This is a genomic window from Kitasatospora sp. NPDC042419 (assembly GCF_056437345.1).
The window spans coordinates 115,343-173,013 of the sequence record NZ_JBWKAW010000016.1 but is presented as its reverse complement, the minus strand read 5'-3'; the positions used below and the strand labels follow the sequence as shown (position 1 = coordinate 173,013).

Genomic DNA, 57,671 nt, shown 5'->3' with positions numbered 1-57,671 from the left:
GCACCCCACGGGCCGTGCCCGTGTGCCGGGTCCTGCCCGGCTGCCGAGGTACTGCCTCACGCTGGTGCCGACTGCACGGGTGGAAGGGACCGGACACCACCGACCACACGGAACCGACGTGGCTACGTCCGCGACGTCCACCGAGGAGCGGCAGCGGGCGCAGGAGGCACTCTGGTCGCACCGAAACGAATCTGACACGATCTCACCGACATCAGCGCAAGTCGTGGAGCTGTCGAGAAGATTCGAGGAAGACCTTGAAGACCTTACGCAACCGCATACCGCACCTGGTGACGGTCGTCCTGCTGCTCCTGGGGGCGATGACCGGCGCCGCGACACAGGCACAGGCGGCTCCGCGGCAGCCCGCCGCCGGCTGGATCCACTGTTCCAACGAGCCCGTCCCGGCCGGGTGGGTCATCACGGACTCCTACAGCACCGGCATGTGCTCCACCGGTGTCGGATACTACATCGGCGACACGAAGGGGAAGACGAGCATCGGCGCGTGTTCCTTCTCACCCATCCCGGCCGGGTGGATCATCGCGGCCTCGTTCGGCAACTACGCCAACTGTGTCGGCAGCGGCGTCGGGTACAGCCTCAGGAACACCGCCGGCGAGACCAGCCTCGGCGCCTGCTCCTTCACCCCCATCCCGGCCGGGTGGATCATCGCGAACTCGTCCGGCAACTACCCCAACTGCGCCGGTAGCGGCGTCGTGTACAGCCTCAGGAACACCGCCGGCGAGACCAGCCTCGGCGCCTGCTCCTTCACCCCCGTCCCGGCCGGATGGGTCGTCACCGGTTCCTACGGCAGCAGCCCGGCGTGCGCGGGCAGCGGCGTCGTGTACTACCTCATGAACACCGCCAACCAGAACCACCTCCTGGTGTGCCCCTACTCCCCCGTCCCGACCGGCTGGGTCGTCACCGGCACGTCCGGCAGCAGCGCCTGCGTCGCCAGCAGCTACGTCCGCTCCATCAGCCGGGCCTGACCCGACCGGTGCCGCGGTCCCACGGCACGGGTTCCGCCCCGTGCCGTGGGACGGGTGAACCTCCCACCGGGTGGCCGGGCGGTCCCGGGACGGTTCGCCACCCGGCCTCGCTCCACAGCACGGCGCGGGTCTCCTCGACCAGCACCCGCGCCGCGGCCACCGTGGCCACCAGCGAGCCCTCGGCACTCCCGCCCTGCGCGCCCAGCAAGACCCCGCACGCGCGGGCCGAGGTCGCCCGGCACGTCCGGCAGCGTCTCGGCGACCGCCTGCGCGCCCTTCTCGTCCAGGCACCAGCGCCGGTCCATCGCGTACGGCGCCTGGACCGGCACGCCGACCGGCGAGGCCGCCGACCGCGCCCGGACAGCGGGCGACCGGGCGACCGGGCGTTCGCGGCACGCGTCAGGCCCCCGCAGCACCGCCCGCCGCGGCGACGGTGGCGAACACCCGCTCGAAACGCCCCAGTGCGTCGTCGACCACCTCGTCGGTCATCACCGCGCTTGTGAACATCCTGCCGGTGACCGGGACGATGAGACCCTCGGTGGCGCAGGCGGTGGTCAACTGCGGCAGGAGCGCCCCCCTGACGGCGAGCTGGGCGCCGAAGTCTGGCCGGTCCGGCCTCAGCTGGAACACGCCGGAGACGTTCAGGTGCACGATCGAGCCGATGTTGTAGGTGACGTAAGGAAGCCCGAACTCCGCCAGCAACCCTTCCAGCCCGGCTCTCAGACGGTCCCCGGCCCTGGCCGCCAGCGCCGGCGCGTCGATCCGGAGCATCTCCCGAAGGGTCCAGTACCCGGCGGCGGAGCTGAGCGGCCCGGCCGACAGCGAACCCGCGGCGAGCGCCTGGGTCCGGCTTCCGCCGGCACCGGTCCCGAACGCGGCCATCACGTCGGCACGCCCACCGACGCCCCCCGCCCCCGGGTAGCCGCCCGTCACGCACTTGCCGAAGACCGTCAGATCGGGCTCGATGCCCAGGTGTTCCTGGACTCCCCCCATCCCGAGCCTGAAGCCGGTGACCACCTCGTCGAAGACCAGCAGGGCACCGAACTCCGAACAGAGCGCACGGACCCCGTGGTTGTACCCCGCTTCAGCCGGGTACGTCCCGCTCTGCGGGCCCAGCGGCTCCACGATGACGGCTGCGGTACCGCCCTGCTCGGCCAGTTCCGCCAGTAGCGCCCGCAGGCCTGGCAGATCGTCCGGAGCCACCTCATGGGTGTTGCGCAGCACCGTCGCGGGGATGCCCCCCGCCGCCTGCCGGCCGGTTCCCGGCAGCCGCAGGCCGAAGACCAGCTGGTCCGACCAGCCGTGGTAGGCGGAGCCGACCTTGATGACGTGCTCGGCACCGGTGTAGGCCCGCGCGGCGCGGATCGCGGCCATCGCGGCCTCGGTACCGCTTGCCGCCATCCTGAACTGTTCGACGCCCGGCACCAGGTCCCGGATCAGCTCGGCCAGTTCGATCTCCATCGGATGGGAGAGGCTGGTGGAGGCTGCGCACGACCCGAGCAGTCCGACGATCCGGTCGCGGACCGTCGGGTTGCCGGCGCCGAGGAGCGCGGCACCACTGGCCTGGACGAAGTCCAGGTAGTGGTTCCCGTCCACGTCACGGAGCCGAGGCCCGTCGGCTCCGTCGATCTGCAGAGGGAAGGGCCTGGTGCCGGCCAGTGAGTGCTGCGCGCCTCCCGGGATCACCTGGGCGGCCCGGGCGGCCAGCGCACGCGATCCCGGGCAGTGATCCTCGAACCACGCCAGGTGGGCCGCGATGTCGTGCTCGGAGAACCCCCGCACCGGAGCGGCCACCAGTGCGTCGAGGCTCTCGCGGATCCGCTTCACATCCGGCCAACGGAAGACCTGCCGGGTGCTCGATGTCATGCGTACCCCTCCTCGCCGGGCCCCGGCCGATGTCCTGTCCGTAGGTGCGTCGAGCGGATCCGGCGCAGCCACCTCCGCTGGACCTCCCGCTCCGGAGTGTCGACGAGGACGTGCCGGTAGCCCTCGGCCAGTACCGCGGCATCGCGGTCCGTCGTCGGCGGCTCCTGTCCGGCCACCAGCCGGCGGCCCAGGGTGGCCGCAGCGATCTCGCCTTCGAGGTCGCGGTGGCTCCGGACGTACCGCTCCCATTCCTCGGGCGGCAGCACTTCGACGCGGTGGCCCAGTTCACGGGCCGCGGAGAGGCACTCGCGCAGGGAGAACCGCTCCTTGCCGGTGAACGCCGACCAGGACAGCTCGCCGCTCTGGTGCACTGCGGTCAGGAACGCGGCAGCGGCCCGGTCCACCGGCAGCCAGACCTCGACGAGGTCGATGTCCGGGGCCACGCCCAGTCTCAGCATGCTCGTGATCGCGTGGTGGACGACGTCCCGCGGGTTGTGGCACCCGCTCTGCGAGGCGGCGGACAGACGTGGCAGCCTGGAGATCGTCGCGGGGAGGCCGGACGCCTGGGCCCGCCGCACCAGGTCCTCCGCGAGCTGTTTGCTCCGGGCGTAGCCCGACAGGGGCTGCGCCGAGACGACCGACATGGTCGACACGAAGTGGAAGGCCTTCGGCCTGCCGCGCGCCGCGAGGGCGAGCAACTCGCCGGTCGCGGTGACGTTGCTCGCGGAGAGCCGTTCGAGTGAGAGGTAGGAACTCACATCGGCACCGACGTGGTAGACGGCGTCCAACTCGTGGGCCAGCCGCTCACGCGCACGGGCGCCGAGACCGCAGCCCGGCTCGGCGAGGTCCCCGCACAGCACCTCCACCCGGTCCTCCAGCAGGTGCGGCGGGAGTTCGAACTCCACGAAGGCCTGCCGCAACCGTCGGCGGGCGTGCTCCTCGTCATCCGCCCGGACGAGACACACCACGGTCGTCCCGGTCCGGGTCAGTAGTTCGTGGAGCACGAAGGTACCGAAGAATCCGGTGGCCCCGGTGAGCAGGACCCGCTCCTCACCCGGCAACTCCGGGATCACGACACCGGCCGCCGGTAACGGGTGCCACCGCGGCTCCGCCTCCACCACCGGTACCACCACCGGTGCGGACGGTGACCCGGCGGCCGATCCGCCCGCGGTCGCGTCCTCCACGGCCCGGGCGAGCGCCAGCGGGGACGGCGATCTGACGACGGTCCGCAGGGACAGCTCGGGAGCCACCGTCTCCCTCAGGACTCGAACCAGGCGCGCGGCCGTGAGCGAGGTGCCGCCGAGCTCGAAGAGGTCGTCGGCCGGCCCGACGTCCGACACGCCGAGCACACGGCTGAACGCGAGGCGGATCCTCTCCGTCAGACCGGCTCCCGGCACCGCCGCCGACGGCTCCGCGGTGTCCCAGGACGTCGGCAGCGGCAGCGCCCGGCGGTCCAGCTTGCCGTTGATCGTCGTCGGCAGCCGATCGACGACCAGGACGGCGGCCGGGGTGAGATGGCTCGGCAGCCGCCGACGCAGGATCGCGACGAGGCCCTCGGCGTCCAGTACCGCCCCGGGCCGCGGGGTCACGTAGGCCAGCAGCCGGTTCTCCTCGCCGACGGCGCCGTGCGGGAGGACGACGGCGGCCGCCACGCCGGGGAGGTCCAGCAGCGCACGCCGCGCCTCCTCCGGCTCCACGCGATGGCCGCGGATCTTCACCTGGTCGTCCGCTCGCCCCAGGTACTCCAGGAGACCGTCGGGCCGGCGGCGCACCAGGTCCCCCGTGCGGTACATCCGCTGCCCCGGCGCGTCGAACGGGTTCGCCACGAACCGCTCGGCCGTGAGGCCCGGTTGGCCCAGGTACCCGCGAGCCAGGCACTCGCCCGCGACGTACAGCTCTGCCGTCACTCCGGCGGGCACCAGCCGCAGCCCGTCGTCCAGCGCGTAGGCCGCGACGTTGCGCATCGGCCGCCCGACCGGGACTCTGCCGGGACCGAGTTCGGCGTCGGGCGCGAGGCTGAAGTCGAGGCAGCCGATGGTGGCCTCGGTGGGGCCGAAGTGGTTGACGATCGTCACGCCGGGGTGGGCGGCGCGCCAGGGTGCCAGCGCCTCGGCGGTGAGCGATTCGCCGCCGAACAGGACTTCGCCGCGCGGGGAGAACTCGTCGGACAGCAGGTCCAGCAGGTCCAAATGACTCGGCGTCACCTTCAGGACGTCGACCGGCCCGGTGGCCGCCTCGGCGAGATCGTCGGTGTTCAGCGCCGCGACGGTCAGCCGGCCTCCGGCCGCCAGCCCTCCGTACAGCGCCGTCCCGGTGAAGTCGAAGGCGAGGGAGGAGTGCAGGACCGCGTGCCCGGCGAGGCCCGGATACGCCTCGACGCACCGCGTGACGTAGTTGGCCAGTGCGCCGTGCGGGACGACGACGCCCTTCGGCGCTCCCGTCGATCCCGAGGTGTAGATGACGTAGGCGGGGTGAGCCGGGTCCAGCGGTGCCAGGCGCTGGCCGTCCGTGGGGCGCGTTCCGCGGGCCCGGCTCAGGGCGGACACCGTCTCCCGGTCGTCGAGAACCAGTCGCGGGCCCTTCCAGTGCGCCGCCCGGGCCATGTGGGCGGTGCCGGTGACCAGCAGCGCGGGCGCCGCGCTCCGCAGAACGAGGTCGATCCGCTCAGCCGGGTACTCGGGGTCGAGCGGTACGTAGCAGCCGCCGGCCTTGAGGGTGGCCAGGATCGCGACCACCGCATCGACCGACCGGGGCAGCAGCACCGCGACGCGTTGCTCCGGTCCGATGCCCCGGGTGATCAGCACGTTCGCCAGCCGGTCGGCTCTGGCGTGCAGTCGGGCGTACGTCAGTCGCTGTTCCGCGTCGGCGATCGCGCGCGCGTCGGGGTTCGCCTCCGCCCGCGCCTCCAGAAGGTCGACCACGGTGGTCACGGCGGAGGCGGGCCTGCTCCCCCGTGAGAGGGCCAGGATCCGCCCGCGCTCCGCGGGGCTCAGCAGGTCGATCTCGGCCAGCGGTCGACCGGGTCGCCGCGCGGCCTCCTCCGCCAGCCGCACGAAGGAGGACCCGATCCGTGTGATCACGGACTCCTGGAACAGGTCGGCCCGGTAGACGAGGACCAGGCGCAGGGGCCCCTCCTGGTTCACCGGCGCGCCGACGTAGAACGTGAGGTCCGAGCGGGCCTGGTCGCCGGCGAGGGGCAGCCGTTCCACCTCCAGGCCGGGCAGGACGAGCCCCTCCTCGGCCGGGCTCTGGAACGCGAGCATCACCTGCAGCGGGTCCGTGTCGCGTGAACGCGCGGGGAAGGCCGCTGCGACCACCCGGTCGAACGGGGTGGCTCCGTGAGCGAACGCGTCGATCGCCGACGCCTGGACGCGACGCAGCAGTTCAGTGAAGGCCGGGTGGCCCGACGCGTCGACGCGCAGTGCGACCGTGTTGGTGAGCAGGCCGATGACCTCCTCGAACTCCTTGCGGTTCCGCCCTGTGAGCACCGTGCCGACGGCGACGTCCGGGCCGGCTCCGAGCCGCGACAGGAGTCCGACCACCAGGGCCGCGACCACCATGAACGGACTCGTCGAGGAGGACCGGGCCAGCCGGGTCAGTCCGTCGAGGGCTTCCCGCGGGACCACGAACTCGGCCCGCCCCGCGGTCCGGCCGGTGCCCGTACCGGCCGGGTCCACCGGGAGTTCGAGGCGTTCGGGCATGCCCGCGAGGGTGGTTCGCCAGAAGTTCAGGTCGGCCGAGATCCTGCTGTCCGGGTCCGACTCCGCCCCGAGGTGCTCCTGCTGCCACAACGTGAAATCGCGGTACTGGGCCGGTGGATCGGCGGTGAGGGCCTCGGCGCCCGATGCCCTCACCGCGTAAGCCGCGGAGAGCTCCCTGAGCAGAATTCCCTGCGACCACTCGTCCAGGGCGATGTGATGGGCACTCAGCACCAGGACCTGGTCGGTCGACGACATTCTCAACACCGTGGCCCTGATGGGCAGATCACACCGAAGATCGAACCGGGCCGCCGCCAGCGCGGCGAGCTCCTCGTCCAGGGTCGCCGCGGTGACGGACCTGCTGGGGACCGCGATCCCCAGGTCGGCCGGTTCGACGACTCGCTGGTACGGGGTGCCGGCCCGTTCGGGGAACACCGTACGGAGGGACTCGTGCCTGCCGACGACATCGGCAAGCGCTCGTTCCAGTGCCGGACGGTTCAGCTCGCCGGTCACCCGGAAAGCGACGACCAGATTGTAGGTGGCGTCGTTCTCGTACAGTTCGTCAATGAACCACATTCGCCGCTGGGCAGGCGAAAGAGGAATCACGGAAAGCCCTTCGAGAGATCCGCACGGGCGCGCAAAGAAATGCCGGACACCGTCCCCGATCAGGAAGAAGCTCCGCGGGGACAAGGGTGAAAAACAGCGATCACTCGCATCGACCCTAGCATCGTTCGTTCACCCCGTCCAGGTCGATAATCACTGCCCTAGCCACTCAAGACGCCCGCAAGCACCGCAAACAGGACATGCCAAAATCAAACAGGCGAAGTCTTGCCACGCCACCGCCGTCCGTGTTCTCATCAGCCGCACAGCAACCTCTCCCATTGCCGCGCCTGCCACCGCCCGGAAGCCGCATCGCCGAGGACTGAGAACATGAATAACGAGCCGACAGCCACCGATCCCGATGAGGTCGTCCGAGGGCTTGCGGAGCATTTCCACGACCTGCCGTTCCGGTGGAACCCGTACGTACCGGCCGGACCTGTCGTCGTTCCGGCCGAAGCCGGGCGGGAGTTGGCGGACGTCACCCCCCGACTGCTCTCCCTCCTGAACCGCGCGACCGAGCGGTTCGGCCCCGACCCGCGCGCCAGGCATCGCGCGCTGGGCGACGACGAAAGTCTGCTCGACCTGTTCGTGGACCAAGAGTACGAGGACCGCTACAAGGCGCTCATGGGGCGCCCCGACGTCATTCTCACCGATGACGGATGGAAATTCTTCGAATTCAACGTCTGCGCCGCCATCGGCGGACCCAGTTACGTCAGCCTTTTCAACGAATTCTGGAGCCAGCTGAACCCGGATTCCGGCCTGGACCTCGCCTCGCCCATGCAGGCCCGCAATGACATGATCGCGCGGGTGGCTGCTGAATTGGGTGTCGAACCCCGGGTCGCCATGCTCGGCAGCTTCGCCGACTACAAGCTCCCCGGCCCCCGGTTCTTCGACGTCGAGGTCGAGTCGATGCGGGACGCCGGCTTCGAGGCCGAATTCTTCGAGGTGGAGGATTTCCTGCGTGCCCCGCACCGGGACAGGTTCACACTCGGCACCCAGGGGATGGTGCCGCAGGACTGGGTGGACAACGGGCGCGGCGTCGACGACATCGCCCGGGTGCGCCGCAGCCCGCTGTCACTGCTGCTCCCCCAGAGCTCCTACCACGTGTCGAGCAAACGAGTCTTCACCTCGCTCTACACCGATCAGGACTGGATGACGTCCGACGAGCGCGAGTTGGTCCGGCGCTACCTGCCCTGGATGTGCGAGGTCCGGGACGCCCGCGTGAGCTATCAAGGCGAGAACTGGAGGCTTCCCGATCTGCTGACGAAGCGCCGGTCCGAATTCGCCCTGAAGCGCTCGGACGGCAACTCGGGGCGCGGGGTCTTCATCGGCCAGGCCACCGAGCCGGAGCACTGGGAGCGTGCCGTCGCGGAGGCCCTGAGGGCCGGCACCTGGGTGGCCCAGGAGTACGTCACCTCCAGGAAGATCGAGGTCGATGTCATCGACCCGGCCACCTCCACCTGTCGAAGGCTCGCGGCCCCCACGGTGTTCGGGCCCATCGTGTTCGGGGACACCGTGACCGGCTGCATGGCCCGCTACGACATGGCCGACACCGGCAAGATGCTGACCACGGCGCTCCCGAGTGTCCTGCTCAACAGCGCCGCCTGGGCCGCCGCGGGTCCCGCGTCCCAGGATCACCCCGGTCAGGACCGCCGGTAGCATCCGGAGCCGCATCGGCCGCCGACCGGCCACTCCCGTCGATCCTTCGACACCGACACGGCTGAGGTATCGTCAAGTACCGTCTGGGTCCGGAGTTCTGGCGATCACGGCGGCCATCGGCTCTGGAACGTGAAGGCTCGCAGAGCGTGATCTCCACTCCGGGCGGACGCGGTACTCCCATCATCCCTCCCATGGACCGGAGCGAGCTTGTGTCGGACAGCAGGAGCGGAAAGGTTCCGAACCACGTCGCCATCGTCATGGACGGAAACGGCCGCTGGGCCAAGGCCCGCGGTCTGCCTCGCACCGAAGGCCACCGCAGGGGCGAGGCCGTGGTGCTCGACGTCCTGGAGGGCTGCATCGAGCTGGGAGTCAAGAACCTCTCGCTCTACGCGTTCTCCACCGAGAACTGGAAGCGCTCACCCGCCGAAGTGGCCTTCCTGATGAACTTCAGCCGAGATGTCATCCACGGCCGCCGTGACGCCATGCACGCGATGGGCGTACGGATCCGGTGGGTGGGCCGCCCGGGCCGGCTGATGGGCGGTGTGATCAAGGAGCTCCGAGTGGCCGAGGAGCTCACCGCCGACAACGACGTGATCACCCTGTACATGTGCGTCAACTACGGTGGCCGAGCCGAACTGACGGATGCCGCGACCGCGCTGGCCCGGGACATCGAGCAAGGCCGGCTCCGCTCGTCCGACGTCAGCGACAAGGTCCTCGCACGCTACATGTACGAACCCTCCATGCCCGACGTCGACCTGCTGATCAGGCCCAGCGGGGAGCACCGGACATCGAACTTCCTGCCGTGGCAGTCCTGGTACGCCGAGCTGGTGTTCCAGGACGTGCTGTGGCCCGACTTCGACCGGCAGGGCCTGTTCCGTGCCTGCGAGCAGTACGCGACCCGCGACCGCCGCTACGGCGGCGTCCGGTCGTCCGCCCCCACCGTCCCGGGGACGGTCTCCTCGCACGTGTGACCGGGGACGTGCCGCGGTCTGCCGGAGCGGAGGAGCCCGGCCGGCCGCGGCACGGAACGGCAGTCCGAGGCTCAGAGCGGACTCAGCTCCTGCTCCTTCTGCCCGGCCTTCGACCCGCCGCGGTACTCGGCGCGCAGCGGCGACATCCACAGCGCCAGCGGGCAGATCGCGAGCAGGAGCGCGAAGCCGACGATGGTCGGACGCAGGCCGAGGAGGGTACCCGCCGTTCCACCCGCCACCGCCGCCACCGGACGGGTCCCCCATTGCAGCCAGCTCACCGTCGCGTTGAGCCTGCCGAGCAGCCGCGGCTCACAGGCGGTGATCCGGTAGGACCGCTGGGCGACGTTGTAGATGATCGCGGATGCCAGGGTCATGGTGAACCCGACCGTCACCGCGACCTGCCCGGCCCTCCCGCTCGGCGCCAGACCGGCCCCGAGTTCGCCCAGGAAGAACGGGAGCTGACTGTAGAGCAGGATCTTCGGCAGGCCGAACCGCGCGATCAACGGCCCCGCGAGGAAGCTGCCCACCACACCTCCGACGGCGCTCACCCCCATGACCATGCCCAGTGCCTGTTCGGACCAGTCCAGCTCACGCAGCGCGTAGAGCACCCAGATCGAGTTGATGGCGGTCAGCAGGAAGTTGCCGAGGCTGTTCGACACGGTGATGCCGACGAGGACACGGTCTCCCACGATCACCCGCAGCCCGCCGAAGAGCTCCTGCCGGAAGCCGCGTTCGGCCGGCGGCGCGGGCTCCGGCGCCTGCTCCCGGTGCCCGACCAGGAGCAGGCTCACCGCGCTCACCAGGCAGGAGATCCCGTCGATCGCGATGACCCGGATCTCCCCGAGGATCCCGAGCAGGAATCCGGTCATGCTCGGCCCCGCCACCCCCGCAACGGAGTTGGCGGCACTGAGCATGCCGTTGGCGTCCACCAGCCGGTCCCGTGGCAACAGGGTCGCCGGGAAGCTCAGGTAGGCGGCGCTGAAGAAGACCGCGCACGTACCGGTCACCAGGGACACCAGGTAGAGCTGCCACAGGGTCAACAGGTCCAGGTACCCGGCGACGGGGATCGAGCAGAGAAACGCTCCACGTACCAGGTCCGCCCAGAGCATGACCCGGCGCTTGCGCTGCCGGTCGACGATGACACCGGCCGGCAGCGACACCAGCAGCCAGGGCAGCGTGCTGAACGTGGTCAGGAGGCTCACCTGGAAGGTGCTGGCCTGCAGTCCGATCGCGAGCAGAGGCAGGGCGATCAGGGTGACCTGGGACCCGAGCAGGCTGACGGTCTGACCGGCCCAGATGAGCATGAAGTCTCGGTGTCGCCATAACGAGGAGGCGGCTCGTCCGCGCATCGTGGAGACTCTTTTCCCGTCCTGCCCTCGGACTCGGCGCAGGCGCGATCGTCGGCCGGACCCTCACGCGCGCCCGAGCTCCGCCGCCAACAGCTCCGAGATCCTAGGGCGGTTGATGTAGTAGGGCGGCTCGAATATGGCCCGCTGAAGTGGCGTCAGCTCGTCCCGGAAATCATCGTAGCCCACCGGGAGAGGGTTGCTCCGAAAGGCCAGGGCACCCGGTGAGTAGCGGACGAACAGGGTGCGGCGCTCCGCGCTGCCACGCCAGGGAAGCGTCCCGTGGATCAGCGCCTCGGTGAACACCACCGCGGATCCGGCCTTCATTGCGACCTGCCGGACGTGCTCGCTGCCGTGCCGGAGGTCCCGTACGGGGTCGGGCAGGGGGAAGCCGGCCTTGTGGCTCCCGGGCAGACAGGCGAACCCGCCGTCGCCCGCCTCGACGTCGGTCAGCGCATAGGCGATGTTCACCAGCCCGTTCCTGATCTCACTCCCGCGGACCTGGTAGTACGCGAGACTGTTCGGACTCCCGGCTCCACCGTGCAGGGCGAACCCTTCGGTGCCCCGGTGCATCACCGTGCCCTTCAGGCTGTCGTACCGGAAGCCGTCCCCGAGCAGTTCCAGCATCAGGTCGACGGCGACCGGCAGCGACAGCAGCTCCCGGAAGGCCGTGGCCCACGGCTCGGGCCAGTTGAACGGCTCGTCGAACTCGCGGCGCCGCTGCGCGCCGACGAACGCCTCCGCCTTCCCCGAGAGCGAACGGTCGAGCTGCTCCAGTCGCGGGCCCGCGCCGTCGAAGGCTCCGTTCAGCCGAGCGAGCAGGTCCGGGTCGAGCACGTCGTCCAGGACCAGATAGCCGTTCACATCGAACAGGTACTTGTCCGCTTCGTCCAACATGTCACTTCCTCATCTCTCGCGTACGGACGGTGTTCCCGCCCCCTCGGGCCGCAGCGGCCGGGCGGAGGACCTCCCCGACCACCCCGGCCACCAGCGGGGCGTCCTCGATGTCGAAGTCCAGGTGCGTCACCATGCGGACCCGGTGGCGTGCGATGCCCATCAGCAGCACCCCCGCCTGCCGTGCCCTGCCGACGAGTTCCGCCGGGGACACTCCGAGGCGGGCCAGGTCAAGGATGACGATGTTGCTGTGGACGGGATCGATGTCGAGCGCGGGTATCTCCTGGGCGAGCAGCAACTCGACCAGGCGTCGTGCGGCGGCGTGGTCCTCGGCCAGCCGCTCGACGTTGTGCCGCAGGGCGTAGAGCGCCCCTGCGGCGAGGAACCCGGACTGGTGCAACGCGCCGCCGTAGGACTTGCGGTAGTAGCGCGCCTGGTCGATCAGCTGCCGCGGACCGACCAGGATGCTTCCGAACGGCGCGCCGAGCCCCTTGGCGAAGCAGACCGAGACGGTGTCGGCGATCCGGCCGAAGTCCGAGGCCCGGGTCCCCGACGCCACGATCGCGTTGAACAGCCGGGCGCCGTCCAGGTGCGTCCGCATGCCCGTCCGCTGCGCGAACGAGCCGACCGCCCGCAGCGACGCGAGGGGAACCACCCGGCCGGCGTGGTAGTTGACGGTGTTCTCCAGGGCGATCATGGTCGGCTGGGAGTAGCGGGGGTCGCGGCACTTGAGGTCGATCGCTGCCTCGATGCGGTCCGGTGTCAGGACACCGTCCGGCGTCCTGACCGGGTTGAGCGAGATGCCCGCGAGGTCCGCGCTCGGCGCGCTCTCGTAGGTGTTGAAGTGCGAGGCCTCGTCGACGACGACTTCGTCGCCGGGGCGCGTGTGGATGCGCAGGGCGATCTGATTGCTCATCGTCCCGCTCGGCATGAAGATCGCGGCCTCCTTGCCGAAGAGGTCGGCGCAGTACTCCTCCAGCAGGTTGGTGGCGGGGTCCTCACCGAACCCGTCGTCGCCGATCCGGGCGGCTGCCATGGCCCGCACCATCGCCTCGCTCGGACGCGTGGTGGTGTCGCTCCTGAGATCGATCATCGGAATTCGTCGCCCGTCGCGATCTGTTCCGCCTCGGCGTCGCCGGCCGGACCGCCGGCTCGCGCTGCCCCGTGCATGACAGCCCCTTCCCTTGGACGCACTGCTCCACACCGATGAAGAAGTGCGGGCCGTAGGCGAAGGTGAGGTGCCGGTTGGGCCTGCGACCGACGTCGAACCGCGCGGCTCGCGCGAACTGCTCCTCGTCCCGGGTCCGAGGCCGGCAGCACCATCACGAGTCTCCTGTCGCGCCGGAGTGTCGGTTACTTGGTCGCCAGGAACAGGCGGCCGGTCGGGAAGCCCAGCTCGACGACCTCGACCCGGCGGAAGCCCGCCGCCAGCAGCTTCTCGGTCCAGGCCGCCTCGCTCAGCAGCTTCCGACCCATGAACTGCTGGTGGTAGTAGGTCACGATCGCGCTGAAGCGGCGCTCCCGCTCGCTCCCGGCGTACGGGATCGCATCGGTGATCGCCATCAGACCGCCCTCGGGCATGGCCTCCCGGCAGTTCGCCAGCACCCGGTCGGCGATCTCCTCCTCCTCCGGCATCATGTCGTGGAACACGAAACCCGCGTGCACCAGATCGGCACCCCGCACCGGCGACGCGTCGTCGGCGACCGACTGGATCGGGCGCTCGACCACCGTCAGCCGGTCGGCGACGCCCGCCGCCCCGGCCGCCAACTTCGCGGCCTCGCACGAGGCGTGGTCCAGGTCGAGCCCGACCGCGGTGCTCCCGGGGAAGGTCTTCAGCACGTCGATGAGCAGCCGGCAGGTGCCGGCGCCCAGGTCCACGATCCGCTTCGGCTCGGCCGCGAGGATCGCCTCAAGTGCCGCCGGGTAGAAGGCCTTCGAACCCATCCACTCCGAACTGACCGCCACGGCCCGCCCGTCGCGGTGGTACTTGGCCCGCGCCGCCACGGGGTCGACGAGGAACTCACGGGCGTTCTCGATGAACGGACGGTTGGCGTTCTGCGTCCACGAGATGTAGCCGACCCGGTGCAACGTGAGCCCGAAGTCGTCCGCCTTGCGGAACGACGCCCCCTCACCGGGCACGACCAGACCCGCCGCGGCGATCGCCTCCAGGTACCGGCCCACCGCCTCCTCCGGAAGGTCCGCGGCCTTGGCGAGGTCCGCCGGGGTGAACGCGTCCGAGTTGCTGATGACCTCGATCACGCCGAGACTCTCGCCGATCTCAAGCAGGGCGGCCGCGCCCGCGAGGTCCGGCGCCGGACCGCTCGCGGCGACCTCGTCCGCGAGGCTGCGGCCGGTGGAAGTACGCTGAGACATGGTGGACATCTCCCTTTCGGATGGATCACTGGTGGGACGCGGTGTGCGCGGAACACTCGGACGTGCCCGTCGGCATCCTCAGGACAGCTGCGTGCGGAACTCCGCGATGGTGGGGTGCAGGTAGAGGCTGCCGGCGGCGAGTCGCACACCGAGTTCGGCCTTGAGCCTGCTCAACATTGCGGCCACCAGCAGCGAGTAGCCGCCCAGCGCGAAGAAGTCGTCGTGGATGCCGACCGGCTCGACGTCGAGCAGCTCGCCCCACAGTTCGGCCAGAGCCTCCTCGACGGCGTCGCGCGGCGCCGTGTACGAGGACGCCAGCGGCCTCTTCTGACGGATCGTCACCGGAAGCGAGGCGTAGTCGACCTTGCCGTTGCGGTTCAGCGCGATACTCTCGCAGAGCACGATCGCGGCGGGCACCTCGTACGGGGGCAGGAGCTCCAGCAACCGGGCCCGGATCCGGGACACCAGTTCCCGGTCGGGGCGCGGGCCGGCCGCCACCACGTAGGCCACCAGCCGGTTGGCCCCCTCGGAGTTGCGCTGCACCGTGACGGCCGCCCGGGCGACGTCGGGCAGCCGGCCGAGGGCCTCCTCCACCCGCTGCGGCTCCACCCGGTAGCCGCGGACCTTCACCTGCCGGTCCGCCCGGCCGCCGAACTCGAACACGCCCTCCGGGGTGCGCCGGGCGAGGTCCCCGGTCCGGTACATCCGCGCACCGGGTGCCTCGCCGTCGACCGCGGCGACGAACCGCTCGGCCGTGCGGCGCGGGTCCCCGAGGTAGCCGCGGGCGAGTCCCTCGCCGGTGGCGTAGAGCTCGCCCCACTCACCGTCGTCGACCGGTCGCAGCCGGCCGTCCAGGAGCAGCACCCCCGTGCCGTTGATGGCGGTGCCGATCGGCACCGTCTTCTCCGGCGGCGGCGTCGAGCTGGTCCAGCAGGTGGTGAAGGAGGTGTTCTCGGTCGGCCCGTACCCGTTGGTGAACAGCAGCTCCGGGTACGCCCGCATCAGTGCGCGGACCGTGCCGGGCGAGGCGGCCTCGCCGCCGGTCAGCACGTGCCGCACCCCGGCCAGGGCGTCCGGCTGCTCCGCGGCCATCCGGTGGAAGAGTCCGGTGGTCAGCAGCAGCACGGAGACCCGGTGCCGGACCACGGAGGTGCCCAGCTCGGCGAGATCCAGTGGCCGGGCCGCGTGGATCACCAGGTGCGCACCGCACAGCAGCGCGCCCCAGATCTCCACCGTCGACGCGTCGAAGGCGATCGGCGCCAGCTGGAGCAGGACGTCCTCCGGTGTCACCCGCACCCAGTCGGCGTCCTCGAAGAGCCGCAGCACTCCGCGGTGCGGCACCCCGACGCCCTTGGGCGGCCCGGTCGTCCCCGAGGTGAAGCTGACGTAGGCCAGTTCATCGGGGAGGACGCCGGGAAGCGGGTCGGGCAACGCGTGCTCCCCGGCCGCCCGGGGGTCGACGATGCTCGTCCGGGGCGGCAGGTTCCCGGACTCCCCGCGACCGGCCACCACCACGGTGGCGGCGCAGGTCCCCAGGATCTCCGCGTGCCGCGTCGCGGGGTCGGTGCGGTCCAGCGCCACGTAGGCGCAGCCGGACTTCAGCACCGCCAACAGCGCCACGACCGCGTCGGGGGACGGCGGGAGCAGTACTCCCACCACGCCGCCCCTGGTCGCCCCGGCCTCGATCAGCGCCGCGGCGAGCGCATCGGACCGCTGTTCCAGTTCCGCATAGCTGACTGACGCTCCGTCACCACTCAGGGCCGGCGCATCGGGGCGTCTCCTGGCGTGCTCGGACACCCTCTGATGAATGGTGCTCCATGCCATCGTGCTCGTCCCCATCGTTCGCTTTCCGCCGTCCGGAGCCGACTGTCATGCCTGCCCCGTGCGCTGCTCGACGAAGTCGACGACCTCGTTCAGCGTCGCGTAGGGGCCGACCTCGGAGGCGGTGAGCCGGATGCCGAACTCACGCCGCACCGCCCGGCTGAGCTCCGCGATGTGCAGCGAGTCCAGCCCGACCTCGTCCAGTAGCACGTCCAGGTCGACCGGCAGGACATCGACGATCTCCTGCTCCAGCAACCACTCCTCCAGGAAGGCCCGAACCGTTCCGGCCGCAGAGGTCTCGGTCATCGCGGTCTCCTCAGCGGGTCACTCCCGCGGCCGGCGTCGAACCGCTCCAGGGCGGCGGCCAGCGAGCCGACGGTCGGTGCCTGGAAGATCAGCGCGATGGAGAGGTCGAGCCCGAGGTCCGCTCCGAGCCGGTTCATCACCTGGGTGGCCAGCAGCGAGTGGCCGCCCAGAGCGAAGAAGTCGTCGGTACGGCGCACCTCTCCGATGCCCAGCACCTCGCGCCAGGCCCGGGCCACGGCTTCCTCCATCGAGGTCCCGATCGCCTCGCCGGCCGGTTCCTCCGCCGCCGGCTCCGGCAGCGCGAACCGGTCGAGCTTCCCGTTCGGGTTCATGGGGAACGTCGGCAGCACCATGACGGCAGCGGGCACCATGTAGGTCGGCAGCAGGCCCTTGGCGAAGTCCCGCAGCACCAGCGGGTCGGGAGCCCGGCCCTCCTTCGGGAGGACGTAGGCGACCAGCCGCTTCCCGCCGGAGTGGTCGGGCCGGACCAGCACCGCGCACCGGGCCACCTGCGGATGGGACTCGACCACCGTCTCGACCTCACCGAGCTCGACCCGGAAACCGCGCAACTTGACCTGATGGTCCTTCCGGCCGACGAAGTCCAGCGCTCCGTCGGCGCGCCAGCGCACGAGGTCGCCGGTACGGTACATCCGCTCGCCCGGCTCGCCGTGGGGGTTGGCGACGAAGCGCTCGCTGCTGAGCGCGGGGCGCCCGACGTAGCCGCGGGCGAGTCCGTCACCGGAGAGGTAGAGGTCTCCCACCACACCCACCGGCACGGGTCGCAGCCACGAGTCGAGAACGTGCAGACGCGTACCCGCGCGGGGCACGCCGATCGGCGGGGCCTGGTCCCCGGACATCGGCCCCGCCCAGGTGGCGATCACCGTCCCCTCGGTGGGTCCGTAGAGGTTCACCATCCGACGGCCGGCCGACCAGTCCCGCAGCAGGGCGCCCGGCACGGCCTCGCCCGCCACCGCCAGGGTCAGCCCGGCCGGCAGCCGGTCCGGCGACAGGGCTGCCAGCGCGGAGGGCGGCATGGTCAGGTGGGTCACCCCGCGCTCCCGGACCAGTGTGCCCAGCGGCTCGCCGAGCAACAGCCGCTCGGGCGGCGCGACGACCAGGCAGCCGCCCTGGAGCAGCGACATGCACAACTCCATCAGGAAGGCGTCGAAGCTGGGCGAGCCGTACTGGAGGACCCTGCTGTTCCGGCCGAGCCCGAAGATGTCCCGGAGTCCGACGACGAAGCGTGCCATGCCGCGGTGCGTGAGCATCACACCCTTGGGCTGCCCGGTCGAGCCGGACGTGAAGAGAACGCAGGCAGGCGCGTCGGGGAGCAGCGGCGAGCGCCGCTCGGCTCCGGTCACCTCGGCCGCCGACAGCTCGTCGACCTCTGCCGCCCCGGCCGCCGGCCCACCGGTCGCGGCCGACGGGTGCGCCGGGCCTGCCGGGTCGAGGACCGTACCGGGGTACCCGAGCGAATCGGCCCAGTCGGCGGCCGCGATCAGGAGTTCTGGCGCGGCATCGGCGAACATCGACCGGATTCGCTGGACCGGGTACTCGATGTCGACCGGCACGTAGGCGGCACCGGTCTTCAGTACGGCGAGAACCGCGATCACCAGCGCGGCCGAGCGGGGCAGCGCCACCGCGACCCGGTCCTCCGGCCCGATCCCGTGGCGGAGCAGCAGGCGGGCCATCCGGTTCGCCCGCTCGTCCACCTCTCGGAAGCTCAGCTCCAGTCCGTCGTCGTCGAGGGCCGGCGCGTCCGGGGTGCGCCGGACCTGCTCGGCCAGGAGGTCCGGGATCGTCCGCTGGACCACGTCCACCGGGTGGCGGTCCCACTGCCCGACGATCAGCTCGCGTTCCCGCTCGGTCAGGACCTCGATCTCGCTGATGCGCCGGTCGGGGCCGTCGGCCATGGCTTCGAGGACCAGCAGGAAGCGCTCCACCAGACGCTCCACGGTCGCCCGGTCGAACAGGTCCGTCGCGAACTCGACGAACCCCTCGACGCCCGAGGCCCGGTGGGCGTCCAGCTCGCGCAGGTTGAAGGTGAGGTCGAACTTGGAGTAGCCGACCGGGATCTCCCGGCCCTGCGCCTCGATGCCCGGAAGCCTCAGCACGAGGTCCGACCGGGGGACGTTGCGCAGCATCAGCAGCACCTGGAACAGCGGCTGCCGGGCGGGCGACCGCGGTGGGTTGATCGTCTCCACCAGCCGGTCGAAGGGGACGTCCTGGTTCTCGAAGGCGCGCAGCGTCGTCTCGCGGACCCGGCGCAGCAACTCGTCCACGCTCGGGTCCCCGGCCGTGTCGACGCGCAGCACCAGGGTGTTGATGAAGAAGCCGATCAGGCTGTCCCAGGTCTCGTCGGTCCGCCCCGCGACACCGGTGGCCACGGGGATGTCCTCCCCGGCGCCCATCCTCGTCAACAACGCGCCCAGGGCTGCTTCGAGGACCATGAACAGCGTCACGCCCCGGCCGGCCGCGAGCTCGGTGAGCCGCCGGTGCAGGTCCGGCCCGATGTCCACCGCGACGGTGTCGCCCCGGTAGGAGGCGACCGCCGGTCGCTGGCGGTCGACCGGCAGGCGGAGCTCTTCCGGCAAGCCCGCCAGTTGGGCGACCCAGTAGGCCGTCTGGCGCGCCAGCTCGGCACTGAAGGGCCCCTGACCGCGGAGGTTGCGTTCCTGTCGAACGGCGTAGTCGGCGTACTGTGCGGTGAGCGGTGCCCAGCCCGGCGGTCGGCCGAGCCGACGGGCCTCGTAGGCGGTTTCGAGGTCCCGGGCGAACGCCGTGAACGACCAACCGTCCCCGGCGATGTGGTGGAGAACCACCAGGAGCACGTGACGGTCCTCACCGACCCGGAAGAGCCACGCCCGGATCGGGATGTCCCTGGTCAGGTCGAACGCCCGCCGCGCGTGCTCCGCCAGCAGGCCGTCGAGATCCTCCTCGGTGGTCCGGAGCACCGGGCAACCCGGCCACGCGGCGTCCGGTTCGAGGATCGCCTGCCGCGCCCCCGACGACGTCTCGGGGAAGACCGTCCGCAGGATCTCGTGCCGCCCGACCACGTCGGCGATCGCCGCGTCCATCGCCCGTGCGTCGAGTGCGCCGTCCAGACGCGCCACGAACGGGATGTTGTAGACGGCCGGCGGAGCACCGCCCGCCTGGTTGAGGAACCAGAGGCGGCGCTGCGGCAGGGCCAGCGGTATCTCGGCGGGCCGCTCGAACTCCGTCGTCCGCTCCGACCGGACGGCACCGCCTTCGATCAGAGCGGCCAGTCGGGCGGCGGTCGGCCGCTCGAAGACATCGCGGACCGTGATCCCCACCGTGTAGTGGCGATTGACCCTGGCCACCAGCTTGATCGCGAAGAGCGAGTTACCCCCGGCCGTGAAGAAGTCGTCGGTCGCCGCGACCTCGTCGATCCCGAGCAGTTCCGCGATGAAGCCGCAGAGGGCCTGCTCGTGCGCGGTCCGCGGGGCGCGACCCGCCGCCGGGGCGACCGGCCGGGCGACCGGCAGGGCGGCTCGGTCGATCTTCCCGTTCGGGGTCTTGGGCAGCGCGCCGAGGACGGTCATGGACTCGGGCACCATGAACGACGGCAGGACCCGCGCCACGAACGCGCGCAGATCACCGACCTCCAGCTCTCCACCGGGCCGGGGCACCAGGTAGGCCGCGAGCTGCTTCTCGCCGGGCACCGCCTCCTGCACCCGGACGAACACCTCGGCGACGTCCGGATGCGCGGCCAGTGCGGCCTGCACCTCTCCCATCTCGACCCGGTAGCCGCGCAGCTTCACCTGGTGGTCCGCGCGGCCCGTGAACTCGATCTGTCCGGCCGCTGTCCACCGCACCAGGTCTCCGGTCCGGTACATGCGCTCGGCCGGCCCGCCGAACGGGCTGGCGACGAAGCGTTCGGCCGTCAGGGCCGGCCGGGAGAGGTAGCCGCGTGCTTGGCAGTCACCGCTGATGTAGAGCTCGCCGACGACGCCGGGCGGCACCGGGCGGAGTCCCTGGTCGAGGACGTAGACGCGGGTGTCCGCGAAAGGGCGCCCGATCGGCACCGGACCGGAAGGGATCTCCTGGCCAGGGGGCAGACGGAAGTCCAGACAACCGCACGTGCACTCGGAGGGGCCGTAGTGGTTGATGATGGCCACGTCGGGGTGCCGATCCCGCCAGGCCTGCAGCAGCTCACCCACGATCGGCTCGCCGGCCACGATGAACTCTTCGCCAGGGGAGCACAGTTCGGGAAGCGTGTCGAGAAGCGCCAGGTGTGTCGGGGTGGCCTTGAGGAATGCGTAACCCCCGGCATCCACCTGTTGCGCGGCGTACTCCTCGACGCTGGAGACGATCAGGTGGCCACCTGCCGCCAGGGCGCCGAACAACGCGGTGAGCGTGATGTCGAACGAGATCGACGAATAGAGCAGAACACCCTTGGCCAGGCTCGGGTAGGCGGTGACCGCTCTGGACACGTAGTTCACGGCGGAGCGGTGTTCGACCGCCACGCCCTTGGGACGCCCGGTGGAGCCGGACGTGTAGATCACGTACGCGAGATTGCCGCGGGTGAGGGTTCCTTCGCGCTCGTGGTCGGCCAGGTCCTCGCCCGACTCGCCCACCAGCTGCGCGCCGGTCTCCTCGTCGTCGAGGACGACCAGTTGCGCCTGCAGGTCGGCGGGCAGCGCGTCGCGGCCCTCGCCGGAGGTGACGATCCAGCGGGCCGCGGAGTCCTGGACGATGTGCGCGATGCGTTCCGCCGGGTACTCGAGGTCGATCGGCAGATAGGCCGCCCCCGCCTTGAGAATTCCCAGAATGGCGACCACCATGTCGACCGACCTGGGGACACCGACACCGACCACCTCGTCGACCGCGACACCGCGACGCACCAGCAGGCGGGCCAACTTATTGGCTTGCTCGTTGAGTTGGCGATAGGTCAGGTGCCTTCGGCCGGCGGTGACGGCCGGCCGGTCAGGTTGTTCGGCTGCTCGGCGTTCGATAAACCGCAGCACGGTGCCGGGCTGTGCCGGCAGCGTCGAGGTGTTCCAGTCGGAATCGGTCAGCCGACATGTCTCCTCGGCGTCAAGCACATCCGTGGCGGCCAAGAGCGAGCTCTGCCCGGGTAGTTCGGCCATCTGACCGATGACCTGCAGCAGCCGCCGGTGGTGAGCTGCCGCGTTCTCGGCCGAGTACCGGTCGGGGTTGGCCTCAAGGTCGATGCGCAGGCCGTCCTCGCCGTGATTGTCGTAGACGTAGACGTTGACATCCTCCACCGGCCCCATCGCCAGCGTCCGGAGCACGGCGACCTGCCCGGAGAAGTCGAGTCCGTAATCAAACGAATTGATGTTCAGATGCCATCCGAAGCCGCTTCCCGGGCCGCGCGTTCCGAGGTCCCGCAGAATGTCCTCGCCTCGGTAGCGTTGGGCCGAGAGCGCGTCCAGCATCTTGCCGGAGACCTGCCGGGTGAATTCTTCGAGGGTGCTCCAGGGAGATATCTCCAAATGTAGCGGAAGCACATTGGAGGCCTGGCACGGGGTTTTCCGCAGGGTGTTTCCCGAACGGCCTGCCGTGGTCATTCCGAAGGAAACGCGGTCGGCCATGAGGATCTTGCTCAGATAGGTCGCCAGCGCCGTCGCCACCATGGCCGGCCAACGAACTCCCAGCTCTCCCGCCCGGCCGGCCATCTTCTCCTGGACGGCCGCGGAAACGGTGCCGGTCACGCGAACAGGGGCGCGCGCCGCAGGCTTCTCACTGCTCGCCGGCGTGACGATGTCGGGTCGCCGCGCGCATTCGGCGAGCCAGTACTCCCGGTCCCCCCGGTACGCTTCCGACTCCTGGTACCGCCGCTCGTCGGCGACGATGTCGCGCACCGCCCCGAAAGTGCCGGGCGGCACTGCCGCCCCCCGGGTCCGGGCGCTGTAGAGCTCAGCGGCCCGCCGACCCACCAGGAAGAACCCGTAACCGTCCAGGAGCAGGTGATGCACCCGGAGGTACCAGAAGCACCTGTCCTCGCCGAGCCGGAGCAGGGCCGTGACAACGAGTGGCGGCTCCCCCAGGTCGAAGGGGGTCGCGGCATCCCGCCGCATCCACGCGAGAGCCTCGCCGAACGGGTCCGCGGAGGCCTCGAAGTCCAGCACCCGAACGTCGATCGGCAGGTCCGGAACGATCTCCTGGAACGGCTCCCCCGCCGCGGACTCGGTGATCTCCGCCCGGAGCACTTCGGCCTCTCCGAGGGCCTGCGAAACGGCGGAAACGAACTCGTCCACCCGGATCGGGCCAGGAATGTCGAAATAACCGCACACATTCAGTATTGCCGTGTCGTCAACAAGTTTGTGCGCCAGCCAGAGCTCGCGCTGAGCATCAGTCAACGGAAGGCCCATGCTCGAAGCGTAGCTCAGCACGGCTACGAACGGAACCCCCGCCAGCGCTATGCGACAGTACTGACGAATGACCGACTACCGGTCGTTTGGCCGGGAGTAGGTGCTATGCCCGATCCACACCGCGATTTACCGCCCCCGCCGCATCCGCCCATTCACCGGGCACGCCCTGATATCCCGGACGGAAGGTCACAATCTACTAATGGACTAGACCATTTGCCACCCCCCCCGGCCGAGCCGCCGGCCGCGGCGGTGCCGATCCGTGGCGGTGCCGATCCGTGGCCGAAGCGACGCCCGCCGGTGAGGCGGCCGTCGGGTGCGGACCCGCCGCAGACCGCCGCGTTCGCTGACGGACGACCTGCGCCTCCCGCCTCCCGCCTTCCGGCGACGGTTCGGCGCCGCTCGAACGCGTCGCCGATCGCACACCTCCCCACGCTTCGGCAGGAGTTGGCAGTCCTGCTGATATCGTCGAACGGGTCGGTTCCGCTGTTGGCAGGCTTGGAGTGGTGATGGTTCTCTCGGTGGTCCGTACGGCACTGGAGGCCGTTTACGAGCGTCGCCTCGCCAGCAAGATCACGGACCTCAAGCGCCCCGGGCACGTCGGTGTCACCATCGACGGAAACCGCCGCTGGGCACGCAACGCGGGTTACGACGACCCGCGCGAGGGCTACCGGGCCGGGGGCGCCAAGGTCGTGGACTTCCTCGGCTGGTGCGCGTCCGCGCAGATCCGGCACGTCACCATCTTCATGCTCAGTGACGACAACCTGAACCGGCCGGCCGAACAGGTCGTGCCGCTGATCGAGGTCATCAGGGAGACCGTCCACAACATCTCGAAGCCCGGCCAGCCCTGGACCGTCGAGATCATCGGCGCACTAAGCCTGCTGCCGCACGAGGTCGCCGTCGATCTCAAGGAGGTCGCCGGACACACCGCCGGACGCGGCACGATGAGCGTGGACGTCGCGATCGGCTACGGCGGTCGGCGCGAGATCGTGGATGCGGTGAGGTCCGCCATCGCCGATCACATCGCGGAGGGCGGCGACCCCGCCGAACTGGCCGACACGTTCAGCGAGCAGCACATCTCCCAGAACCTGTACTCCTCGACCGGATTGGACACCACGGACTTCATCATCCGGACGTCCGGCGAACAACGTCTCTCCGGCTTCATGCTGTGGCAGTCCGCCTACGCCGAGATGCACTTCATCGACTGCTACTGGCCGGCCTTCCGCCGGATCGACTTCCTCCGCGCACTGCGCTCCTTCGGCGGTCGTCAGCGTCGCTTCGGCCGCTGACGCCGCTGCCACCCGCCCAGCGGAAGTACCACCGGGACGACCTTCGGAAGCTCCCGGGCCGCCCCCCGCCGGTTGCCGCGAGGGCTACCGCTGGTGGGCGCACCCCTTCCAGTCGACGAGCGCGGAACCCCAGGTGATCCCCGCTCCCACCGCGGTCATCGCCACCCTGGTCCCGGGAACGAGACGACCGTCCCGCTGGGCCAGGTCGAGCGCCAACGGGATCGACGACGACGAGGTGTTGCCGAGCCGGGCGATCGTCGACACCACCCGCTCTGCGGGGAACCGCAGGTCGCGGGCCACGGCGCGGATGATGCGGGCGTTGGCCTGGTGCGGCACGAACAGGTCGACGTCCGCCACGTCGAGGCCGCGCTCGGCGCAGACCTCACGCGTCCCGCCGACCATGAGCTCGATGGCGCTCTCGTACACGGCGGCCCCGTCCATCCGGATGGCGCGGTCGCCCGGATCGACGTACAGGGCGTCACCGAGGCTGCCGTCCGAGCCCACCTTCAGGACGGGGGCGCACTCACGCCGGTCGCAGTCCGGGGAGCCGGTCACCACGACGGCTCCCGCGCCGTCGCCGAAGAGCGGGGCGGTCGCACGGTCCGTCTTGTCGATGATCCGTGACACCGCGTCCGCCGCGCAGACCAGCACACAGCGGTAGCGCCCGGACTCCACGGCCGCGAAGGCGTGGTCCAGGGCGTACAGGAAGCCGACGCACGCGGCGTTGAGGTCGACCGCGCCCGCGCGCGCCGTTCCGGCCCCGGCCGCCAACTGCGAGGCCAGCGAAGGGGACGGGCGGTCGGCGGTGATCGTCGCGGCGAGCACCAGATCCACCTCCGCCCCGGTGCGACCGGCGTCGTCCAGCGCGTTCGAGCACGCCTCGAGCGCCAGGTCGTACAGCGGCTCGCCGTCCGACAGCCAGCGCCGCTCCCCGATGCCCGTGAGCTGGACAATCCAGTCGGCCGGCATGCCGAGCGGCTCGAACTGGGCATTCTCGACCGTTCGCCGAGGAAGAGCCGCCCCGACTCCGGTGATTACCGCTCGCATGGGATACGTCACTCCACCTTTGCCGGAACCGGGGCCGCACTGCCGCCCACCGACCTCGTACAACACGACTTCCACACGGAGCCGAACCCGCTCCGGACTGTCAATAGGTGTACCGCGCTCATTGAACACACGACGCATCCGGAACCGTATCACCGCACCGACCGATCCGCCATGCCACACTTGGTGCATTTCCACCATAAGGGCACAAGAGAGAACATCTGTACCGCAATGAACCAGGGGTCTACCTAATCGTGACGCCGTTAGTTAGCCTGTGAACACCTTCCGGTTTCCGGACGGTCGGTCCACCGAGGACCGGTTGCCCGGACACCGGACGGCCGCGGAATTAGGGGAGGCCTCATGCTGGACCGCGTCACACCTGAAGCGCTGCGTCTTGAACTGGCGGACGATCTCGCCGCGATCCTCTACTGCGAACCGGCAGAGGTGGACGGCGACACACCCTTTCTCGAACTCGGTCTCGACTCGATACTCGGACTCGAGTTCCTCACGATCATCAACGGCCGGTATCAGCTCGAAGAGACCATCGACACCATTTACGAGAACCCGACACTGAATCGGCTCGTGGACCATCTGACCGGGCTCGGGGAGCCCGCGCCCGCGGAGCGGGGATGAGTCCGGCCGCGCTCGGCCGGGCCGCGGACCTCGCCGGCACGCAGCCCCTGACGCGGCGGGTGACCGTCACGCCGGCCATGTGCAGCGCCGGTTCGCTGATTTTCGCGAAGATGGGCGACTGGACGTGGGAGGCCGTCGACGCCGCCTGCGGGACGAACGTCTACCGGGCGCGCACCGCCGACGGACTTCCCGCCTACCTCTCGTTCTACTATTTCAGGGTCCGCGCCGGCCAAGATTTCCACCCCTACCATCTCACCTTCGGCGACGAAATCGACGTGACGTCGCAGGTGTTCGACCTGGGCAGCCAGTCGGTGTTCACCGTGCACCGTATTTCCCGGGCCGGCGAACTGGCCGACCCGGCCGTCCTGGACCCGGTCGAGGCATTCGATCGCCCCCGGCCCGGATGCATCTACGTCGAGAATTTCAACCGGTGGATATCCAGAGGCGTGCAGAACTCGAACAAGGGCCTCGTGGACGCTTCGCCGGCCGATTTCCGGCACAGCCATCTGCCGAAACTCCCGGACACCCATTCACCTCGGCTCACCGCCCGCAGGGCCCGGGAGGACCGGAGCTTCTCCCCCACCGGACCGGCGGGTTTCACCCCGGCGGGCCCGGACTTCACCATGACCTACCACCTGGACGTCGCGAGGGATCTCAACGGCGTCGGACTGGTCTACTTCGCCTCCTATTTCTCGATGGCCGACATCGCCCTCTCGCGGGCCTGGCGGGCGATCGGCCGATCCGACCGGCAGTTCCTCGGCCGGGCCGTCCTCGACCACCGACTCGGCTTCTTCGGAAACGCCGACCCCGACTCCGTCCTCACGATCACCGTGCTCATCCGGCAGGACGGGAAGCGGCCGGGCCACGAGTTCGCGGACATCGTCATCACGGAGCGGGACAGCGGACAGACGCTGGCCGTCGCGGGAATCCGGACGCTACTGAACGATGCTGACCCACTCGGGACGGAGCCGACTCCATGACCGTACGCGATGCCATCCTCAACGCGATCACCGACGTCCTGCCCGGGGTCTCGGCCGATGAGGTCGTCGACGAGGCGAGCCTCGCGGACCTGGGCGCGGACTCGGTGGACCGCGTGGAGATCATCACCCTCGTCCAGGAGTCGGTCGGGTCCCGGCGCCCCCTCTCCGAGTTCGCCGCGATCCCCAACATCGGCGCACTGGCCGCCTTTCTGAACGAGGTCGGCGCATCATGAGTGCGCGAGCGGTCGGCATCGAAGCGCTCGGCGCCTATTGCGGAGTGGCCCGGATCCCGGTCCACGAGATGTTCCGGGGCCGGGGCCTCGACGAGACGCGCCTCGGTAATCTGATGATGCGTCAACGCTCGGTCCAGCTGCCGTGGGAGGACCCGGTGACGAACGCGGTGAACGCCGCGCGTCCCGTGCTGGACCGGCTCCCCCCGTCCGAGCGGGACTCCGTCGGACTGCTCATCGTCTCGACGGAGTCCGGACTCGACTACAGCAAGTCCCTCGCCACCTACGTGCACAAGCACCTCGGCCTCTCCGCGCACTGCCGGGTCCTGGAGGTCAAGCAGGCCTGCTACGGCGCGACCGGGGCGCTGCAGCTCGCCGCGGGCTACCTGGCAGCCGGCCTGGACCCCGGCATGAGGGCCCTGGTCATCGGCACCGACGTCAACCCCATGGACGAGCGCGCCAAGTACGCGGAGCCGACCACCGGTCACGGTGCGGTCGCCCTGCTGGTCGGCGAGCGGCCGGACGTGCTCGCGCTGGACCGCGGGGCCTACGGCGCGTACGGCTTCGAGGTGCTGGACACCGCCAGGCCGACGGCCGACTTCGACCTCTACAACCCGGACCTGTCGCTGCTGAGCTACCTCGAATGCCTCTCCGAGGCGTTCAAGGCCTATGCCCGGCGGGTGGGCGACGGGGTGGACTTCGTCGGCTCCTTCGACCGCCTCGCGATGCACTCGCCCTTCGCGGGCATGGTGCGGGGGGCGCACCGGAGGATGATGCGCCAGTTCGCGCCCCGTCCGCCGAAGGAGATCGAGGCGGACTTCGAACAGCGGGTCGCCCCTTCGCTCAGCCACGTCCAGGACGTGGGCAACCTGTGCTCCGCGTCGCTCTACCTCGCCCTCGCGGGCCTGGCGGCGGGCGCCGACGAGGACGAGGCCGGGGCGGGCACGACCCGGGTGGGGCTCTTCTCCTACGGATCGGGGTGCTGCTCGGAGTTCTTCAGCGGCGTCATGGGGCCGCGGGCTCGCGCACGGATCGCCGAGGCGGACATCACCGGTTCCCTGGAACGGCGGCGCGCGCTGTCGTTCGAGGAGTACGCGAGCCTGGTACCGGTCAACCGCGAGAGCCTGACGGCCCGGCGCAACCACCGCGTCGACTTCTCCGGCTGGGACCGCACGATGCCCGCCGCACGTCCCGACCGACCGACGCTCGTCCTCACCGGGGTGGAGGAATACCATCGTGCGTACGAATGGCGCTAGGGCGCGTCCCGTGGACCAGCCCGGGGCCGCGGCGTGAGGGCCGACGACGCCGGCCTGAGGGTCGACGACGGTCGGCTCCCCGTGGTCCGGCTGACCTTGGCCTTCGCACCGCGGCGCAACCGCCTCGATCCGGACAGCGTACGGGCGATCGTGGCCGCGCTGGACGCGGCCGAGCGGACCCCCGGGGCATCCGTGCTGGTCATCGACGCCCAGGGGGACGACTTCTGCTCCGGCATGGACCTGGACCCGGTGCGGGAGGACTGGCAGCGGCTGGTCGAGGACATCCACGAACTCCTCTCCCGGATCCGCCGCTCGCCCCTGGTCACCGTGGCGGTGGTGCGGGGGGCTGCCACCGGCGGCGGCGTGGGCCTTGCCGCGGCGTGCGACCTCGTCCTGGCCGGGCCTGCCGCCGAGTTCCGGATGACGGAGGTCCTGCTCGGGCTCGTCCCCGCGATGATCCTGCCACTGGTCGCCGCCCGGGTCGGCCGGCGCAAGGCCCTCGCCCTGGCCCTGCTGGCGCAGCCCGTGCCGGGCCCCGAGGCGGCGCGGACCGGTCTGGCCGACGTGTGCGGCGACGACCCGGAGCGCGAACTCGCCCTGGTGCTGCGACGCCTGCGCGGCACGGATGCCGCCGCCGTCCGCTCGCTCAAGAGGTACGCGCTCGCCCTGGCCGAGCACGAGGAGCCGCGCGCGGACCTGGCCTGGGCGGTGCTCGAAGAACGGCTGTCGAACCCCGGGACGCGCGAGAGGCTGGCATGGCTGCGGACAGCGAGGCCGACGACGTGATCGGCCGGACGGTGGACCCGCGCGTCCGCGTGGTCCGGGACGGGGTGGTCACCCGCATCAGCATGCGGGACGAGGCCCGACGCAACCAGTTGGACGGAGCGGGCTGCACCGCGCTCGCGGACGCCTTCGTCACCGCCGCCGACGACCCGGACGCCCGCGTGGTCCTCCTTGAGGGCGGGCCGGACTTCTTCTGCGCCGGCGCGGCACCCGAGCTGATGCTCGCGGACGGGCACGACCGGGCGGCCCGGTGGGCCCGCCTCGTCCTCGCGGTCCTGGACTGCCCGTTGCCGACCGTGGCCGCGGTCCGGGGGAGCGCGCTCGGCGGGGGCCTGGTGCTCGCCCTGAGCTGCGACGTGCGCGTGCTGGGCGCGACCTCGCGCTATGCCGCCAACTTCCTGGTGCACGGGTTCACACCGATCGGCGGCTCCCTGGTCCCCACCGTGATGGGCACCGCCCTCGGGACCGAGATGCTCCTCACGGGACGCACGTACCGCGGGCACGAGCTCGCGGAGCGCGGGGCCGGGGTCCTGGTCGTTCCGGGCGAGGAGGTCGACCGGGAGACGGGCCGCACCGTGGCGCGCATCGCCCAGGCGCCCCGCCGGAGCCTGGAACTGATGAAGCAACAGCTCGCGGCCGGCACACGGACGCAGGTGAGGTCGGCCCTCACCGCGGAGACCGCGGCGCATCTGGAGTCAAGTCTGAGCGCTGAGGCGCTGCGCAGGATCGGCCTCCTGCACGGCTCGCCCCGCGCGGGGAGCGAGGATTGATGGACGCTGGGACACAAGTGGCGACCGCCACGGCCGACGAGGCCGTCGGGACCCCCGGAGGCTTCGAGCCGATCGCGGTGATCGGCCTGTCCTGCACGGCCTCGGGCGTCGAGTCGCCGGCCGAGTTGTGGGAGACCGCGGTGACGGGCCGGCGCTCGTTCACCGACGTCGCGGACGACTGGTGGCCCGGTGCGCGGGTCGGCCGGCCCGGGCTCGCCAGGGCCTCGGTCAGGCCGGAGGCCCTGGAGTTCGACGCTCGCCTGTTCGGCATCAGCCCGCGCATGGCGGTGTGGATGGATCCGCAGCACCGGGTCGCCCTCGAACTCGTCTGGCAGGCGCTGGAGGACGCGGGCCTGGATCCGGAGCGCACCCGCGCGGCGGACGTGGCGGTGTTCGCGGGCGGCTTCGTCTCCGACTACCGGGACCGGATGGTCGCGCAGGAGGCGGCGGACGCGGCCGCCTTCCCGGGCACGCTCATGGCCTTCTCGGCGAACCGGATCTCCTACCAGTTCGACTGGACCGGGCCGAGCATGCTGGTGGACACCGCCTGCTCGTCGAGCCTGACCGCGGTGGACCTCGCCGTACGAGGGCTCGTTGCGGGCGAGTACTCGATGGCGGTGGTGGTCGCCGCCAGCGTGACCAGCCCCGGCTTCTACGCCGACAACGCCGAGCGGGCCAGGGCGCTGTCCGCCTCCGGGGAGTGCGTGCCCTTCAGCTCAGGGCGGGACGGCTACGTGCGGGGCGACGGCGGCGCGTGCGTGCTCCTCAAGCCGTTGCGCGCGGCGCTGGCCGACGGCGACCCGGTGCACGCCGTGATCCGGGCCACCGGCAGCGGGCACAGCGGGCGGGCGGGCGGGCTGACCGGTCCGGACAGCTCCTCGATCGCGCGGTTGATGCTCCGGGTGGCGGCGGCCGCCGACCGCGGGGTGGAGGAGATCGGCCTGGTGGAGGCGCACGGTTCGGGCACCCAGGCGGGCGACCTCGCCGAGGTCTCGGCGATCGTCGAAACGCTGGAGCGGTCGCTCGGAGCGGTCGACGGCGGTGCCCCGCGGGGTCCCCGCACCTGGGTCGGCTCGATCAAGGCCAACATCGGCCACCTGGAGGGCGCCGCCGGGCTCATCGGCCTGGTGAAGGCGGTACTCGCGGTCGAGGCGGGACTGGTGCCGCGCGTCGCCGGCCTGGACGTGGCCGATCCCCGGCTGCCCACGGCCGGCGGCCGGGTCGGGGTCCCGGTGCGGAACGAGCCGTGGCCGACCGGGAAGCGCCGGCTGGCCGCCGTGAACAGCTTCGGGCTGGGCGGAGCGATGTCCAGCGTCCTGGTCGAGCAGGCGGCCCGAGCCGCCGCGAACGACACGCCGGTTCCGGACGTCGGGCGGGTGGTGCCGCTGTCCGCCCGGAACGAGGACGCGCTGCGGGAGCTCACCGGCCGTCTGCTCCGGCACCTGGAACGGGAACCCGGGACCGGCCTCGCAGGAATCGCGTGGACCCTGCAGTCCGGCCGGAGGAGCTGGCCGGTCCGGCGCGTGCTCGTCGCCGCGGACCTCGCGGAGCTGCGCCGGGAACTGGCCCGGCCCGCGGACGGCGACGCGCGGCCGCCCGCGGACGGGCCGCTGGACGCGGCCGTGCGGAAGGCGGTCGAGTCCTGGCTCGCCGGGGAGCCGGTGGAGTGGCGGGACCTGTGGGGCACACAGGCGCCGCCGAGGCGGGTCAACCTGCCCGGTGCCCCGCTCGAACGCAAGCCCTACGACTTCGGCCGCCGCAGGACGTGATCCGCGGCGCCGGCCCCCGGCGGGGGGAGTGACTCTTGGGGTTGTCTGACAATTCGCGTCGCATCAGCGCCCGGCGTCGGGCGCGCGGCGGGAATTGTCGGACAACCCTAGTCGCCCTGGAAGACGGGCCACTCCCCCGCCAGGGCGGCGGCCACGCCACGGCGCGCGTCAGCGGTCCGCAGCACGCGCAGGAAGGCCTCGTGCTCACCGGCGATGTGCACGTCCAGCGGGGCGACGAAGCTCCGGTCGACCAGCCGCTTCGCCGCGGCCACCGCGTGCGGGGCGAGCCCGGCGAACGCCTCGGCCTTGGCCCGCGCCGCCGCGGCCAGCTCGCCCGGTCCGGCGATCGCGTTGACCAGCCCGAGGTCCAGCGCCTTCGGCGCGCGGATCACCGGCTGTTCCAGCAGCAGCTCCATGGCGCGGGCGTGGCCGACGATCCTCGGCAGGAACCAGGACATCCCGCCGTCGGTCGCCGAACCGAGCCGGCCGTAGGCGAGGTTCAGCGCGGCCCGCGGCACGGCCACCCGGTAGTCGCAGGCCAGCGCCAGGGAGAGCCCGGCCCCGGCGGCCTGGCCGTTGAGGGCGGCCACCACGGGGCACGGCAGCTCCCTGATCCCGCGCACGACGGCGGCCAGGCGGTCCAGACGGGCACGCCAGAGCCGTTCGGCCTCGGCGCCCGCGCGGTCCGGCTGCCCGAGCTCCGCCACGCCGACGGCGAGGTCCTCGACGTCCGCGCCGAGGCAGAACGCCGGGCCGGCACCGGTGAGGATCACGGCGCGCGCCCGCGGTTCGGCCCGCAGCCCGTCCAGCGCGCGGCGCAGCGCGGTCAGCATCCCGTCGGTCAGCGCGTTGCCGCGCCGTGGATCGTTCAGCGTGAGCGTCGCCACCGGCCCGTCGTGCCCGACCGTGACCGGCTCCCCGCGCCCGTCGTCCCCGGGCGGCACTCAGCCCGCCCGCCGGGAGAGCGCGACCGGCATGCTCTCGTAGCCGCCGATCAGGTTGGAGTACATCCTCACCGGCTCGCCGATCAGTTCGGCGTCGCCGATCCGGTCGATCAGCTCGCCGAACATCACCCGCAGTTCGAGGGTGGCCAGCGCGGCGCCGATGCAGAAGTGCGGGCCGTAGGCGAAGGCGAGGTGCCGGTTGGGCCTGCGGCCGAGGTCGAAGCGCGCGGGCTCGGCGAACTTCTCCTCGTCCCGGTTGCCCGAGCCCAGCCACACCGCGATCCGCGACCCCTCGGGGATCGGGGTCCCCAGCAGCTCCGTGTCCCTCGTCGCCGTGCGCATCACGTGCATGGCCGGTGTGGTGAAGCGCAGGATCTCCTGGACGGCGTCCTCCGTCTCGACCTCGCCCTCGCGCAGTCGGCGCCACTGGTCGCGGTTCTCGATCAGCGCCCGCATGCCGCCGATCGTGGCGTGGCGGGTGGTCTCGTTCCCGCCCGAGACCAGGCCGTTGCAGTTGAGCACCACTTCCTCGTCGGTCAGCGGGACGCCGTCGATGCTGCCGTTCACCAGCGCCGTGACGATGTCGTCGGCCGGCTCCTTGCGGCGCAGCCGCATCAGGTCCTGGTAGTAGAGGAAGAGGTCGATGTGGGCCGCGTTGGCACTGGTCTCGTCGTCGACGGCCTCGTTGCCGATCCCGAACGCCACCTTGGTGCGGTCGAGCATGAAGTCCCAGTCCTGCCGGGGGACTCCGAGCATGTCGCAGATCATCGACACCGGCAGGCGCGCGGCGAGGTCGGCGAAGTCGCACTCCGGCGCCTCAAGGGCGGCCTCGATCACCGAGACCGCGATCCCGCGCATGTTGTGCTCCAGCCGCCTGATCATCTTCGGCGTGAAGGCGTTGCTGACGATGCGCCTGATCTTGCCGTGCCGCGGCGGGTCGGTGATGACCATCATCTTCCCGGTGGCCGCCGCCGTCGCGACGTCGTCCGCCCCGAGCCGCATCCCCCGGGTCGACGAGAAGAGGTGCGGATTGCCGAGCACCTCCGACGCCGCGTGGTAGCGGACCACGGAGTGGAACGGTTCTCCCTCTGCGGGCTGGATCAGGTGCACCGGGCCGCGGGAGCGCAGCTCTGCCCAGGACTCGTAGTGCCGGCCCGAGCGGTAGAGGGACGGATCGGAGAGGTCGGGAAGGGCCGGCGGCGGGCCCTGGAGCGACTCAGGCACGCTCGCCACCTCCCCCGAGGACGAACGGGCGCAGCTCGTCCAGGAAGCCCTCCAGGTCCCGGGTGAGGTAGAAGTGGCCGCCGGGCAGGACCTTCATGGCGAAGTCGCCGTCCGTCGTCTCGCTCCAGCGCGCGAGCTCGTCGAGCGGCGCCCGGGGGTCGTCGCTGCCGCCGACGGCGAGCACCGGGACGCCCAGCGGGGCTCGCTCGCGCCGCACGTAGGTCTCGCAGGCCTCGAAGTCCGCGCGGAGCACCGGCAGCAGGACGTCGAGCAGCCCCGACTCCTCAAGGACCGCCAGGGGGGTGCCGTCCAGGGCCACCACCTGCGCGAGGAACCGGTCGTCAGGCAGTTGGTGGATCCGCTCCGCGGTGTCGGGCCGGTGCGGTGCGATCGCGCCCGAGACGATGAGGCCGCTGGGCGGGTGGCCCCGGTCGGCCAGTGCGTGGGCCAGCTCGTAGGCGATCAGCGCGCCCATGCTGTGGCCGAACAGGAACACCTCCCGTCCGTCGGCGAACTCGATCAGCGGGTCCACGAGATCACCGCTCAGGCCGGTGATCGAACGTCTCAGCTCCTCCTTGCTGCGTGACTCCCGTCCGGGCAGTGAGGCCGGCACGACGCCGACCCCACTGCCCAGCACCGGCTGCCAGCCGCGGTAGGCGGACGCGCCGCCACCGCCGTGGGGGAAGCAGAAGAGCAAGGTGTCCGCCGCGGTGGCGACCGACGTCCTGGCGATCCAGGGATCCGAAGCAGGCAGCACGATGGTGAGATCCTTAACGACTCGTCGCCGGATTGTCGGTTACTTGGTCGCCAGGAACAGGCGGCCGGTCGGGAAGCCCAGCTCGACGACCTCGACCTTCTGGAAGCCCGCCGCCAGCAGCTTCTCGGTCCAGGCCGCCTCGCTCAGCAGCTTCCGACCCATGAACTGCTGGTGGTAGTAGGTCACGATCGCGCTGAAGCGGCGCTCCCGCTCGCTCCCGGCGTACGGGATCGCATCGGTGATCGCCATCAGACCGCCCTCGGGCATGGCCTCCCGGCAGTTCGCCAGCACCCGGTCGGCGATCTCCTCCTCCTCCGGCATCATGTCGTGGAACACGAAACCCGCGTGCACCAGATCGGCGCCCCGCACCGGCGACGCGTCGTCGGCGACGGACTGGATCGGGCGCTCGACCACCGTCAGCCGGTCGGCGACGCCCGCCGCCCCGGCCGCCAACTTCGCGGCCTCGCACGAGGCGTGGTCCAGGTCGAGCCCGACCGCGGTGCTCCCGGGGAAGGTCTTCAGCACGTCGATGAGCAGCCGGCAGGTGCCGGCGCCCAGGTCCACGATCCGCTTCGGCTCGGCCGCGAGGATCGCCTCAAGTGCCGCCGGGTAGAAGGCCTTCGAGCCCATCCACTCCGAACTGACCGCCACGGCCCGCCCGTCGCGGTGGTACTTGGCCCGCGCCGCCACGGGGTCGACGAGGAACTCACGGGCGTTCTCGATGAACGGACGGTTGGCGTTCTGCGTCCACGAGATGTAGCCGACCCGGTGCAACGTGAGCCCGAAGTCGTCCGCCTTGCGGAAGGACGCCCCCTCACCGGGCACGACGAGACCCGCCGCGGCGATCGCCTCCAGGTACCGGCCCACCGCCTCCTCCGGGAGGTCCGCGGCCTTGGCGAGGTCCGCCGGGGTGAACGCGTCCGAGTTGCTGATGACCTCGATCACGCCGAGACTCTCGCCGATCTCAAGCAGGGCGGCCGCGCCCGCGATGTCCGGGGCCGGACCGCTCGCGGCGACCTCGTCGGCGAGGCTTCGACCGGCGGAAGCGTTCTGGGACACGGTGGTACTCCTTTTTGAGAGGTGTGTCGGATGGGACGCCCGACCGCGACGGTGGTCGCGGGGTGCGTCAGGACAGCTGTGAGCGGAGGTCCGCGACCGTCGGGTGGAGGTAGAGGACGCGTGCACCGAGTTCGACGCCGAACTCAACCTTGATCCGGCCGAGCAGGGCGGCCACCAGCAGGGAGTAGCCGCCGAGGGCGAAGAAGTCGTCGTGGATGCCCACGGTCTCGACGTCGAGCAGTTCGCCCCAGATCTCGGCCAGCGCCTCCTCCAGCTCGTCGCGGGGCGCGGTGTACGCGCTCGCCAGCGCGCGCGGCTGGCGCTGCGGGAGCGGCAGGGCCGCGTAGTCGACCTTGCCGTTGCGGTTCAGCGGGATGCTCTCGCGCACCACGACGGCCGCGGGGACGTGGTGGCGCGGAAGGCGTTCCGCCAGTCGGGCCCGGACCTGTGCGGCGAAGTCCCGGTCGGCGCCGGGGACGGCCGGCACCACGAAGGCCACCAGCCGGTTGGTGCCCAGGGAGTCGGGTTGCACCGCCACCGCCGCCCGGAAGACCTCGGGCAGCCGGCCGAGGGCCTCCTCCACCTGCTGCGGCTCCACCCGGAAGCCGCGGACCTTCACCTGCCGGTCGACCCGTCCGCCGAACTCGTACGCGCCGTCCGGCCTCAGGCGGGCGACGTCGCCCGTGCGGTACATCCGCGCCCCCGGCGCGGGGTCGCCCACGGCGGCGACGAAGCGCTCGGCGGTACGGCGCGGGTCCCCCAGGTAGCCCCGGGCGAGTCCCTCGCCGGTGGCGTAGAGCTCGCCCCACTCGCCGTCGGGCACCGGGCGCAGCCGGTCGTCCAGCAACAGCACGCCGGTACCGGTCACGGCCGCTCCGATCGGCACGGTGTCGCCCTCGGGCGGCGCCGTGCTGGTCCAGCAGGTCGTGAAGGAGGTGTTCTCGGTCGGCCCGTAGCCGTTGGTGAACAGCAGGTGCGGGTGCTTGCCGAGCAGCACGCGGACCGCCTCGGGCGAGGCGGCCTCACCGCCGGTCAGCACGTGGCGCACGGCGGCGAAGGCGTCCGGCTGCTCCGCGACCATGCGGTGGAGGAGTCCGGTGGCCAGCAGCAGTACCGAGATCCGGTGCCCGGTCACCGAGGCGGCCAGCTCGGCCAGGTCGAGCGGCCGGGCACGGTGGACCACCAGGTGGGCACCGCTCAGCAGCGCGCCCCAGATCTCGACGGTGGAGGCGTCGAAGGCGATCGGTGCGACCTGGAGCAGGACGTCCTGCGGAGTCACCCGGACCCAGTTGGGGTCGTCGAACAGCCGCAGGACACCGCGGTGCGGCACCGCGACGCCCTTGGGCCGCCCGGTGGTCCCGGACGTGAAGCTGACGTAGGCCAGTGCGTCGGTGCCGACCCGCGGCAGGGCGCGGGGCCCGGCCGCGGCGGGGGGCCCGGCCGGATCGACGACCGCGATCCCCCCGGGCGGCTCCGGGCCGCGCGCGGAGGCCACCAGCAGGCGGCTGGAGCAGATCTCCAGCACCTCCTCGTGCCGCGCCGCGGGATCGCCGGGATCGAGTGCGAGGTAGGCACAGCCCGCCTTCAGGATCGCCAGCAGCGCCACCACGAGGTCCACGGACGGCGCGAGCAGCACCGCGACGACGTCGCCCGGGGCCGCCCCGTGGGCGACCAGCGCGCCGGCGAGCGCGTCGGACCGTTCGTCCAGCTCGCGGTAGGTCACCGACGATCCGTCACAACTGACGGCCGGGGCCTCGGGTCGGGAGCGCGCGTGCGCGGCGACCGCCCGGTGGACCGTGGTCGGTATCGTCGCGGGTCGCCCCTGGTCGGCCGTCATGATCGCGCGATGCGTTGCTCGACGAACGCGATGATCCCCGCCAGGTCGGTGTACGGGTCGATCTCCGACGCCTTGATCCGGACGCCGAACTCCCGCTGGACGACCCGGAGCAGCTCGACCGTGTGGAGCGAGTCGAGATCCATGTCCACCAACGGGACCGTCAGGTCGAGGGGAGGCTCGGCGAGCTCCTCCTCCACCAGCCACTGCTCGATGAAATCCCGCACCAGCCCGGCCGAGGGGGCGTCGGTCGTCATCACACACTCCAAAGGTGGGGGGTCGGTCGGGGTCAGTCGGTTTCCATGGCGGCGATCAGGCTCTTCGGCCTCATGTCCGTCCAGTGCGCCTCGATGAAGTCGAGGCAGGTCTGCCGGTCGGCCTGTGGGTGGGCGGTGTCCCAGCCCGCGGGCACCTCGGCGAAGGACGGCCAGAGCGAGTACTGGCCCTCGTGGTTCACCAGCACGAGGAAGGTGCCGTCCGTGTCGTCGAAAGGGTTGCTCATGCTTCTCTCCTCTTCGTGGTAGCAGGCGGGCCCGGGCAGGCGGAGCGGCGTCGGGACCGGCGGGAACGCCGGCCGGTCGGCAGGGTTCCGCCCGGGGACCGGGGGGGTGGAATCACGCTGCGGAGGGGACCGGGGGGTGGGATCACGCTGCGGAATCGGGCTCGAAGGCGAGCCTCAGCCGTCGCAGGCCTTCCTCGATCCCGCTCGGCGGATGTGTCGGGAAGGACAGTCGCAGGGCTCTCCGGTCCGCGGGACCGCAGAAGAAGGGCGTTCCCGGAACGAAGGCGACGCCGTGGCCGACCGCCCGGTTCAGCACGTCGGCCGTGTCGTGGCCGTCCGGCAGTCGGACCCAGACGAACATACCACCGGCGGGCCGGTTGTAGGTGGAGCCGGCGGGCAGGCACCGCGCCAGTCCGCGCAGCAGTGTGTCCCGGCGCTCCCGGTAGGCGTCGCGGACCCGTCCGAGGTGGCCGTCGATGTCTCCCTCGGTCAGATAGGCGGCGGCCGCCGCCTGGTCGATCGTCGAGGAATGGACGTCGGTGGCGCCCTTGACCGCGACGCAGGCCCGGCGCAGACCGGCCGGCGCGCGCACCCATCCGAGCCGCAGGCCCGGTGCCATGCTCTTGGAGAGGCTGCCCAGGAGCACCGTGCGGTCCGCGGCCTCGGGGAGGGACGCGATGCACGGCTCGTCGTCGCCCTCGTAGCGCAGGTCCCGGTACGGATCGTCCTCCGCGATCCAGAATCCGTACCGCTCGGCGAGCCGGGCGACGGCGCGACGACGGCTGCCGGGCAGGGTCCGGCCGGTCGGGTTGTGGAAGGTCGGTACGAGGTAGAGCAGCTTCGGACGGTGGAGCCCGGCGGCCTCCTCCAGCGCGGCCGGATCCACGCCCTCGCCGTCGCAGTGCACGGGCACCACGCGGGCGCCGGCGAGGGCGAAGCACTGCAGCGCGACGAGGTACGTCGGTTCCTCGACCAGGACCACGTCGCCCGGTAGCAGCAGCGCGGCGGCCGTCAGCGACAGCGCCTGCTGCGCACCTGTGGTGATCACCAGGTCGTCCGGCCCGGTGGGCATGCCCTGCCGTGAGAGGCGCTCCGCGACCGCCTGCCGAAGCAGCGGATCGCCTTCGGTGGTCGAGTACTGCAGCACCCGGCGCGGAGCCTCGAACGCGCGGGCGTAGGCCTGCGCGATGCCGTCCGTGTCGAACAGCTCGGGTGCCGGCATGCCCCCGGCGAACGAGATCAGGTCGGGTCGCGCGGTGTGCGAGAGGATCGCGCCGAGCGACGCCGCGACAGCGCCCACGGCCGCGATCCGGCCCGCGAGGGGGGCCGGTGACCGACGGTTCGTCACCTTTCCTCCCCGGTATGCACAGACGTCGCACCGGACATCCTCAGAATCTCCTCCGACCGCTGTCGAATTGGCCCATGAGTTCCGCCCCGGGCCCTTCGAGCACCGGCAGTACACGGGGCCGCGGCATTGCGCGGGCCACCGCCTCGGGCATTTCCCGCAACGCGTAGAAGCGTCGCAGCCACCGGTCTCCGCCGTCGTAGTGCGGGGCGAATGCGGAACGACCGTGCAGCACCGTGCGATTGTCGATGACGACCAGATCTCCCGCACTCACGTCGACTTCCCGGCCGACTTCGCGAAGGGCCTCGGCAAGGGCCGACAGCGCGGATTCCGCGGCCTCCCCGACAGCCTTCGTGTTGTGCGCGTTATAACGCAGACCGGGCCGGAATTCGTCACCGAACAGTACGGGGTGCCGGATTCTCGGCCGCTCGGATCCGGCACCCCACGCGAAGGAAGTCGGCTGAAGACTGTAGTAGTTCGGCTTGAAGAGCTCGGCGATGCGGTGCTCCGCCAGCAGCGGCAGCGCGTGCCGTACGGAGGAGACCCGGAGCCGGCCCTCGCCCGCGCGGTCCTGCCGCAGGCACAGGAGCCCGAGATAGTCCGGCCGGAGCGGATGGTGGACATTCTCCGTATGGAAGTCGAAATCCACCGACCCGCTGTTCTCGATGCGCTTCTCCTCACCGCGGACCGGGTACACGTCGTGGACGAGCATCCCGTCCTTCTCGTCCGCGTAGCCCATCAGCCTGCCGAGCGAGTCCGCCACCAGCAGCAACAGGCCGTCTGTCCAATGCCCCTCCAGGACGGCCGAGTTGCGCTCGACCGGGGTGGGCGGAAGCCGCAGCGACGCCTCGTCGGCGATGCCCCGGAAGGCCACCAGTCCGGTGTCCCCGCCCGGGGACGCGAGGTGTCCCACCCCCTGCCGCACGGCCTCCGGCAGTTCCGCGAGCAACCCGTCCAGTCCACCGTCCGGCCTCGGCAGTCGTGGCGCCGCCACGGCCGCCAGTTCGCGCAGCACGCGGCGGGACGTGGAATCGATGAAGACGTCTAACATGTCTGGCGAAGAAGACAAGCCAATTCTCCTAGCATGTTCCTCATTCCGCGCCCGATACCGGACACCGACGGTGTCTCATACCGATGAGCGCCGGACGAATCCGGGAAATGGGACCCCGCCGCAACGGGCAGCCATGATGCGAAGTGCGCTTCAACAGGGCGGGGTTCGACGACTTCCACCCGACCGCAGGGACAAGCAGGGTCGTGGACGCAACAGCGCGCACGAATCCGGTCTCCACCCACCCCCGCGCCCGGCGTCTCCCCCTTCCATCCACCCGCCCCGGTTGTCCAGTCGGCGGAGACGCTCCGTAGACACTTTAGACCGAGCCTCCCAGCCTGAATAGGGGGTTTCCCGACCCGATCGCGTCAGGTACGCTCCAACACGGCCACGACCCAGAGTCTCACAACAGTCCGCCATGAACGCGCAGTTGAGACCGTCTGGCCTGACCAGCGGACTTACCCGATGCGGGATTGCACCCACGAGTTCAGCCGTTCGTCCGCGGTCGCTTCGCCCGGAACAAGGGCGGCCATCGACCTCCGGAACGTGAACTAATCGTCACGCTGAGTTGATACATGGGGGAGTTTGATGGATCTCGCAGCCGCGCTGCGCGTCACCGACTTCGAGCGGGCCGCCGAACTCGTACTGAACGGACCGACGTCCGCGTACGTCAACGGAGGAGCCGGCGAGCACCACACGATCGCGCACAACCGCGCCGCGTTCGACGCGGTGTGGCTGCGGCCGCGGATGTTCGCCGACGGCTGCGGAGAACCGGACACCGGGGTGACGCTCTTCGGCCGGACCTTCTCCTCGCCCCTCGTGCTCGCCCCGACCAGTCCGCAGCGGCTGCTCCACGAGGACGCCGAACTGGCGGTGGCCCGGGCGGCGCAGGAGACCGGCACCCTGTCGATCGTGAGCACCGACAGCCACTACCCCTTTCCACAGATCGCCGCCACCGGGGACGGCTGCTGGTTCCAGCTCTACGCCTACGAGAACCGGGACCGGATCGCCGAGACCGTCGCCATGGCCGAGGCGGCCGGCGCCGCGGCGCTGGTCGTCACGGCGGACGCGCACTACCCGGCCCGCCGGGTGTCGGCCGAGCGCGCCGGCTTCCGCACCCCGCCCGAGGTCGACTTCGGCACACTGCGGCAGCTGGGCGTCCTGCGGGGCGACATCCCGGCCTCGGCCCGCATCGAGCGCCATCCGGTCGACTGGGACGACCTCGCGTGGATCCGCGGGCGCACCGACCTGCCGCTCGTCGCCAAGGGCGTCCTGCGGGCGGACGACGCGCGGCGCTGCTCGGACCTCGGCCTGGACGGGATCATCGTCTCCAACCACGGCGGGCGCCAACTCGACGGCGCCGTACCGAGCCTGGTGGCCCTCGCGGAGGTGATCGCAGACGTCGGGGACACCTGCGCGGTCCTGGTCGACGGTGGCGTGCGGTCCGGCACGGACATCGCGAAGGCCCTCGCGCTGGGTGCACGGGCGGCCTGCGTGGGACGGCCCTACCTCTGGGGACTCGCCGTGGCGGGCCAGGCCGGCGTGACCGCCGTGATCAATCTCCTGAAACGGGAGCTGACCGACGCGCTACGCCAGTTGGGCGTCGCACGAGTGGCCGACCTGAACTCCTCCTTCATCACCGGTGCGGCGGGCCAGCGGCCCTTCCGGTAGCCGTCCGGCCCGCTCGGGCGCGCACCGGACGCGACATCAGGACACCGTCACGCGACATCAGGACACCATCATCCGAAGGGCAGTACGTTGATCCATTTCTCCCGAGGAATCCCGCCCCGCGAGGCGATCCCCGCCGCGGCCGTCGCCCGACTGACCGGGCGGATCCTCGACACCGAGGCAGACCGGCTGTTCCAGTACCCGCCGATCGGCAAGTACGCCGGCGACGCCGACCTGCGGCGGGAACTCGCGGCGTTCCACGCCACCGAGGCCGAGCGGATCTTCGTGACCAACGGCTCGCTCCAGGCACTCGACCTGCTGACGGCGCACCTGGTGAAGCCCGGCGACGTGGTCTACGTGGAAGCGCCGACCTACGACCGCGCGGTGCAGATCTTCGAACGGCACGGGGCCAAGGTCGTGGGCGTGCCGCTGGAGCACGACGGGCTCGACGTGACCGCGCTCGGCGAACTCGTGGCGACCGACGCCCCGGCCTTCGTCTACACCATCCCCGACTTCCAGAACCCCAGCGGCGTCACGATGAACGAGGCCAAGCGCCGCGCGCTGGTGGGCCTCGCGGCCGAGCACCGGTTCACCGTGATCGAGGACATCCCCTACCGCGAACTGCGCTACACGGGGACGGCACCCGCGTCGCTCGCCGAACTCGACCGGGACAACCGGGTGATCACGGTCGGCTCGCTCAGCAAGGTGCTCAGCCCCGGGCTGCGGATCGGCTACGTCATCGCCGACCCGGACCTCGTCACCGAGCTCGCGGGCCGGGCCGAGGGCGTCTACCTGTCCCCGTCCCCGCTCAGCCAGGCCATCGGCGCCGGCTGCCTGGCCGAGGGGCTCGTGCGGAGCAACGTCGCCGAGCTGCGCCGGCTCATGGCGCCCCGGCTGTCCGCAGCCGTCGACGCCGTCCGCGAGCGGCTCGGGGAGGTCCTGGTCGCCGTGCCCGAGGGCGGCTACTACCTGACCGTCCACCTGCCGGTCGCCACCGACGAGGCCGCCTTCCTCGCCGCCGCCCGGGAGGCCGGCGTGGTGCTGACCCGCGGCTCGGCGTTCTACCCCGACGGCTCCGCGCCCCCGCAGGGCACCGTGTTCCTCCGACTGCCCTTCCAGGCGATGGCGCCGGAGGAGTTCGCCGAAGGCATCGGCCGGCTCGCCGCGCTCGCCCCCCGGCGGGCCTGAGCCGCCCCCACTTCGTCGACGGGTCGGAGGAAACGGTATGCAACCGTCCACAGCGTCTCCCTGGTTTCCGGTGCCGCCCTTGAACGGCAGGCCCGAACTGCGCCTGTTCTGCCTCCACCACGCGGGGGCGGGAGCGTCGTCCTACCGTGACTGGCCCCGGCTCATCGGTCCTCGGATCGAGGTCGTCCCGGTCCAACTCCCCGGGCGCGAAGGACGGTTCACCGAGCCGACGGAGCGCTCGCTCGGGCGACTGGCCGAGCGCCTGGTGGAGCCGCTGCTCGACCGGGCCGGCGACGTCCCCTTCGCCCTGTTCGGGCACAGCATGGGGGCCGTCCTGGCCTACGAGCTGAGCCACCGCCTGACGCGGGCGCGACGGCCGCCGGTCCACCTGGCCGTGTCGGCCTACGCTCCCCCGCACGTCCGCGTGCCCACCCATGTCCACACCCTCCCCGACGAGGAGTTCGTGGCACACGTCGTCAGCCTGGAGGGCACCGTTCCCGCCGTGCTGGAGAACCCCCAGGTGCTGGAGCTGCTCCTGCCCGTCCTCCGCGACGACTTCGCCGCGTGCGACACCTACGAGTACACCGAGCGCGGCCCGCTCCGGATCCCGCTGACCGCGTTCGGCGGCGACCGCGACCCGGGCGTGAGCGTGGCGACACTGGAACGGTGGGCCGACCTCACGAGCGGCCCGACCGGGACGGAGGTCTTCCCCGGCGGGCACTTCTACCTGACGGACCGGCTCGAAGCCGTCCTGGACACCCTGACCGACAGGCTCGGCATCCCCCGGGGGTGAGCCGCGGGCGGGTGCGCGGGGCACGGGTGGTCCGGCCCCGGACTTCCGCATGCTCTTCCGATCGACCATCACGACATCCGCGATGCCTGGAACTTGGAGTAGTCGAGCAATGGCGCCAACGCAGAGTCTTCCCCTGACCGCCCCGCAGATGGAGTTCTGGCTGGCCCAGCAGCTCGATCCGGCCAACCCCGGTTTCACCATCGGAAGCTGCTTCGAGATCTCGGGCCCGATCGACCAGGGCCTCTTCACCGGCGCCCTTCGCCGGGTCATGGAGGAGGCGGAAGCGCTCAGGGTGCGGATCGTCGCCGGCCCGGACGGTCCGCGCCAGCACGTGGTCCCCCTCGGGGACTGGCAGCCCTTCGTCGTCGACGCGAGGAGCGAACCGGACCCGGAGGGGTACGCGAACGCCTGGATGACCGCAGACCTGGACCGCCCGACCGACCTGGAGCGGGACGCCCTCTTCGGCCACGCCCTGATCCAGGTGGCCCCGGAGCGCTTCCTGTGGTTCCAGCGCGCCCACCACGTGGCCAACGACGGCTGCGGCCTGGCCCTGGTCGCCCGGCGGGTGGCCGAGGTGTACACCGCCCTCGCCGACGGCCTGCCTGTGCCGACGACCTCGTTCCGGCCCCTCGGCGAGCTGGTCGCCGCCGACCGGGCCTACCGGGAGTCCCCGGAGCACGAGCAGGACCGCGCCCACTGGCAGGAGCTGCTCCCCACCCTGCCCGACCCCACCAGCGTGGTGCCCGGGGCCGCCAAGGCCCTGCCGCGGGCCCTGGTCCACCGCGGGACGCTGTCCCGGCAGCACAGCACCCGGCTGCTCGAACTCGCCAGGTCACTGCGGACGAGTTGGCCCACCCTCGTCACCGCCGCCGTCGCCGCCTACGTCGGCGGCGTCAGCGGGCAGCAGGACGTCCTGCTCGGGTGCAACGTGACCGCCCGCCTCGGCGCCGCCGCCCGCAGCACCCCCGGGCAGCACGCCAACCTGATCCCGATCGGCCTGCCCGCGAGTCCGTGGACCAGCCTGGCGGACCTCGTCCGGCAGGCCGGCGAACGGCTGCGGGACGGGCTCGCGGCGCAGCGCTACCGCAGTGAGGACATGCGGCGCGACCTGAAGGCCGGTCCCGACGCGCAGGTCTTCGGGTGGCGGGTCAACATCATGCCGTTCGATTTCGCCGTCACCTTCGCCGGCCACCGCGCCGAGATGCGCACCCTCTCCACCGGCCCGGTGGAGGACCTCATCGTGAACGTCTACGACCGGACCGGAACGGACGGGCTGCAGATCGACCTGGAGGCCAATCCGGCACGCTACTCGCCGGAGGAACTCGCCGCACAGCACGCCCGCGTGCTCAACGTGCTCCGCAGGCTGGCCGAGACGTCCGACCCGGGGCTGCCGCTCGCGGCCCTCCCCCTCGCCACCGCGCCCGAAGTGGCCCGGGTCCTCGAACCCGCGTGGAACTCCTCCCGGTACCCGGTGGGGGACGAGACCCTTCCGGAACTCTTCGAGGCACAGGTCGCCCGCACCCCGGACGCACCGGCGGTCACCGCCGGGGACGTGGTCCTGAGCTACGCGGAACTGAACGCCAGGGTCAACCGGCTCGCCCACCTGCTGCTCGACCGCGGGGTCGGGCTCGACGACCTGGTCGCGGTCGCCGTCCCCCGCTCCCCGGAGATGATCATCGCGGTGCTCGCGGTCCTCAAGGCCGGAGCCGGCTACCTCCCGGTCGATCTGGACTACCCCGCCGAACGCATCGCGCTCACCCTGGAGGACGCCGAGGCCGTCCTGCTGCTGACCACGGCCGATGCGGTCGCCGTGCTGCCGCAGGGCCTGCGCCTCCCGCTCGTGCTCCTCGACGACGACGCCACCGTCAAGGAGCTCTCGGGCCGCAGCGACCGCGACCCCACCGCCGCCGACCGGGGCGGGGTCCTCACCCAGTCGAACCTCGCGTACGTCATCTACACCTCCGGCTCCACGGGCCGTCCCAAGGGCGTGCTGGTCGAGCACCGCTCGGTGGTCAACTACGCCGTACGCGGCGTCCGGGCCTACCCGGCGCTCCGGGAGGAGGCGCTGCTGCACTCCCCCATCGCCTTCGACCTGACCGTCACGGCCCTCTACGGCGTACTCTGCGCCGGCGGCTGCCTGCGCCTGTACGACCTGGAGGACTACGCCTCGACGGACGACCCGCGCGGCCGGTACTCCTTCCTCAAGGCGACGCCCAGCCACCTCGCGATGCTCACCTCGCTCCCCGAGCACTGCGCGCCGACCCGGGAGGCCGTCGTCGGCGGCGAGCCGCTGATGGGCGAGGTCCTCGCGCAGTGGCGCCGACTCAACCCGGGCGTCAGCGTCATCAACCACTACGGGCCGACCGAGACCACCTGCGGCTGCGTGGACCTGCGCATCGACCCCGGGGACGAGATCCCGCCGGGGATCCTGCCGATCGGCCGGCCGTTCGCCAACACCCAGCTCTGGGTCCTCGACTCCGCCCTCCGCCCGGTGCCGGTCGGCGCGACCGGCGAGCTGTACGTCTCCGGGAACGGTCTGGCCCGCGGCTACCTGAACCGCCCGGACCTCACCTCCGAGCGGTTCGTCGCGAACCCGTTCGGCCGGCCCGGCTCCCGGATGTACCGCACCGGCGACGTCGTGCGCTGGCGCGAGGACGGGCAGCTGGACATCATCGGACGGGTCGACCACCAGGTGAAGATCCGCGGCTTCCGGATCGAGCTGGGCGAGGTGGACGCCGCCGTGGGACAGCACCCGGGCGTGGTGCGCACCGCCGCCCTGGTGCGCGAGGACGTTCCCGGGGACAAGCGCCTGGTCTCGTACGTGGTCTGCGCGACGGCCGACCACGTCGGCGCCGCCGACCTGCGGGAGTACCTCGGCCGCCGCCTGCCGCCGTACATGGTGCCCTCGGCCTTCGTCTTCCTGGACGAGCTGCCGCTCACGCCCAACGGCAAGCTCGACCGGCGTGCGCTGCCCGCCCCCGTGCTGAGCGGCAGGCAGGACGGCCGCGCCCACCGCAACCCGCGCGAGAAGCTCCTGTGCGAGCTCTATGCCGAGGTGCTGGGCGTCACCCACGTCACCGCCGACGACAGCTTCTTCGACCTCGGCGGGCACTCGCTGTCCGCCGTCCGCCTGCTCAGCCGCATCCGGCGGGAGACCGGCGTCGACCTCCCGCTGCGCAGCCTCTTCGAGGCGCCGACGGTGTCCGCGCTCGCCGCCGTGCTCACCGGGACCGAGACCGGGCGCCCGCCGGTCGTCCGGCGCAAGCGCCCGGCGGCGGTCCCGGTGTCGCCGGCGCAGAGCCGGCTCTGGCTGCTCGACCACCTGAAGGTCCCCGGCGCGGTCTACAACATCCCGTTGTCCGTGCCCCTGCACGGCCCGCTGGACCGGACCGTGCTGCGTCTGGCGTTCGCCGACGTCGTCGAACGCCACGAGACGCTCAGGACCCTCTTCGTCAAGGGGGCCGACGGGACCGTCGTCCAGCGGATCCTCGAACCCGTCGACGCCCGCATGGAGTTCGACGTCGTCCAGGCCACGGAGGAGAGCGTGGCCGGGCTCTCCCGCGCGTTCGCCCGCAGGACCTTCGACCTGGAGCGGGAGCTGCCCATCCGGGCCGTGCTGTTCGGGATCGGCCCGGAGCACCACGTCATGGTCGTCGTCATCCACCACATCGTCGGCGACGGCTGGTCGTTCGCCCCCTTCGCCCGCGACCTGGAGACCGCCTACGCGGCCCGCGGTCGCGGTACCTCGCCGCAGTGGGCGCCGCTGCCGGTGCAGTACGCCGACTACACGCTGTGGCAGCAGGAGCTGCTCGACGAGAACCGCCCCGGCGGCGTCTTCGAACAACAGCTCTCCTACTGGTCGGAGGCCTTGAGGGACCTGCCCGACCAGCTGGACCTGCCGACCGACCGGCCGCGTCCGGCCGTGCCGAGCTACGCGGGCGGCACCGTCCCGTTCACCCTGGACGAGGACCTGCACCAGCGGCTCGCCGCGCTGGCCGGCGACGCGGGCGCGACCCTGTTCATGGTCCTCCAGGCCGGCCTGGCCGCGCTCTACAGCCGGCTCGGCGCCGGCGAGGACATCCCGATCGCCACCGGTGTGGCCGGCCGGGTCGACGACGCGCTCGTGGACCTCATCGGGTTCTTCATCAACACCCTGGTGCTACGGACGGACGTCTCCGCCGACCCGTCGTTCCGCGAGCTGATCGGACGGGTGAAGGACACGGACCTCGCCGCGTTCGCGCACCAGGACCTCCCCTTCGACCGCCTGGTCGAGGCGATCAACCCGGAACGCTCCCTGGCGCGGCACCCGCTGTTCCAGACGCTGCTCATGCTGCGCAACACCCCGAGGTCCGACCTCCGGCTGCGGCTGCCCGGCCTGACCGCCGACGGGGTCGAGATCCCCGCCGGCTACTCGAAGTTCGACCTGACCTTCAACCTCCACGAGACCCGGGCGTCCGACGGCCGCTGCCTGGGCATCGAGGGGTTCGTCGAGTACAGCACCGACCTGTTCGACCGGGCCACCGCCGAGCAGCTCGCCGCCCGTCTGGTGCAGGTCCTCGAAGCCGCCGCGGCCGACCCGGACCGCCGGGTCGGCGAGATCGACGTCCTGCTGGAGGACGACCGGCAGCGCGTCCTCGTCGACTGGGCCGGGGCCGCGGCCGAGGTGCCGGCCCTGACCATGCCCGAGCTGTTCGAGTCCCAGGCCGCCCGGACCCCCGACGCCGCGGCGCTGGCCATGGGAACCGTCGAGCTGACCTACGCGCAACTGAACGAGGAGGCCAACCGGTTGGCGCGGCTGCTGGTCGGCCGCGGGGTCGGACCGGAGCAGCTCGTCGCCGTCGCGCTGCCCCGCTCCCCGGAGATGGTCGTCTCCGTCCTCGCGGTGCTCAAGACCGGCGCCGCCTACCTTCCGGTCGACCTGGACTACCCGCGCGAACGCATCGCCGTCATGCTCGACGACGCCCGGCCGCGGCTGGTCCTCACCCGCTCCGAGCTGGCCGACCGCCTTCCCGGGGACGCCCGCCCGCAGGTGCTGGTGGACGACGACGCACTGGCGCGGGCCCGCGGCGCCGCGCCTGCCCACAACCTCTCCGACCGGGACCGGACCGCGCCGCTCAGCCGCGACGGCGCGGCCTGCGTGCTGTTCACCTCGGGTTCGACCGGGCGGCCCAAGGGGGCGGTGCTCACCCACAGCGGCATCGGCAGCCTGGTCGAGGCGCAGCCGGAGGTCTTCGGTGCCGGGGTCGGCAGCCGCGTCCTGCAGCTGGGTTCGCCCAGCTTCGACGCCTTCCTGCTCGAATTCTGCATGGCCCTGTTCTCCGGCGCGTGCCTGGTCCTGGCGGACCCGCAGGACCTGGTGCCGGGCGATCCGCTGCGCCGGCTGGTCGCGGCCCAGCGGGTGACGCACCTGGCCATGCCGCCGTCCGCCCTCTCCGCCGTGCCGGCCGACGGCCTGCCGTCCGGCATCACCCTGACCGTCGCCGGAGAGGCCGTCACCGGGGCGATGGTCCGCCAGTGGTCGCCCGGCCGGCGGATGGTGAACCTGTACGGCCCCACCGAGACGACGGTGTACGTCACCTGGTGCGGGCCGCTGTCGGGCGACACGGCGCCCCCGATCGGGACGCCACTGGTCAACTCGCGGCTGTACGTGCTCGACGCGCGGCTCCGCCCGGTGCCCCCGAACGTGGTGGGCGAGCTCTACATCCACTCCGACGGCATCGCCCGGGGCTACCTGAACAGGCCTGGCCTGACCGCCGAACGGTTCGTCGCCGACCCCTTCGCGGTTCCCGGCTCGCGGATGTACCGCACCGGCGACCTCGTGCGGTGGCGCGCCGACGGCCGGTTGGAGTTCGTCGGACGTGCCGACCACCAGGTCAAGGTGCGCGGCTTCCGCATCGAGCTGGGCGAGGTGGAGGCCGCGCTGACCCGGCACCCGCGGGTGCGACAGGCCGTGGCACTGGTCGAACGGACCGCGGACGGGGACCGCAGGCTGGTCGTCCACGCCCTGCGGGCGCCCGGTCAGGACGTCCGGGCGGCGGACCTGCGCGAGCACCTGCGCTCCGTCCTGCCGCCGTACATGGTGCCGGCCGGCATCCAGGTGCTGGACGCGCTTCCGCTGTCGCCCAACGGCAAGGTCGACCGGGCCGCGCTGCCCGCCTTCGCGGACGAGTCGGCCCCGCCCACCGGACGGGCCCCGCGGACCCGCACCGAGCAGCTGATCGCCGCGATCTGGGCCGAGGTGCTCGGCGTCCCCCGGGTCTCGGCCACGGACAGCTTCTTCACCCTCGGCGGACACTCGCTGCTGGCCAACCGCACCGTCCTGCGGATGGGCGAGCAGTTCGGCTTCGAGGTCCCGATCCGGCTGCTGTTCGAGGCGCCGACCGTTGAGGGGCTGGCGGCGGCGGTCGCCGACCTGGCGCTGGCGAAGGCCATGGAGGCCGCCGCCGGGGCGAGCGGCGGCGAAGGCGGTCGGGCATGACGGGCTCGACGGAGCGCCTCGTCGCCGAACTGGCCGCCTCCGTCCTGGGCGTCGCGCCACTGACGCCCGACGACGACTTCCTCGCGCGCGGCGGCACCGAGCACGTCGAGGCGCTCGCGGCCCGGTTGTCCGCCGTGGTGGGCTTCGACGTTCCCGGCGGGCCGCTGCGCGAGGCCCGCACAGTGGCGGCGATGGCCGCCGTCATCGGTGACCTCGTGATCTCCAGGGCCGCCGGGAACGCCGCCGCGGCGGCGGGGCCCGGTCCCGCCGCCGCACCGCGGCAGGACGACGGGACCCGCGTGGCCGACCGGGCGGACCGCACCCGCGGGCTGGTGCTGTCCTCCACGCAGCGCCGGCTGTGGTTCCTGGAGCAGCTCAGTCCCGGACGCGCGGACTACAACGTCTCGCTCGCCCTTCGGATCCGCGGCCGGCTCGACGTGCCGGCGCTGGAGGCCGCCCTGCGCGCCCTGGTCGAACGGCACGAGTCGCTGCGCACCGGCTTCACCGTCGCCGGGCAGGAGCCGCGCCAGCTGGTGCACGAATCGGCCGAACTCGCCCTGACGCGCGTCGACCTCACGGCACCGGGGGAAACGGCCGCCGACGAGCGCTGCCGCGCCCTGCTGCGGGAGGAGGCCCTGGAACCGTTCGAGCTGTCCCGGCCCCCCTTGCTGAGGGCGCTGCTCGTCACCCGGGCCGCCGACGACCAGGTCCTCGCCCTGACGCTCCACCATGCCGTCGCGGACGGGCTGTCGTGCGAGATCCTCGCCCGCGAGTTGAGCCTGCTGTACGCGGCCCGGATCACGGGCCGCTCCCCGGCCCTCCCGGACCTGCCGCTGCAGTACGCGGACTTCGCGCTCCGGCAGGCGGAGTGGCTGGGCACCGGGGCGGCCCGGCGCCAGTTGGAGTACTGGCGCTCCGCGGTGGGCGGCCTGGAGACGCTCCACCTGCCGCTGGGCCGGCCCCGCCCCACCAGGCCGACCGGCCGCGGATCCTCGGTCGGGTTCCGGCTGGACCCGGCGACCGAGGCCGCCGTGCGGGACATCGCGCGGCGCAACCGCTCCACGCTGTTCATGACCCTGCTGGCCGTCTTCGCCGTGGTGCTGCGCGGCCACACCGGGCGGGACGACATCGCGGTCGGCACCCCGGTCGCCGGCCGTACCCGGATGGACACCGAGGGCGTCGTCGGCTGCTTCGTCAACACGATCGTCCTGCGCACCGACCTCGGCGGCAATCCGTCCTTCACCACGCTGCTCGGCAGGGTCCGCGAGACCGTCCTCGCGGCGCACGAACACCAGGACCTGCCGTTCGACGACCTCGTGAACGACCTCAACCCGGAGCGGGACCCGGGCGCCAACCCGCTCTTCGCGGTGAGTTTCGCCGTGCGGGACGCCCGCGGCCTGGCGCTGTCGTTCCCGGGCGCCGAGGTCGAGCTTCTCCCACAGGACGCGCACGCCTCCAAGTTCGACCTGACGCTGAACGCCGACGAGTCGGCGGAGGGGCTCGACCTCAGGTTGCTCTACGCCACCGATCTGTTCCCCGCGGACCGGATCGAACGCCTGGCAGGCCATCTGCGGCACGTGCTCGGGCAGGTGGCGGCGGACCCGGGGATCCGGCTGCGGGACATCGACCTGATGGAGCCGGCGGAGCGGCGGCGCCTCGTCGAGGAGTGGAACGGCAGCGGCGAGGGCGCGTCCGACGGCACGCTGCACGGCCTGTTCGAGGAGCAGGTCCGCCGGACCCCGGACGCCACCGCCGTGGAGTGCGACGGTCGGGGCGTGACGTACGGCCGACTGAACGCCATGGCGGACGCGCTGGCCCGCCGGCTGCGCGCACTCGGTGTCGGCCCCGAGGTCCTGGTGCCCGTCTGCCTGGAACGCGGGGTCGGCCTGCTGGTGGCCCTGCTGGGCGTGCTCAAGGCCGGTGGCGCGTACGTGCCGCTCGATCCCGACGCGCCCGCCGCCCGCCAGCACACCGTCCTCGGCCGGCTCCCGGGGAAGCTGCTGATCGCGGACGCCTCCTTCCGGGCACCGGTCCCGGACGGTGTCGTCCGGCTCGACGTGGACGAGGTGGAGAAGCAGGGCCTTGAGCACGGACCCGGACAGGAGTCCGCCCCGGAGCGTCCGGTCGAGGTCTCCCGGCTCGGCGCCGCGTACGTGGTGTTCACCTCGGGCACGACGGGCGAACCGAAGGGCGTCCTGGTCCCGCACCGCGCGATCGTCGACTACGTGCGCCGCACCGGCGTGGCCTACCGGGCCCTCCCGCAGGGCGCCCTGCTGCACTCCGCCCTGGCCTTCGACCTGCCGCTCACCGGCCTGTGGGGGGTGCTGGCCCGTGGCGGCCGCGTGCTCCTGGGGGACGTCACGGACACCGGTCCCGGGCGGACGGGCCGGTTCGGCCTCCTCAAGGCGACTCCCAGCCATCTGCCGCTGCTGCTGGCCTCCGGCCGCGCTCCGTCGGACGAGCTGGTGCTGGGCGGCGAGGCCCTGACCGGCGAGGCCCTGTCGGCGTGGCGCGAGCACCACCCGGACGTCACGGTGATCAACAGCTACGGCCCGACCGAGACGACGGTGGCCTGCGCCGACCTGCGGATCGAACCGGGCGCCTCGCCGGGCGAGGGGCCCGTCCCGATCGGCCGACCCTTCGAGTACGCGCGGCTGTACGTGCTCGACGACTCGCTGCGCCCGGTTCCCACCGGCGCGGTGGGAGAGCTCCACATCGGCGGCAGCGCGCTGGCCCGCGGGTACCTCGGCCGCCCGGCCCTGACGTCCGAGCGTTTCGTGGCCGACCCCTTCGGTCCTCCCGGCGCGCGGATGTACCGCAGCGGCGACCTGGGACGCTGGCGCGACGACGGTCTCCTGGAGTGCCTGGGACGCGTCGACGACCAGGTGAAGGTCCGGGGTTTCCGGGTGGAGCTCGGGGAGGTGTCGGCCGCCCTGACCGCCTGCGCCGGGGTGGTCCAGGCCGTCGCGGTGGTCCGGGAGGACCGGCCCGGGGACCGCCGGATCGTGGGCTACGCGGTCGGTGACGGCTCGCAGGCGGACGCCGAGGGTCTGCGCCGCGCCGTCGCACACCGCCTGCCCGAGTACATGGTGCCCGCGGCGGTCGTCGTGCTGGACACGCTGCCGAGGACCGCCAACGGGAAGCTGGACCGGCGTGCGCTCCCCGCGCCGGTGTACGAGCTGAAGGGCGGCGCGCCGCGCACCGAGCTGGAACGGTCCCTGTGCGCCCTGTTCGAAGGGGTGCTGGACGTCGAGGGGGTCGGCGTCGACGACGACTTCTTCACCCTCGGCGGCCACTCGATCCTGGCGCTCCGACTGGCGAACAGGGTCCGGACCACCCTGGACCGCGAGCTTCCGCTGCACATGGTGTTCGAAGCCCGGACCGTGGCCGCACTGGCGGCGCGGCTCGGCGGCCCCGCGCCCGCGCGGCCGGCCCTGCGCCGGATGCGGCGTGAGGAGAAGACGTCGTGATCCCCCTCTCCTACGCACAGCGGCGGCAGTGGTTCCTCCACCGCCTGGAGCGCGACGGCGCGGTGTACAACATGCCGCTGGCCCTCCGCCTGTCCGGCCGGCTGGACCGGACCGCCCTGCGGGCCGCGCTCCAGGACGTCGTCCTGCGGCACGAGACGCTGCGCACGGTCTTCCCGGAGACCGACGGCGTGCCGCACCAGCACGTCCTGGCCCCGGAGGAGGCGACGGTCCGGCTCGCGGTGACGGAGACCTCCCGGGCCGGCCTGGCCGCCGCCGTCGGCCGGGAGGTCCGGCACGGCTTCGACCTGTCCCGCGAGCTCCCGCTGCGCGCCGCCCTGTTCGCGCTCGGCGAGGACGAGCACGTCCTGCTGCTGGTGCTCCACCACATCGCCTGCGACGGCTGGTCCATGGCGCCGCTGTCCCGGGACCTCGCCACCGCCTACCGCGCGCGTCGCAGCGGACGGGGCGCACCGGACTGGGACGAGCTCCCCGTCCAGTACGCCGACTACACACTGTGGCAGCAGGAGGTACTGGGCAGCGAGCGCGACCCCGGGAGCGTCCTCGGCCTGCAGACCGCCTACTGGCGCGAGCGCCTGGACGGCCTGCCCGACCGTCTGGCGCTGCCCACGGACCGGCCCCGACCCGCCCGGCAGAGCTTCCGGGGCGGCAGGGTGCCCGTGCGACTCGGCGCCGATCTGCACCGGCGGATCGTCCGCCTGGCCCACGAGGAGCGGGCCAGCGCCTTCATGGTCGTGCACGCCGCCCTCGCGGCGGTCCTGACCAGGCTGGGAGCCGGCACCGACGTCCCCATCGGCTCGCCGGTGGCGGGACGCTCCGACGACGCCCTGAACGACCTGGTCGGGCTGTTCGTCAACACGCTCGTGCTGCGCGCGGACACCGGTGGCGACCCGTCGTTCCGGGAGCTGCTCCGACGGGTCCGGACCACGGACCTGGAGGCGATGGCCCACCAGGACGTACCGTTCGAGCACCTGGTCGAGGTCCTCAATCCGTCCCGGTCGACGGCACGGCACCCGCTGTTCCAGGTCATGCTGAGCTTCCGCAACAACGCGGCCGCCGAGTTCGCGCTGCCGGGGCTCGACACGGCCCCGGAGCGGTTCGAGGTTCCGACCGCCAAGTTCGACCTGCTGTTCAGCGTCGGGGACCGGTACACGGACGCGGGCGAGCCGGCCGGGCTGGACGGCGTCTGCGAGTACGCCCGCGACCTCTTCGACGAGGAGACGGCCGAGGCCCTGGTCGCACGGCTGGAGCGGTTCCTCCAAGCGGTGACCGCCGACCCGGACCAGCCGATCGGCCGACCCGACCTGCTCGCGCCGGCCGAGCGTGCGCGACTCCTGGGCTCCTGGAACGACACCCGGGCCGCCCTCCCCCGGGGTTCGGTCACGGACCGGTTCGAGCAGCAGGCCGCCCTGACCCCGGACGCAGCCGCCGTCGTGGCCGAGGGCGTCGAGCTGACCTACGCCGAACTGAACGCCCGGGCCAACCGGCTGGCCCGCACGCTGGTCGGCCGGGGTGCCGGCCCGGAGCGCACCGTCGCCGTGGTGATGCCCCGCTCGGCCGGGCTCGTGGTGGCGCTGCTCGCCGTGGCCAAGACGGGCGCGGCCTACGTCCCGGTCGATCCGGACCACCCGGCCGAGCGGATCGCCCACGTCCTCGGCAGTGCCCGGCCGGCGCTCGCGCTCACCACGGAGCGGACACGGGAGCTGCTGCCCGCCGGGACGGCCGCGGTCGTCCTCGCCCCGGACGGCGGACCCGCCGCGGACGGCTCCCCGGCGAACCTGTCCGACCGCGACCGCCTCGGCCCGTCGCTGCCCCAGCACCCGTTCTTCGTCGTCTTCACCTCGGGCTCGACCGGTCGGCCCAAGGGCGTCGTGATCACCGGCGGCGGCATGGCCAACCTGATGGGCTGGCACCACGCCACCGGGTCGGGGCAGGGCGTGGTCTCCGCCCACCTGACCACGATCGGCTTCGACGTCGCCTCCCAGGAGATCTTCGCCGCGCTGCTGTCGGGCCGCACCCTCGCCGTCCCCCGCGAGGACGTACGCCGCGACCCGGTCGCCCTGGTGCACTGGCTCGACCGGCTCCGGGTGAACGAGATCCACGTGCCGAACCTGGTGCTGGAGGCCGTGGCCGAAGCGGCCGCCGCCGAGGGCCTGGACCTGCCCCGGCTGCGGACCGTCGCCCAGGCCGGCGAGGCCCTCGCCGTGCACGGACCCGTGCGCGACTTCTTCGCCAAGGTCCCCGGACGGGTGCTGCGCAACCACTACGGCCCCGCCGAGGCCACGGTCGTCGTCACCGCACAGGCACTCGACGGGGATCCGCGGCACTGGCCGCTCTCCCCTCCCATCGGGCGCCCGGTGCCCAACACCCGCGGCCACGTCCTGGACGAGGCGCTGCGGCCGGTGCCCGTCGGCGTCGTGGGCGAGCTGTACCTCGCCGGGGCGCAGCTGGGGCGCGGGTACCTGAACCGTGCGGCGCAGACCGCCGAGCGCTTCGTCGCCGATCCCTTCGGCGGGCCGGGCGAGCGCATGTACCGGACCGGCGACCTCGTCCGTTGGCGGGCGGACGGCTGCTTGGAGTACCGGGGCCGGGCCGACTTCCAGGTGAAGCTGCGGGGAATCCGCATCGAACCGGGCGAGATCGAGGCCGCGCTGCGCGCGTGCGCCCCGGTCGCCCAGGCCGTCGTCGTGGCCGGGCCGGACGCCCGGGGCGGGAAGCGGCTGGTGGCCTTCGTCGTCCCCGAGGCGGGTGCCCGGGTGGATCCGGAGGACCTGCGGGCCCGGCTGCGCGGCGCCCTCCCGCACGACCTGGTCCCCTCGGCGTTCGTCGTCCTCGACGCCCTTCCGCTGAACGCCAACGGCAAGCTGGACCGCCGCGCGCTGCCGATGCCGGATCCTCGCGCCGCCCGTGCGGGGCGCGCACCGCGCACCCCGCACGAGGAGGTCCTCTGCCGGCTGTTCGCGGAGGTCCTCGGCCTGCCGGAGGTACGCCCGGAGGACAGCTTCTTCACACTCGGCGGGCACTCGCTGCTGGCGATGCGGCTGCTCAGCCGGATCCGCGCGGTGACCGGCCTGGAGGTGGACGTCGCGGCGCTGTTCGACGCACCGGAGCCGGCGTCGCTGGCCGCCGCGCTGACCACCGGGGCGCGGGCCGCCCGGCGGCCGCTCCGGCCCGCCGAGCGGCCCGAGGACGTTCCGCTGTCCCCCGCGCAGGCGCGCATCTGGTTCCTGGAGAAGTTCAACGGGCCGAGTCCGCTCTACCACCTGCGCTTCGTGCACCGGCTCAGGGGCGCTCTGGACGTCGACGCGCTGCGTGCGGCGCTCTCGGACGTCCTGGCCCGGCACGAGGCGCTGCGCACGGTCTTCCCGGAGGCCGGCGGGAAGCCGCGGCAGCTCGTCGTCACCCCCGAGCGGGCGCGGCTCGCCGTGCCGCTGACCCGGTCGGATCCGGACCGGATCGCCGAGGAGGTCGCGGCGATCGCCGACGCGCCGTTCGACCTCGCCGTCGAACTGCCCGTCCGCGCCCGGCTGCTGGCGTCGGCGGACGACGAGCACGTCCTCCTGGTGGTCCTCCACCACATCGCCGGCGACGCCTGGTCGATCCCCGTCCTGCAACGCGACCTCTCGCACGCCTACCGGGCGCGTCGCCTCGCGGCGGCGCCGCGGTGGGACCCGCTCCCGGTGCAGTACGCGGACTACGTGCTGTGGCAGCGGGAGCTCCTG

The 57,671-nt window shown here is 72.0% G+C and carries 36 protein-coding genes (1 of these 36 cut by a window edge); 17 read left to right on the top strand and 19 right to left on the bottom strand.

The genetic code is table 11. From position 1 onward, the window contains the following. Nucleotides 1–254: 254 nt before the first annotated feature. On the top strand, nucleotides 255–980 hold the full coding sequence (locus AC067J_RS27085) for a hypothetical protein (protein WP_478303411.1): 726 nt from the start codon (nucleotides 255–257) through the stop codon (nucleotides 978–980). 399 nt (nucleotides 981–1,379) lie between these two features. Here the strand turns inward: AC067J_RS27085 and AC067J_RS27080 are convergent, their stop codons facing one another. Together AC067J_RS27080 and AC067J_RS27075 are read right to left on the bottom strand one after the other, a co-directional pair. Further along, on the bottom strand, nucleotides 1,380–2,846 hold the full coding sequence (locus AC067J_RS27080; RefSeq protein WP_478303409.1) for an aminotransferase class III-fold pyridoxal phosphate-dependent enzyme: 1,467 nt from the start codon (nucleotides 2,844–2,846) through the stop codon (nucleotides 1,380–1,382). Further along, complete coding sequence (locus AC067J_RS27075; RefSeq protein WP_478303407.1) at nucleotides 2,843–7,150, bottom strand: non-ribosomal peptide synthetase; 4,308 nt, start codon at nucleotides 7,148–7,150, stop codon at nucleotides 2,843–2,845. The genes AC067J_RS27080 and AC067J_RS27075 overlap by 4 nt, the downstream gene beginning before the upstream one ends. 324 nt (nucleotides 7,151–7,474) lie before the next feature. Between AC067J_RS27075 and AC067J_RS27070 the strand changes: the two genes are divergently transcribed. Both AC067J_RS27070 and AC067J_RS27065 read left to right on the top strand, forming a co-directional pair. Then, nucleotides 7,475–8,803, top strand: a complete 1,329-nt coding sequence (locus tag AC067J_RS27070; RefSeq protein ID WP_478303405.1) for a hypothetical protein — start codon at nucleotides 7,475–7,477, stop codon at nucleotides 8,801–8,803. 191 nt (nucleotides 8,804–8,994) lie between these two features. Beyond that, nucleotides 8,995–9,774, top strand: a complete 780-nt coding sequence (locus tag AC067J_RS27065) for an isoprenyl transferase (RefSeq protein ID WP_478303403.1) — start codon at nucleotides 8,995–8,997, stop codon at nucleotides 9,772–9,774. A gap of 71 nt (nucleotides 9,775–9,845) precedes the next feature. Here AC067J_RS27065 and AC067J_RS27060 read toward each other — a convergent pair whose 3' ends face one another. From AC067J_RS27060 to AC067J_RS27030, 7 genes are all read right to left on the bottom strand, one after another. Next, nucleotides 9,846–11,123 carry an MFS transporter gene (locus AC067J_RS27060; protein ID WP_478303401.1) on the bottom strand — a complete coding sequence of 426 codons (1,278 nt, stop codon included), beginning with the start codon at nucleotides 11,121–11,123 and terminating at the stop codon, nucleotides 9,846–9,848. A 63-nt stretch (nucleotides 11,124–11,186) separates the two neighbouring features. Further along, the gene (locus AC067J_RS27055; protein ID WP_478303399.1) at nucleotides 11,187–12,017 is read right to left on the bottom strand and encodes a phytanoyl-CoA dioxygenase family protein; all 831 of its coding nucleotides are present in this window, start codon (nucleotides 12,015–12,017) and stop codon (nucleotides 11,187–11,189) included. Between the two features lies 1 nt (nucleotide 12,018). Further along, on the bottom strand, nucleotides 12,019–13,107 hold the full coding sequence (locus AC067J_RS27050) for a threonine aldolase family protein (protein ID WP_478303397.1): 1,089 nt from the start codon (nucleotides 13,105–13,107) through the stop codon (nucleotides 12,019–12,021). 260 nt (nucleotides 13,108–13,367) lie between these two features. Then, a complete protein-coding gene (locus AC067J_RS27045; RefSeq protein WP_478303395.1) occupies nucleotides 13,368–14,387 on the bottom strand; it encodes a class I SAM-dependent methyltransferase in 1,020 nt (339 codons plus the stop codon). Between the two features lie 78 nt (nucleotides 14,388–14,465). After that, nucleotides 14,466–16,184: an amino acid adenylation domain-containing protein gene (locus AC067J_RS27040; RefSeq protein WP_478303393.1), complete on the bottom strand. Its 1,719-nt coding sequence runs from the start codon at nucleotides 16,182–16,184 to the stop codon at nucleotides 14,466–14,468. A 72-nt stretch (nucleotides 16,185–16,256) separates the two neighbouring features. Then, nucleotides 16,257–16,514, bottom strand: a complete 258-nt coding sequence (locus AC067J_RS27035) for an acyl carrier protein (protein ID WP_478303391.1) — start codon at nucleotides 16,512–16,514, stop codon at nucleotides 16,257–16,259. Next, nucleotides 16,511–22,870: an amino acid adenylation domain-containing protein gene (locus tag AC067J_RS27030; protein ID WP_478303389.1), complete on the bottom strand. Its 6,360-nt coding sequence runs from the start codon at nucleotides 22,868–22,870 to the stop codon at nucleotides 16,511–16,513. Before AC067J_RS27030 ends, AC067J_RS27035 begins: the two co-directional genes overlap by 4 nt. A 506-nt stretch (nucleotides 22,871–23,376) precedes the next feature. Here AC067J_RS27030 and AC067J_RS27025 point away from each other — a divergent pair. Further along, the gene (locus tag AC067J_RS27025) at nucleotides 23,377–24,156 is read left to right on the top strand and encodes an isoprenyl transferase (RefSeq protein WP_478303506.1); all 780 of its coding nucleotides are present in this window, start codon (nucleotides 23,377–23,379) and stop codon (nucleotides 24,154–24,156) included. Between the two features lie 84 nt (nucleotides 24,157–24,240). Here the strand turns inward: AC067J_RS27025 and AC067J_RS27020 are convergent, their stop codons facing one another. After that, nucleotides 24,241–25,203, bottom strand: a complete 963-nt coding sequence (locus AC067J_RS27020; protein ID WP_478303387.1) for a 3-oxoacyl-ACP synthase III family protein — start codon at nucleotides 25,201–25,203, stop codon at nucleotides 24,241–24,243. 357 nt (nucleotides 25,204–25,560) lie between these two features. Between AC067J_RS27020 and AC067J_RS27015 the strand changes: the two genes are divergently transcribed. From AC067J_RS27015 to AC067J_RS26985, 7 genes are read left to right on the top strand one after another with little or no spacing between them, the layout of a single operon-like run. After that, a complete protein-coding gene (locus AC067J_RS27015) occupies nucleotides 25,561–25,833 on the top strand; it encodes an acyl carrier protein (protein ID WP_478303385.1) in 273 nt (90 codons plus the stop codon). Beyond that, nucleotides 25,830–26,813 (top strand): LnmK family bifunctional acyltransferase/decarboxylase, encoded by a 984-nt coding sequence (locus AC067J_RS27010; RefSeq protein WP_478303383.1) that lies wholly within the window; start codon nucleotides 25,830–25,832, stop codon nucleotides 26,811–26,813. The genes AC067J_RS27015 and AC067J_RS27010 overlap by 4 nt, the downstream gene beginning before the upstream one ends. Further along, entirely contained in the window at nucleotides 26,810–27,046 is a 237-nt protein-coding gene (locus tag AC067J_RS27005) for a phosphopantetheine-binding protein (RefSeq protein ID WP_478303381.1), read from the top strand. Before AC067J_RS27010 ends, AC067J_RS27005 begins: the two co-directional genes overlap by 4 nt. Further along, nucleotides 27,043–28,299: a hydroxymethylglutaryl-CoA synthase family protein gene (locus tag AC067J_RS27000; RefSeq protein ID WP_478303379.1), complete on the top strand. Its 1,257-nt coding sequence runs from the start codon at nucleotides 27,043–27,045 to the stop codon at nucleotides 28,297–28,299. Before AC067J_RS27005 ends, AC067J_RS27000 begins: the two co-directional genes overlap by 4 nt. 33 nt (nucleotides 28,300–28,332) lie before the next feature. Beyond that, nucleotides 28,333–29,085 carry an enoyl-CoA hydratase/isomerase family protein gene (locus AC067J_RS26995; RefSeq protein WP_478303377.1) on the top strand — a complete coding sequence of 251 codons (753 nt, stop codon included), beginning with the start codon at nucleotides 28,333–28,335 and terminating at the stop codon, nucleotides 29,083–29,085. After that, nucleotides 29,055–29,852, top strand: coding sequence for an enoyl-CoA hydratase-related protein (locus tag AC067J_RS26990; RefSeq protein ID WP_478303375.1), 798 nt, complete (start codon nucleotides 29,055–29,057; stop codon nucleotides 29,850–29,852). The genes AC067J_RS26995 and AC067J_RS26990 overlap by 31 nt, the downstream gene beginning before the upstream one ends. Nucleotides 29,853–29,869: 17 nt before the next feature. Continuing rightward, nucleotides 29,870–31,621 (top strand): polyketide synthase, encoded by a 1,752-nt coding sequence (locus tag AC067J_RS26985; RefSeq protein WP_478303373.1) that lies wholly within the window; start codon nucleotides 29,870–29,872, stop codon nucleotides 31,619–31,621. Nucleotides 31,622–31,728: 107 nt separating this feature from the next. Here AC067J_RS26985 and AC067J_RS26980 read toward each other — a convergent pair whose 3' ends face one another. The 9 genes from AC067J_RS26980 to AC067J_RS26940 all read right to left on the bottom strand — a co-directional run bounded on the left by AC067J_RS26980 (nucleotide 31,729) and on the right by AC067J_RS26940 (nucleotide 40,337). Then, nucleotides 31,729–32,508, bottom strand: coding sequence for an enoyl-CoA hydratase/isomerase family protein (locus tag AC067J_RS26980; protein ID WP_478303372.1), 780 nt, complete (start codon nucleotides 32,506–32,508; stop codon nucleotides 31,729–31,731). 57 nt (nucleotides 32,509–32,565) lie between these two features. Continuing rightward, entirely contained in the window at nucleotides 32,566–33,789 is a 1,224-nt protein-coding gene (locus tag AC067J_RS26975) for a cytochrome P450 (RefSeq protein WP_478303370.1), read from the bottom strand. Continuing rightward, the gene (locus AC067J_RS26970; RefSeq protein WP_478303368.1) at nucleotides 33,782–34,546 is read right to left on the bottom strand and encodes a thioesterase II family protein; all 765 of its coding nucleotides are present in this window, start codon (nucleotides 34,544–34,546) and stop codon (nucleotides 33,782–33,784) included. The genes AC067J_RS26975 and AC067J_RS26970 overlap by 8 nt, the downstream gene beginning before the upstream one ends. A gap of 39 nt (nucleotides 34,547–34,585) precedes the next feature. After that, complete coding sequence (locus tag AC067J_RS26965) at nucleotides 34,586–35,605, bottom strand: class I SAM-dependent methyltransferase (protein ID WP_478303366.1); 1,020 nt, start codon at nucleotides 35,603–35,605, stop codon at nucleotides 34,586–34,588. 67 nt (nucleotides 35,606–35,672) lie between these two features. Further along, nucleotides 35,673–37,442: an amino acid adenylation domain-containing protein gene (locus AC067J_RS26960; protein ID WP_478303364.1), complete on the bottom strand. Its 1,770-nt coding sequence runs from the start codon at nucleotides 37,440–37,442 to the stop codon at nucleotides 35,673–35,675. Next, nucleotides 37,439–37,696, bottom strand: coding sequence for an acyl carrier protein (locus AC067J_RS26955; RefSeq protein ID WP_478303362.1), 258 nt, complete (start codon nucleotides 37,694–37,696; stop codon nucleotides 37,439–37,441). Before AC067J_RS26955 ends, AC067J_RS26960 begins: the two co-directional genes overlap by 4 nt. A gap of 32 nt (nucleotides 37,697–37,728) precedes the next feature. Next, nucleotides 37,729–37,941, bottom strand: coding sequence for an MbtH family protein (locus AC067J_RS26950; protein ID WP_478303360.1), 213 nt, complete (start codon nucleotides 37,939–37,941; stop codon nucleotides 37,729–37,731). A 142-nt stretch (nucleotides 37,942–38,083) separates the two neighbouring features. Next, nucleotides 38,084–39,241 carry an aminotransferase-like domain-containing protein gene (locus tag AC067J_RS26945; RefSeq protein ID WP_478303358.1) on the bottom strand — a complete coding sequence of 386 codons (1,158 nt, stop codon included), beginning with the start codon at nucleotides 39,239–39,241 and terminating at the stop codon, nucleotides 38,084–38,086. 88 nt (nucleotides 39,242–39,329) lie between these two features. Beyond that, nucleotides 39,330–40,337 carry a TauD/TfdA family dioxygenase gene (locus AC067J_RS26940; RefSeq protein WP_478303356.1) on the bottom strand — a complete coding sequence of 336 codons (1,008 nt, stop codon included), beginning with the start codon at nucleotides 40,335–40,337 and terminating at the stop codon, nucleotides 39,330–39,332. Between the two features lie 585 nt (nucleotides 40,338–40,922). Here AC067J_RS26940 and AC067J_RS26935 point away from each other — a divergent pair. From AC067J_RS26935 to AC067J_RS26910, 6 genes are all read left to right on the top strand, one after another. Further along, entirely contained in the window at nucleotides 40,923–42,005 is a 1,083-nt protein-coding gene (locus AC067J_RS26935; RefSeq protein ID WP_478303354.1) for an alpha-hydroxy acid oxidase, read from the top strand. Nucleotides 42,006–42,092: 87 nt separating this feature from the next. Continuing rightward, nucleotides 42,093–43,190: an aminotransferase-like domain-containing protein gene (locus AC067J_RS26930; protein ID WP_478303352.1), complete on the top strand. Its 1,098-nt coding sequence runs from the start codon at nucleotides 42,093–42,095 to the stop codon at nucleotides 43,188–43,190. A 79-nt stretch (nucleotides 43,191–43,269) separates the two neighbouring features. Continuing rightward, nucleotides 43,270–43,983 carry a thioesterase II family protein gene (locus AC067J_RS26925; protein ID WP_478303351.1) on the top strand — a complete coding sequence of 238 codons (714 nt, stop codon included), beginning with the start codon at nucleotides 43,270–43,272 and terminating at the stop codon, nucleotides 43,981–43,983. Between the two features lie 109 nt (nucleotides 43,984–44,092). Then, nucleotides 44,093–50,461, top strand: a complete 6,369-nt coding sequence (locus tag AC067J_RS26920; RefSeq protein WP_478303349.1) for an amino acid adenylation domain-containing protein — start codon at nucleotides 44,093–44,095, stop codon at nucleotides 50,459–50,461. After that, complete coding sequence (locus tag AC067J_RS26915) at nucleotides 50,458–53,931, top strand: amino acid adenylation domain-containing protein (RefSeq protein WP_478303347.1); 3,474 nt, start codon at nucleotides 50,458–50,460, stop codon at nucleotides 53,929–53,931. The genes AC067J_RS26920 and AC067J_RS26915 overlap by 4 nt, the downstream gene beginning before the upstream one ends. Further along, on the top strand, nucleotides 53,928–57,671 hold the 5' portion of the coding sequence (locus AC067J_RS26910; RefSeq protein WP_478303346.1) for an amino acid adenylation domain-containing protein. It continues 3,387 nt past the right edge of the window; 3,744 of the gene's 7,131 nt are visible here — the first part of the coding sequence; its start codon is at nucleotides 53,928–53,930; its stop codon lies off the right edge, out of view. The genes AC067J_RS26915 and AC067J_RS26910 overlap by 4 nt, the downstream gene beginning before the upstream one ends.

Coding starts and splice junctions, on each gene's coding strand:
- AC067J_RS27080 (WP_478303409.1), bottom strand. CDS start 2,846: ATGACATCGAGCACCCGGCAGGTCTTCCGTTGGCCGGATGTGAAGCGG.
- AC067J_RS27070 (WP_478303405.1), top strand. CDS start 7,475: ATGAATAACGAGCCGACAGCCACCGATCCCGATGAGGTCGTCCGAGGG.
- AC067J_RS27065 (WP_478303403.1), top strand. CDS start 8,995: ATGGACCGGAGCGAGCTTGTGTCGGACAGCAGGAGCGGAAAGGTTCCG.
- AC067J_RS27060 (WP_478303401.1), bottom strand. CDS start 11,123: ATGCGCGGACGAGCCGCCTCCTCGTTATGGCGACACCGAGACTTCATG.
- AC067J_RS27055 (WP_478303399.1), bottom strand. CDS start 12,017: ATGTTGGACGAAGCGGACAAGTACCTGTTCGATGTGAACGGCTATCTG.
- AC067J_RS27050 (WP_478303397.1), bottom strand. CDS start 13,107: ATGATCGATCTCAGGAGCGACACCACCACGCGTCCGAGCGAGGCGATG.
- AC067J_RS27045 (WP_478303395.1), bottom strand. CDS start 14,387: ATGTCTCAGCGTACTTCCACCGGCCGCAGCCTCGCGGACGAGGTCGCC.
- AC067J_RS27035 (WP_478303391.1), bottom strand. CDS start 16,514: ATGACCGAGACCTCTGCGGCCGGAACGGTTCGGGCCTTCCTGGAGGAG.
- AC067J_RS27030 (WP_478303389.1), bottom strand. CDS start 22,870: ATGGGCCTTCCGTTGACTGATGCTCAGCGCGAGCTCTGGCTGGCGCAC.
- AC067J_RS27025 (WP_478303506.1), top strand. CDS start 23,377: ATGGTTCTCTCGGTGGTCCGTACGGCACTGGAGGCCGTTTACGAGCGT.
- AC067J_RS27020 (WP_478303387.1), bottom strand. CDS start 25,203: ATGCGAGCGGTAATCACCGGAGTCGGGGCGGCTCTTCCTCGGCGAACG.
- AC067J_RS27015 (WP_478303385.1), top strand. CDS start 25,561: ATGCTGGACCGCGTCACACCTGAAGCGCTGCGTCTTGAACTGGCGGAC.
- AC067J_RS27010 (WP_478303383.1), top strand. CDS start 25,830: ATGAGTCCGGCCGCGCTCGGCCGGGCCGCGGACCTCGCCGGCACGCAG.
- AC067J_RS27005 (WP_478303381.1), top strand. CDS start 26,810: ATGACCGTACGCGATGCCATCCTCAACGCGATCACCGACGTCCTGCCC.
- AC067J_RS27000 (WP_478303379.1), top strand. CDS start 27,043: ATGAGTGCGCGAGCGGTCGGCATCGAAGCGCTCGGCGCCTATTGCGGA.
- AC067J_RS26990 (WP_478303375.1), top strand. CDS start 29,055: ATGGCTGCGGACAGCGAGGCCGACGACGTGATCGGCCGGACGGTGGAC.
- AC067J_RS26960 (WP_478303364.1), bottom strand. CDS start 37,442: ATGACGGCCGACCAGGGGCGACCCGCGACGATACCGACCACGGTCCAC.
- AC067J_RS26955 (WP_478303362.1), bottom strand. CDS start 37,696: ATGACGACCGACGCCCCCTCGGCCGGGCTGGTGCGGGATTTCATCGAG.
- AC067J_RS26950 (WP_478303360.1), bottom strand. CDS start 37,941: ATGAGCAACCCTTTCGACGACACGGACGGCACCTTCCTCGTGCTGGTG.
- AC067J_RS26940 (WP_478303356.1), bottom strand. CDS start 40,337: ATGTTAGACGTCTTCATCGATTCCACGTCCCGCCGCGTGCTGCGCGAA.
- AC067J_RS26935 (WP_478303354.1), top strand. CDS start 40,923: ATGGATCTCGCAGCCGCGCTGCGCGTCACCGACTTCGAGCGGGCCGCC.
- AC067J_RS26920 (WP_478303349.1), top strand. CDS start 44,093: ATGGCGCCAACGCAGAGTCTTCCCCTGACCGCCCCGCAGATGGAGTTC.
- AC067J_RS26915 (WP_478303347.1), top strand. CDS start 50,458: ATGACGGGCTCGACGGAGCGCCTCGTCGCCGAACTGGCCGCCTCCGTC.